Below are 57,671 nucleotides of genomic sequence, written 5' to 3'. Positions count from 1 at the left end.
AAGATCGCACAGCATTGACAATTAAAAGCCTGCAAAAAGAAATTGAGAAAATCAACAAGCAAATTGCTGAAGAAAATCAACCGATTTCATAGACGCTATCATTATTTTTCTAAGGCCTCATATTGAAACCCTTTAGGAGAATCTTATGAATGAATTTAATATTTCATCACAGGGTCAGCAAACAAATTGGAATGTGGCTACGAATGAAACAGAGGGAGCAAAAGCAACAGTAAATGTTAACCAAGGAGCAGTCATTCAAGACTCGCTTAATCAAGCGGAAGGAACTCAAACGGCTAAAACTTACTTGCAGCTGCCTGGTGCACCTGCACTAGAAACTCCTTCCGGCGAGACTGTCCCATTCAAGCAAATGACCATGAGTGATGCGACAAAACTGATGTCGACCACTACTCAAACTCCAGAGGAAGCGCTTAATAACTTTATTAAGGGAGGCCTTGCTGAGGCTGTTCTCAGCGGAGCTCTTTCTGATACAGAAGCAGGACAAGCGCTTGCTCAATACATTAATCCCAAGGCGAATCCTAAGGCAGGAACCGATCCTAAAGTGCAGGCGACGCTTAAGCAAGTTGTGGCCCAAGCGAATCAAGAAGCACAGCAATTGACCAAGCAAACACCGGACCAAGCCTCAGCCAAGGCGGCTTTAACTCAGCAGGTTCAAGATCAAAGCAATACAACTTTTGACAGTGCTTTTAAGGCTGCTGTAAAGCAAGCCGTATCGCAAATGGGATTGCCCAAAGAACAAGCCGATCAACTGATTGCAAAAACCATCTTTGCCCATGAGCACCCAGAAGCCGTGACACGCTCGCCAGACGACTTGGCAAGTCAGATCGAAAAGCAAGTGGGTGAACAAGTCAAACAAGAAATGGGATTACCTGATGATTGGCAATTTACCCCTGAAACCTCCAATCTGGACGATAAGCTAGCCACCGATTATAACTCTGCCTATGATGCGGCCATCTCGGGGGATTTTTCAAAAATCCAATCCAATCCCGATTTAGTCAAAACTTTAAAAAACATGTCTCCCCAGCAACTCGCTCAGTTGAAGTATGCGCACTACAATCCTGGAACAGCGAGCCAAACAGGAAATTTACGCGATGTCAACGCGCAATTGGAAAGCATGATTTTAGGAAGCTTGATTAATGAATATGGTTTCCCTCCAGGATGGAAGCCTGCGGTAGACAATTCAGCTCAAAATGCGACTATTAAAGGGGCTTATCGGGCTGCTTTTGCACAACAAGTGAGCAATTACGCAAAAAGCCAAACACCTCCATTGACACAAGATCAAATCGATCAAATCATGGAAGCCTTTGACAATCCAGAGGTCGCTTCTCCCCAAATGAAAGCCTTGATTGGACAATTGCAACAATCGGCCATTAGCTCCATTCGAGATGCTTATGGATTGCCTTCTGACTGGACTGCTCCTGTCGGTGAGACAGAAAATGCCATGTTAGATCCGTTTTCTGCCCAAGTGGGGACAAATGCGATCAACTTAGGCAAGGAAATGATTAGCCAAGCGACGACTTTGGCATTAAATCTGCCAAATGTTCCCATGAAAGCTGAAATTTTGGACTTCATGAAAGCGATCAGTGACGCTTTGACTAAGTTACAAGAACAAATTTATCTAATTCAAAACCAGGATGCAAGTAAAGCGAAGGAATTGGGTAAAGCGGAGCTTGATAAGCAATTAAACAAGCTTGCCGAACAGAAAAAACAGATGGAAGACCAAAGAAAATCAGGTAAGCCAGGTCTGGGGATTTTTAATTCCATCATGAAAATTTTAGGCCCTATTTCGACAGTCTTTTCTGTTGTGATTGCTGTTTTGACATTAGGCGCGGGTGCAGGTTTGATCGGTGTAGCTGTAGCTGCCGCTGCTATCGCTTATACAGTTGCTGACCAAGCTTTAACAGCAAGTGGAAAACAAGGGGTCATGGGTTATGCGATGCAAGCTTTGACAGCCGCAATTAAAGCTGCAATTCCAGGGCCGCCAGCATTGCAAATGGCCATGGATATGATCATTAAAACGGTTGCGATTGTCGCGCTGACGGCTTTAGTGATGACAGCCAACCCCATGGTGGGAATGACTGTAGGATTGCAAGCCATTGGTCAAGCGACGATGCAAAGTAATGTCATCCAAAACCTTGTGAAGTTGATGGGTGGCGATGAGATGGCGCAACAAATTACAGCCATGGTGTTAGTCACTGTCGCAACAGTGGTCGCTTCCTTAGCCTTTATGGTTGTCACATTCTTCTTGCAAGCTGAACTGATTCCTGGACAAATCGCAGAAACTGTTGCGCAAGTTGCAAAAACTCTTGTTGAGACCCTGACAAAAATGGCTTCACTAGCAGAAAAAGTCTCTGATGCGATTCTCAAAATTGCTAGAATGCAACTATTGGATATTGCACAAATTGCCAACCAACTTCTGTCTAATGGATTGGATGCCGCGCATAGCGCGATCGAAATTCGATCTCAATTACAACAGGCAGCTCAGGTGTTAGCAAAAGCAGAACTTGAAGCAGATATGCAAGTGTTGAATGCCATGATTAAGCTTTTACGCAAAATTATCGATAACTTAACAGCTGGAATGCCCGCTGAAGCAGAAGCAATATCAGAAATCGGAACTCTTAAAACACATATTTGGCAGAGCCAAAGTCAAATTACGACAAATATAGCAAATGCAGGAGCAGCCTAAGCGCTGCTCTGAATTTAGAGAGGGAGGAAGAAGGATGGCAACAGCAGCCGATAAGATCATTAAAAAAGAACTAGACAAACTAGGTTCGGAAATCACCAAAGAACAACGAAAATCGTACGAGGATGTGCTTAATAAAATTTTTAAGGATGGGCAATCTCCTCAGCAAGCCATGGGCCTTAGCGATGAGACTTTGGAAGCATTCTATGGCTATGCTTACAACCTTTACGGATCAGGTAATTACTTAGACGCCCAACGCATCTTCCAATTTTTGATCAATCTGGATGCCAGTCGCAGTAAATATGCACTCGGACTTGCAGCGTCGATGCATATGCAAAAAAATTATCAGGCAGCCATTGAAGCCTACATGCTAGCCGCTTTTTATGATCAAGAAAATCCTGTGCCCTTCTTCCATATTGCAGACTGTTACATTAAATTAGACAACCCCTATGGGGCTTTACTCGCTTTGGACGACGCTATCAGACTCGGATTTTATCCTAGATATACCCTGCTTCGTTCAAAAGCCATCTTAATGCGAAAAAAAATCCGAGATGATTTGGGACTACCAGATACTCCACCACCTATCAAAGAGTACTTAATTTTGCAAGGATGTGATGTAGAGGGGTTAGATATTGAGAAGTTATTCCTCCCCGGTAGTGAGGGAGAGGAGGAAAAATTTGAAGAAGCCGTAAAGAAAGCCGAAGGTACATCCCAAGAGAGAGAGAAAGCACAAATGATCGTACAAGAAAGTTCTGAATCAGGAGATGTGGATTTAGAGCCTGGAAGACAATGGGATCCACCTAAACTGGAATTATAATAGATCTTTCTCATGAGGAATGTCACATGAAAGACCGAAAGCTTCCTCATTAAACGGAGAAAACTTATGAGCATTTCAGGATCAGGTGTTGGAGGGACTCCCGGAGGACCCCAACAACCTACCATATTTGAACTACAACAAAGAGGAATAGAAGACACCCAAAAAGCGCAATTGGCTATTGTAAAAGATACGGTAGAGGTCCCCTTAACCCAGTTAGGGGGTGGATCGGATGAAGTTTACGAAAGATATAAATCCTCTTCCTCTCAGCCCGTTTTAGCACCTTTAGTCCAATTTCGTATGGCATCTTCTAGCGATAAATCGGAGTCTTTGGATACAACAGAGATCCTCCAAAACTTAATTTCGCGACTCCCTGAAGCCATCATTTCAGGATTGGCAATCAACCAAGCCCGTCTTCCTCTAGAACAAAATTTGAGCCTAGTTGCCCTCGATAATGTGCTCACTTCTGTGGCGCTGACATTAGCGTTTATTGAAAGTGCTGCGCAGCTTCCAGCAACAGGCTCATTAGAAGCAGATCGTTTGGAAATTGCGCAGACAGCTCCTTACCAAGCAGTTTTGGCGGCGCTTGCACTGAATGATAACCTGTCTTCCTCTCTCAATACCGTTTTAAGTGCGGTTGGTCCTAACGATCCCAATTTTGACACCGTACAAAATGCTTTGGCTGAAATCGAAACCTTTAGCTCTGCCTTAACCATTCTATCACAGCAACAGACTGTTTATGCAGGAGACCTCGTGCAGATTTCAGCAGGTTTGCAAGACATTAAAGACAGCTTGCAACGGGATTTGCGTGATAATTCGTATCAGATTTTAGGGGATTCCATCAATGCTCTAAGTACCGTCGTGATGGCTTATTCACTAGGAGAAGTGTCGCCAACCAATTTACTTTCGTTAGCCATCCTTCAGAACGGAATTTCAGGAGATAATGGGGTCTATAGCAACAATTTTGCGTCTTTAATCGATAATACCGCCAGTGGATTGCAAACGATCCTGAATTTAGATAATACCTCTCAGATTAATTCTCTCGAGCTTCTGCTTAGTACAGTCGCTTTGGCCTCCATTTTGGGAGGCACAGCATTAGGAAACGGCATCGGACAATTTCCAGACCAAGCAGTCGGTGATGTCAATGAGGCCAGCCGTTTCTCCACAGATTTGGCCGTCGGCTTAATTGCGGGTTCAGGGGTAATTGAAACAGTGGTTGGCGATTTAATTTCAGCTACAGGCATTAATCAAAATGCCGTCGCCCCTTTGACATCCGCTTTTACATTATGGTCCCTTATACTGGGGACACAAGCTGCAGCAACAATGGGTCAATCGAGAGCAAGCGAGTTGCTTGAAACGTTGCAACCTCAGTTGCTTACCCATTTAAATACCCTTGATCAGTACATCACCAGTCAGCAGGAAAATGGAGCGCTTCCACGAGGTGTAGGTCAAGGAGCATTAGTCTATCTTAGCCAGGCCAATATCGCTTTGCAGAATCAGGATTATGATGAATTTTCGAGCAGTTTAGGTTCTCTCATGCAATTGGCAGGGCAAACAGAGGATAACGTGAAGAAAGACATGTCTTCCATCACAGAATTTGGCTCTTTAGCTGGCTCAGCACTAGCAGGCGAATTAGATGACCAGCTAGCAAATTTTACAGGATTCAGCCAAGCGTAGATGGAAGATAAAATTTAAAATAGGGAAAGGTTTTTAAAGAGGAGCTAACATATGAATATTAATAGTACTCCACCTGATGTCACAACTCAAGGATACAATTTCGATCCCAGCATTTTTGCTAAATTTGAGAAAGCCATGTCACAGGCTGAGGACTCTTCAGAAGGAGGGGCACCACCACTAACTGGAGAACAGATCAAGAAACACGTGGTGGATTCAAAAGGGAAAGCCGTCACTCCAGTTGGAATTAGCGATTCCCAGAGTAATCAAGCAGTATCAGCTACAGCAAGCTCAGCTTCACCCGGAGTTGCATTAGATGCTCAAGGGAATAAAGTTGCTGTTGTATCCACAGTAATGCAGGACGTTATTGAAGAAGCATCAACCGCGATGGACAAATTTAGTTCTGCCTATGTCTCAGGAACCAATCAAAGCCTCATATTGAATAACCCTGCCGATACTCCTACATTAGTGGCTCCTACAGGAACGGGAGCTCTTCCTACGGGATCAAAAGGTCACGGGAACCCATTTTTGACAGCTTCATTTGTTGTGGCTTTAATCGAGGTAATGGCCGAGCTGATTAAAGTTCAGTCTCAACAAAGGCTTGTTGAAACAAAATTGGATATCATGTCCAACCAATGGACGATCGACCTTGCTAAGCGTATGGCTAGTGACATTATGCAATCAGCGAAAACAGAAGCGATGATGCACTACATGTTGGCAGCAAGTGCTGGCGTACAGCTCGGTATGGCCGTTGCGAATGGCGCTATGGGTGCGCTAGCGATGAAGAAATCGATTGGTGATTATAATAAGCAAACTAAGGCTCTGCAAACAAAGTTTGATGAATTGAATGCGCCCGCTAAGTCAAGGGCTCCTGGCAGTGATGCAAAAGTAGGAACTGAAGACCAGCTTATGAAAGCAAAATTTAAACTTGATAAGCATAGAGCTAATAAATGGTCTAATATATCTACTTCATTCAGAATGAGAATGTTCCCTATGGATACTGCCAAAGATATTACAGACTCAACATCTAAAATGTATGAAAATATTGTTCAAGGGATAATGAAAGTGAAAAAAGCGGAATATGACGCAGACATCAAATTGGCTGAAGGATATCAAGAAATTGCCCGAAAAATCGGAGCTGACGCAAGCGCTTCTTTAAAAGACATTGAAGACAAAGTAAAAAGTATAGCAGAAGCGGTTCAGCAGATGATTACCAAACTTTACAGCGCATTTAATTATCGTATTCACTAAAAACAAGTTTATGTACAAGTGCTCAGGCACTTGTACATTTCCGTGAGGGGGAATCCATATGTTAGAAAATCACATGAAGCAATTAGCCGGCGAGTTAGAGTTTGAAAATTCCATGACGTCAGAAACTCCTGGAATGTATGTATTCCCTTTGGACGAAGATATAAAAATTTATATTTCTGCTATTCCCCAGGGCATTTATTTTGAGTGTGCGGTTGCTCCATGTCCAACTACGAAACAAGAAGAATTATTCACTCAGCTTCTTCTTGCAAATTTGTTTGGGCAAGGAACACGAGGGGCAATTCTGGGATTAAGTGAAGACAATAAGTCAATCAAATTAACACAAATTTTGGAAAATAAAGAAGATTACCAATTGTTTAAAAATAATTTGGAAGATTTCGTTAATTCAGTCGATTTTTGGTCAGAAGAAACTTTGACTTATAGTAAATAAATTAATCAAAAATTCCTAATTTAAGCTAAGAAAGAAGCCCTCATCATAAGTCAATGTGTTTTCTAGGCGAAAATGAATATCCGACTTATTACTAGTGATTTATATTCGTTTTTTTATTCTGCGAATCCCTCCCTTGTTGAAAGTTTATTCTTCATTTTTCCGAAACCAATCTCCTTTTGCAGAAAAAGATATAAGGTTGTAAAATATTAGAAATTATTTAATGTTTTGCTCTAACTTTATAAGGAGATTATTTATGCAATGCCCCATTACAAGAGACCTGCCAAATGGCCAATATGATTTTTATATAGCTCACATTGGATTAAAAGAAGGGATGAAAAGCGGTCATCAAAAATTAAAGATAGTTTTAGTGTCGAATCGCGCTTTTCACGACATGGAAATACAGAGTAGTAAAATGACCCTTCCGGATAGAGCGTTCGTTCCCTCTCTTCATACGGAAATAAAGTATTCTACATCATTTACCAGATTTACTTCAGGAATGGCGAAAATACGGAATTTTCTTTCAACGTCTTATGCTAAGCTTGAGATTAGTAATGACGTAACTTCTTTGACAATTAGCCCACTCTATATCAATCAATTTAGAGAGAATCTTCCTGTAAAGGTTATTTGCTACAATGATCAAGATGATTTTGAAGACAAAAAAAATAAAGTACATTTAGGTGCAATGCAAATTTATGCCTTTGCGGAAGAGGAATTTAAATATGAGTATATTCAGGCTGCGCATAGATCTCAAAAATTTCTTAGCTTCACTATATTTAAACAAACAGAAAAAAAATCGACTGGCTTCTTTGGAAGACTGAAAAACGCTTGCCAGGTAGTTGATGAAGATTACGTATCTTACAAACAAGGTATTCCATATGATATTGAAAGCGAAACAGTTAAAAAAAGTTTTGAGTATCAAAGAAGATTTCTTGGAAATTCTATAGCATCTTCTAAAAAAAATGATACCGATACCTCATTTGCTTCTGCTTCCGCTCCGCCTTATTGGAGTTCAGATGAAGAATTTCACTCGGCCTCACCTTATTCAGGTTCTCCCGAATCCCCTCCCGCTTCAATGTTATCTAACCATAGAGGTTTTGCTATAAATCAGCTGGATTCTGTAAAAAAATCGGGTAGAATTGTTAAAAAACCTATAGAAAATTATAATAAAATGGTAGATGAAATTGATCGGATATTGAAAAATAGAGGTCTGCATAGAGAGAGTAATTCAGAAGGGACTCGAAAATTTACTCTTTCTATGCATTTTAAGCATCCTTCGGATGATTCTGAAGCAATCTTGCTTACAACTTGGACGACAGAAAGTTTGAATGGCCATCCTCCAAGGATCCTCTATGGATTGCCTATGAATATAGAAATTGGTTTTGGCGATGGAACTTCGGAAAGTTTTGAATATATTTTACAAACTGCAGTAGCAGTTCCTTTAAAAGCTCCTACATGGGGAGGAAGTTTTACAAAAATGGCAGTTCCTCGAACTTTTGAAGAAGCAAGAAAATATGCAGAGTACGAAGCTTATTTGGACGCTCTCGCTGTAAAGAAACTATTCAAAGCTGCATTGCAGGAAAGTTCCCTGGAAGCAAAAAGAAAATTTACCTCAATTTATTCTAATGGAGATTTTTGGACAAATATAGTCCCTCACATTGACTATGAGAGCAGTAATTTTATAAGAAGGTGGGAAGCTCATTTTAACTTTCTCAAAAATCGCAACGTTGAAAGGATTGGAATCGGCGATCAAGAAAAAGATCGAGAGCCTTATGTAATTGATTTGAGAAAAAAAATATATAGATTTTGTGAAGGGAGATTTCAGAAAATAAAAGAAGATTCACAATCACAAAAAAATAAAAATAAAAGAAAAGAAAAGATTTTCACAAAAATAGACAAAATCAAAGCACTTAAATTTGTAATAGACCAACCCGTATTTGCATCGTGACAGTGTAAATAAAATAAAGAGGGAAAGTTTGTAGTAGCTTTCTCTTTTTTTTGTATGATTTTTATTTAAAAATTAATTGTTTTTAATGGATATCATATTTACTAAATATTATAATTAAGAGAGGGTATTACAAGTATTTTTATTTTAAGTTTGAGGAGATCTTTTATGATGGTGCCGCCTGGATCCGGTAGTTTAGAACCCCATATTCCACCTCAAATAAGCCAAGTGCCTATGGGGTCAAGGGATTCTCTTCCCACCATTGATAGCGAACCTTTAATAGGTGATGCAACAACTCATAGCCCTCCTTCTATAACGACTATTTCCGATCTTATGAAAAAGATCGATCGTGTTTTAGCAGCCCATGGATTAAGTCGAGATCAAGCATCTTCAGCCTCTCAATTCAAAATTTCGATGCATTTTGAAAGACCAACTGATGATCCTGATGGTGTTTTAATAAAAACCTGGGAAATGCAAATTAAAGATAAGGAAAAAAAATATTCTGAATCAGCCTATTGTGTTCCTATGAAAGTCGAAATTTCTTTCACTGATGGGAAACCATCAGAAACCTTTGATTATTCCTTTAGAACAGATATCAGTGTGCCTACTGCTCCTCCCAGACCTGCCCTAAGAAATGGGAAAGAAATAAAAGGGCTTTTGGCTTCAACAACTACGGACGCCCGTCGAAGGGCCATGTATATGGCATACATGGACGCGCTGAGTTTTCGCCATTTAGTTAAAGCTAGTGTAAATAGTCAAGATCCTCAATATGTTTTGGCTAGACAGAAAGTCGATACATTTATTAGAACGAAAAATCTGTTATTTTCTCCAATGGTTCACCTTGAAGAATCAAGGCAGTGGGAAGAAACCCATAAGGCCCTTAAAACAAGAAAAATTGAAACAATGGGTATTGGTGTAAAGGAAGGTGACAGCGAGCAGTTTTATATTGATTTTCGAAAAAAGATCCCAAAAACAGCAAATATTGGAGAAAGAACCTTTAAAAATGCGGCAGAAAAGTATTCAAATGTTCGTTTGCGGCTTGATTCAGAAGATCCTGCTGTAAAAATTCCCGAAACAATTGCAAAACTGGTGCCCCCAACGGATCCAAAGCTCATTCCAGCTTTTGAACAAACATTAAAAAATGCGGGAATTAGTCCCCGTAACTTATTGGATTATTGGCCTGATCATATTGAATCTGATTATGAGAAATTTAGGGAAAAAAGCAAACTTTTTATGTCCTTTTCATCTGGTGAATCAAAGCTTGGGAAAATTAAAAATTTGGTGGGAAATTTTTTACCTGCAAGAGGAACTGCAAGACTTCGAAAATTAAAATCTGAAATTGAAAAATATGAAAAAGATATTGATAGCGGTAGTCTTTCTCCTTCTTCTAAAAAAATACCGAGATCGCGATTAGGCCAATTGAAAAAAACGAGGGATCACCTAATTTTAGAGCAGCAGGATCAAGCTAAAAATAAAAATGACGATGAAATTAATCAATTTCGCTTGGATATCCTTAATTCTAAAAGACCTGCAGATAGTCAAGTATCCTTAGATGAGTTCAAAGCATTACCTATGTCAGCTGTCTCTCTCATTGATAAAGAGTGGGAAGCCACTTTACCGACTTTAGATGGCTCAACACGTAAACGATGGGAGGATATTCTTGAAAGTAAGAGCGATGAATTGAAGAACGCTAAAAAAGAATTTAATGAATTGAAACAGCTGCTTTTAGATAATTATCGAGAGTTTAAATCGGAACATAATGAATTAAAAAGATTAAGTACCGAAATCTCAGCTCGACTAAATTGGTTATCAAAAAATATTCCAGCGAATACTTGGGAAACCTATCCGGATGCTGATAAGGTTAGTAAAAATCTTTCGAAGATATTCAAATTGACTAGTAATGCGCCTAGTCGATTTAAAAAAATTCAAAAAATATTCACTCCTAACGATATTAAAATAACAAATATTGAAAATGCTTGATTTTTGTGGGATAAGAAAGTTCGATATCTTTTAAAACTCCATAGATGAATTCAATGAGTTAGATCTCTTCTAAAAGAGATCTAACTCCCATTGAGCAGTTCCCGCTGAGCATTTTTTCCAAGCAGATTAAATTTTGATTTCGTAAACTTTGGGTAAATTTTTTACTAACTCAGAGACTAAGATATCATGACCTCATTCAGAAAATATCTAGGCGCACCAGGCCTACTCTCTATCATTCACAAGCAATTTTTAAAAATACCCGATCCTCGCGAATTTACCAAAAATGTAGCGATATCGATCACAGATCATCTCATGTCAGGTATTGCAGTTTTCGGCTTGAAATGTCCTTCCTTGCTCGATTACGACAGAAAGCGGATTGTGCATCCTGACAAAAAGAATGTAATACCTTTATGTCCAGAAGCTATCCTCAACCGGAGATATGATCAAAAGTTGTGTATGAGGTGAAAAAAAGAGAGCGCATCCTTAAAATGTTTTTTACTACAAAAACTAAATGGGAGTGCGCTCATGGAAGATTTTCGCTTTTCTTCAGAAAAAATGCCATCAACAAATGAACAAAATGATCCTCTCGAAGAAATTCTTCGCAAAGGAGCTCAAAAATTGTTACAGCAAGCTATTGAATTTGAAGTACAAGAATATCTGGAACTTTACAAACAATCGAAAGAATCTACCCATCAATCTCCAGCAGTAAGAAATGGTTACTTACCAGAAAAAAACATTCGCGATTTTGCCACCTTATTTGAGAAGGACACAAAGTATAGATGCGGTTATTTCTGCTTTGTATCTTAAAGGAATATCCACCCTGGATTTTCCGAGAGCTCTGGAGGCAATTTTGGGAGAAAATGCTAAAGGACTATCACCCACAAATATCGTTAGATTGAAAGATTCATGGACAACAGAATATCAAATTGGCTCAAAAGTGATTTATCCGCAAAAAAGTATGTTTATATATGTGCGGATGGGATTTATTTTAACATTCGTTTAGAAGAAGATCGACCCTGTGTTCTGGTTCTGATAGGTGCTTTAGAGAATGGAAATAAAGAACTTATCATGATCCATGATGGGCACCGAGAAAGCAAGCTGTCTTGGAAAGAAGTTTTGCAAAATTTAAAACATTGAGGTCTCAAAGAAGGACCAAAGCTTGCGATTGGAGATGGAGCGCTTGGCTTTTGGGCGGCTTTAAATGAAGAGTTTCCAGCAACAAAGCAGCAAAGGTGTTGGGTGCATAAAACGGCTAATATTTTAGATAAAATGCCAAAAAGTGTTCAAAAGTATGCCAAAGAGATCATTCACGAAATTTATATGGCTCCAAGAAAAACGGATGGACTAAAAGCTTTTGAGAAGTTTCTTGGGAAATATGAGTGGCAACATATAAGAACAACGAATCCAATCGAATCAACATTTGCAACTATTAGGCACCGCACACGACAAACCAAAGGCTGTGGGTCCAGAACAGTTACACTTGCCATGGTTTACAAGCTTTCAATGGAAGCGCAAAAGCGATGGCGAAAATTAAGAGGTCATGAGTTGATTAACAAACTGATTTTGGGTGTGCAGTTTAAAGATGGGGAAGAAGTCTTTAACATGAAATACACAGCTTAATTTTTAACAAGTTGGATGCGCTATTAGATGCTCAAAACACAACATTTGACAATATCTCGCCTTTCACGCATAAAATATTGCCTGTAATGTTGAATTGAATACTGCAGCTATTTCTCTTAAATAACTATCAGGGTGCTCTTCGATATATTTCCGAAGTTTTTCGTTATCAATTTTACTAGGTTTAGACCCATTCATTTTGGGTGCTAAATCTTGCTGCTCTAGAAAGCCAATTTGCTAAAGTCGGAACAGTAACGCCAAAAATCTTGCTTGCTTCCAAGCGAGTCCCATCATTTGCAATGTAATTTAAAGCTCTTTTTCTTAAATCAAGTGAATAGACCATTTATGCATTTATACACATAAACACACACACAAATTTAAAATGTCATACATGCGGCGACAGATGCTCTAGGGAATCCGACTAGTTTTGCTTTAACATCTGGACACGCCCTAGTTAAAAAAACTCGTTCCATTCAGGTTTAAAATATTCGACAACCCCTTTTACTCCCGCTTGAGCAATTTTATTCAAATTTTTATAGCATTCACTATCAAATTGGTTTCGCCTGATCCAGATGGAAGCTATAGATTCTCCACATGAATTTAAAACCACAGGATTTTCCTCATTTTTTTTTGCTATTTGTATTAAAGCGTTTAAAGCTCTATTGTCATCAAATTCAAATAAATCCATTGCGGCATCATCTCTTTCGGCGACAGAAACAGTATCATCAAGCAATAATTTTATTAGTGAATTAAGGCGCTCATTCATAAATCAATCTCATCTATAAATATTTTCTAAAGGGATATGGGTTCCAATATCTCTTGCCCCCATATTTGATGTAAATGGATTAATATAATTTCCCCGACTAAGTCGAGCATCAAATCTTGGGAGATTGCTACCTGACTGCAATCCCTCTCGAAAGCTAGATATGGGTTTAATTTTTAATTTCCATTCAAACGCCCCCTTTATAGTTTCTCCCCAAATTTCCGGCCCGCCCTGTGAATTAGTAACTTTTTGCCATCCTTTGCTTTTAGCCCACCCGCGCAAAATTCTGATATTATCTTTTCCTATTTTAGATAAATTCGAAGCTGCTTGATGAAATTGATTCAAATGCAATTCTTCTACAGCTCCTAGAGTGTTAAGACCATTCATAGACTTTGTTAATGAAGTTCCAACTTCCATCATTGTTGCTGGCATCTTAAATACTTTATTTAAAAATCTAATTCCTTTATACGCGCCATAAACCCCAGTTGCTAAAGACCATATCTCCAATCCTAATTTGGTATTGTCACGATAAAATTGGTATGTTTCATCAAGAGGATCGATGCCGAAAGCCTCCATGATTTTGTCATCAATAATTTTCTTATGTCTAGTCTGAGATGCACCTATGGTATTTATTACATCTCGTCTTTCCTCTAAATCTAATCCATCTGATCCGATATAGCTTAGAGATGTGTGTACACACCATGAATAGTTTCGACGGCAAAGTCAACAGTTCCATGAACCACGCCTTTTAATCTACGATCGAATTCAGCATCTCTTGCGCGCCTGCTTTCTTCATCATAAATGCCATCTATGTCTATAAGGCCAAATAAATCAATACTAGTTGAAGGACTGTTATTTACATATGCATATAGATTAGGTCCGGCTTCATAACCAAGGGGATCAGCAGTGATCCAACGAGCTATTTGAGGATCATAGTAACGTCTGCCAAAATAAATCAGGCCCGTTTCTGGATCAGTTCGTTTGGAACAAAAACGCCAAGATGTTATCGGTTTTTTAACATCCCCAAATGGATCAAAAATGGTTTCTTCTCCGAAAGCTGTGTAGCGATAGATATCGACAGGTTCACCTTTAGAGTTTAAAAGAACTTGAACATGCACTGTGAAGTTAGTTAAAGGAACATACACTTTTCCTTGAATTTCAAAAGCAACCGCAGCACCGATTTCAGCACCACGTCCATGGCCAAGCGGTCTAAATTCCATTAAGTGTTGCTCTGCATCACAAACTCCTACTTCATTATCTCCTTGATAGAGGAAATACTGCGTATCTTGTGTCACCCAATTGTCTGTTAATGGATCCCAAAGCGATTTAACTTTAGAAAGGCGCCGACTTAGATCGTCATAGGTGTAGTTAAAACGTATATTGCCGATGGTAACAGAAAGCAATCTATCCCAGGCATCATACGTGTATTTTTGATCATGGCGCTCGGATAGATTCCCATTGGGGTCATAGGCATAAGCACTCAGTTTGTCTCCTAAAAGCTGATTAAGTGAATTGAAGTCAAAACGTTGATCATCTTTTACAAAGCGATTAAAGAGTGAATCGTGTTGATAAGAGTGATTCGCTGAACTCTTTTCTGAATTGAGCTGATAGAGATCATCATAAGCATATTGACAAGGCAAACGACCAATTGGATCGGTGTAAGTTTGTGTAAGAAGATTCCCAACAGCATCATATGTAACTCCTGTTTCACTGAAATGTGGAGAGTGGATCGACTTGTGCCGATGAAGCAAATCATAAGTATACGTTGTTTGACCAATGTTGAAAGGCAGATCTTTTTGGATCAGATTACCTGCTTGGTCATAGCGGTAAGTTTGGGAATAAAGCTGTTCTCAATCGAAAGCGCATCTTCTGATTATTTGATTTCAACCTTCGAAGCTCCGCATGAAATTAAATTATATGTTCAAGCCATTCAGAGAATCACGTAGATGAAGGTCAAGCGGCCATATCGTGTGTGGGTTACAACGTGTAGATTTAACAGAAATAAGCGGATTAACTTATGAGGGGAACACCTCTGCTTATTCCCTAAATCCACAGATAGATAAAGCAGTCGATCTGATCCAAAAAGATCTGCTTTCTGATTTAGGAACACTTGCTTCAGTTCAAAAACACAAATTTGACAATATCTTGGGATAGATTACCTGCCGTTGTCATCAGTCATACATGCTTCAATTACATTGCAACGATCTAAGTCCGTGTCTTTCTAAGTGAAATCAATTGGAATCAGTTGATAAATGATTGGATTACACAAGATAACCAGCATGTATTTGTTCAAGAACTAAAAATAGGAGGCAGCTTCTGCTCTCTGTAAATGCTAGTTTTAATATTAAAGTACTAAGATTTTAAAGGGGATTTCTCAAGGGAATTGAAGTAAAGAATGTAGTGCTAAACCAGCTAAAAACGTCATGTAAATGACATTTTTATGCTCTTAAGAATTTCTGGGCTTAGTATTTAAGCTGGATGCGTTCTCAGCAAGTTTTTTAATAAGTTCTATTTATTATTTGACTTTTGTTGGGTTTTTCTTTTTAATGCCAGTGTCATTAATAAAATTTAAACTAGGAATGTCTTTTTATGAATAATTCTATAGATTCTTTGCATACATCTGTCAACGAATATGTGAAATTGACTAAATTTTTGAGTATTCAAAGTCTTTTTGGGCAAGGCATTGCCAATTATGAAAGTAAATTAAAATATTGTGCTGAACAAATTTTTAGACGCATTGAAGAAGTTAGGCAAGAAAAGAAAAAATACTCCGAATTAAGTGCTTTTTTAGAGAAAATAGTCTCTTCTCCTTCTCAAATAAATGAAAAATATAAAAAAGAACTTATTTTAATCTTCATTAGGGCTATTTCTCCTGACAGTTTCATCCAGAAGGCTTCAAAGTCGGATGATTTATTGAAATTTTTTATAACTATTCACAATGAAAGATCGGATGAAATCCTATCTAAAAATAATTTGGATGGAAATATAAATGCTTGTGAATCTTCATCTGATCTTAAATCACAGCCTCCACGACGGCTGTTACCTCTTCCTTCAAGGTCTCCGTCCGAAGAATCAAAAAGAATTTATTTCATCAAAAAATTGATTGATGAAGATAACAAAGATACTCAATTATTTTCCCTGCGAACCAAGCCGCTTCATTTTACAGGTATAGTTCAGTCTAAATTTCCTTCTCTTCTCCAGCTGTGTTCAAAAATGATTACAAAAATCATCAAAAAAGATTGCATTGTCTGCCAAGATGCTACTCATTCTATTATTTCGGCTATTAAAAGCATGGTTAGTCACAACGGTATTTCAAAGCCTTTTAAATCTGAAGAGGCTGATTCTTCAAATAAAAAATTGGAAGTAGGCATTAATAAATTTGTAGAACTGGCGGAAGAAATTAAAAATTTTAGTGGGGATCGACTATTGGAATTAGGAAAAGGGGACTATTTGAGAGCGGTGTTAGAATCCTTAGAAAGAATTTTTTCTAGAGTGTTGACTCCCCGAGTTAAGAGAATAAGTTCACCACATGTGATAGTTGTGGGAGAAAGTGGCGTTGGAAAGAGCACGTTCATCGGGTATTTACTCAAAGCGAAAATTATTTTTAAAAGCGAGGATGGTAAAGCGATGTATGAATCCGAGCAGACAGATCAATTTCCTGAAATCGGGCATCAAAATTCGAAGACCAAAGGAATTGCTGTTTTTGGCAGTTATATTGATACTGGGGGGCTTTTTGACACAGAAGGTCCTTCAGCTGAAATCTGCAACAGTATGGCTGTTTATCTTGCGAGTCAATTATATCCTCTAAACCGGTTAGTATATATGTTTGATTCTGCTGTTTTTAATAATAGAGCTCGTGGATTTTTTGATTTAATTGACCGATTGCGAAGGATTTTGCGTGATGCAACAAGTTTTGAAGCTCTATCCTCAATATTATTTGTGATAAATGATCCAGCATACACTTACCAAAAAAGTAAAAAAAAAATTATTGTGGATATTAAGCATGAAATTAAAATATTGAAAAAAAGATTAATTAAAAGTGGATTTTCCTATTCACAACTTAAGGAATTTAATAAGGATGATGCAGCGCAAGAAGATCAGAAAAGATTTATAGAAGATAATCCAGAAGTACCTGAGATTTATGAAAAAATAACCATTTTAAAAATGATTTTAACGATAGATAATATCGAAGTGCTTGATCTGAAAAGTGACATATCAAGACAAAGAGTTGAAAAAAAATTAATCGCAATTTCATTTCCACCTTTACCTCTCAATATGGAAAATTATGTTATGGGAGGATTTCAAAAATTTAAAGTCATTTTAAGGGATACTGCGAACTACTTCAATTCTCTTTTTGTAAGACGCGAACAACTCACATTTCAAATCAAACAAAATTGTTTAGATTTATCCAAGCTTGAAAGACTTATACATTGTAATGTCATGATTAAGGATTCCAACAGTAAATCTTGTGTGCAAGATAATATTCTCGAAATACGGGACATTATGAATGAACATAAGAAAGAATCAAATGAATGGATGGACAGATTAAAAGAAACAAGAGAATATCTTGCTATACTGAAACACCAGCGAGAGGAAGTCGTAAAAGACGAAACCCTTATTTTCTGGAAAAACGCCAGCTATAGGGATATATATCCTCCTATTTTTCTATATTGGTTAACACCAACGCGTGAGTTTAAGCAAGAAGCTTGCGAATTTGTTCAAGACATCAAATATTGCCATCCTAATAATGATGAAAGCTTAGGGAAGTTTATAGAGAAAAAAAAAGATGGGGCAATTCAAATTATCTACAAGCCTTGTGGATCTTTTCCTAAGAAAATTTATCAAAAAGATCCTAGCCAATATGCACAGATCGAATTTTTTATTAAAAAAAAGGATCATCCCCTTACTTTAAATCGATTATTGAGAATCGATTGGCTCATAAATCAATTTAATTTTTCGGAAAAATACTGTGAGAGAAGGATCAAACATCTTCAGGACATCAATCTAAAGTATCAAGCATGCGAAGACCAAAGGCTTAAATCTAAGGAAAATATCGAAAGCTGTGTTAGAAAAATAACTGATATAAAAACGAATAATTGTGGATTACAAAATGAGCTAAAAATGATAAGCTCAAAGCTATCTTTACATCGAGAATGGTTATGTTTAGTCGGAAAAATCATAAAAGCAATGAAGCTGAATGAAAAAGAGAATCAAGATGAGAATAAAATATTTAATGAGTTTCTGAATTATGTCCTGAAAGATAGAGGTATTCAAGATATTCGTTATGAAGAGCTTATGCATGGAGTGCACTCAAACATTGAAACACTTAAAACAAAAGTTTTTCGAGGCCTTTTTGATGCTTTTAAAACTTATCTTTAGTCTCTTTCTCAATGAAATAGGGGAAGTATGTTCTTCCCCTTAATAAAGTGTAGCCTATTTTGAATTGGTACTTAGGTCGGTTCAAAGTCTTTTGAAAAATTTATAAAATCTTCATAGATTTTTCTTTCTGAATCATTTGTTGATTCACTATGAATTTCCAATTTTACGATCAGCTGAACAATTAATCTCCGGTAATCGCTAAACTTACTCATTTTTAATTGAAGCATTTCAAGATCTTTCCCCACCTCATTATATTGAGATTTTAAATCAAGTAGCTTTTCACTTAAGGATTCTTGCTCATTTCGGCAGTCATTTTTATTGCGAAAGTTATTCAACTGTTCCTCTACATCTCTTTTGCTAGCTTTTTTAGTATCTAGGGAGGATTCGATTCTCTTGAGTTCGGCCTGCGTAGCGGGATGATGTTTTTTCATGATATATAGCTGGACCTCAACTGTACGCGCTTTTGCGCGCCAACCTTGTTTAAAAGTAACTTGGTATTTTCCCTTGCTATTGTTCTCTTCTTTTTCATTGCAAAAATGGCCATTGTTATAATCTCCTCTAGGTGGATTTAGCTTAACATGATCAATTGGAACGACCATGTCTCCAATAGGAGAAATTTGCTCAAAGCGGTGTTTTATTGGAAGAAAATGCCAAAGAGAGCGTTCGGAAATGATTTTATCTTTAGCAAGATCTTTCCAGATTTCGGTTTCTTTTGAATTGAGTTCTTTACTGTGGTTTTCTAAATCTTCGATTTCTTTATTTATTTCTATTAATTGTTTTTCAAGAGATTGAATTTTTATTTTAGTGTAAGTATTAGGTTCATTTTTTAAAGATTCTTGCAAGTTGGTTATTTCTTCTTGGATTTGTAGAAGGTCTTTGCCTTTTTTTATTTGATTTTCAAATAAAGAGTTGAAGTATGCTGTTGTTGCCAGTATAAATGATTGAAAAATTTGATTTCCATCCTCGACAAGATTTTTCATGCAGAAGGATAAGGGAGGAGTATCATTTATGCTATTTTTTTTATTTTGTATTTCACTTCTACTGGTTCCTGAAAAAATATCAGAGACGATAATGTTATCTAGTTTCTTCACCTTTTCTAATAAAGTGATTCTCTCTTGCAATTCGCCAACTCTTGGATTTATTTTTTTTCTTTCTTTCTCCTGCTCTTCAGGTGAAATTTCAGTAAACCAAGCAGCCCAACTTTTTGGGGTGAATCTCCAAACCTGCATGTGCCTAGGAATATCCTTGTCAAGGAGATCTTGTTTTTCGGCTTCTAATTGTTCGATTGTTTGGTCTATGAGATGAATGATGTCATCTTTGGTTTTTCTTTCATCTTTTTTACTTGCTAATTTATCATTTACGACAAATAGAATGGATGATAATACCTGTTCACTGTTAGATCCAAGGACTATTCTTGTCAAGCGGTCAATCATTTCTAAAAAAATACGAGATCTTTTGTTAAAAGCTTGGGAATTTAAAACGACTATCAATTTTTTAGGTTCGTATGATCGAGTAGCTATATGAATAGCTACGCTATTCATAATATCCTCAGAAGTTCCTTCTGTATCGAAGCAACCAGCTGTATCGATGTAGTTTCCAAAAACCTCTATCCCTTTTGTTTTAGAACCCCCATGTCCAATTTTTGGATAAATGCCGGAAGATCTTGGATCATAAATAGCCACTTTTTTGCCACTTTTGTTTTTTTGATAGATGATCCTTGCATTAGTTAAATAGCCGATAAGAGCACTTTTGCCAGAACTGGATTCCCCCATTACTAGTGTATAAGCGCGTCCATCTACTTTTTCAAATCCTCTAGCGAACATTTTTGAAAAGACTCTATCTAGTGAATTTAAGAGATCTTCCAATTTAACAGACCCCAATTGACCTTGGAGTGTATTTTTATGATAGAGATCAATTTCTTTGGCAAGTTCATTAAAATCTTTTTTACGAAGTGAGGATGTGTTTTGAGAGGTGAGTAAGGGAGGGCGAAGTGCTTGACTTGGGTATGGAGCTAGACAAGCTTCGTCAATAAAAAAGTCTCGCGTTATGATATGATCAATTTTTTCCAAGTAGTCTTTTTCAATAGTCTCTAAGACTTGGCCAATTTCTTCTACATTCTTTGGTAAATGAAATTTACTTGAAGGAATAGAATAATCACCAAAGCCTTTAGCCGTCATTTTAATTCCTTCAATACTTTTTCCCTGCAATTTTTCACTTAGTATTTTTCCCTTAAATCCACCACCAATTGTGAAACCTTTAAAGGCTACGTTTGATTTAGCTTTTGTTCCTGCGTGCAAATTTTTATGCGAAGAATGAAGGTGAGACTGAATATCAATTTCAAAAAAAATTTTATATCCCGTATATATCCATACCGCTCTCACATATTGATCTCCTCTTTGTTCTCGACCATGGAGATCTCTCCTTTGTTTCGGGGTTTGATTTAGCTGGCATTTATGGTAGTTGATATGGCTCGCCACAAAAACGATTTTATTTTCTTCTTCTTTAGATTTTCTTGAAGTGCCATACAGGGCATGATTTTCTACAGTCACCACGGGACATTCTAAATCAAATTTTACTTCAAACTTTTTTTTCAGTTCATCTGTCGCATTTTGATACGAGGTTCCGACCGCTTCTTCATGGCGATTTTCAGCCTTTAAAATATCGACTAACTCCGCAGAAAATTTGACAAAAGCTCTTTCTAAAAGGCCAGCTTCGGAATTATCGGCAGCAATATATCCTTTTCCTAAGAAGTTTAGAGCAAATTCTCGGATACGCTTAGCTTTAATTTCTGCTAATCCCATCTTTTGGGTTACATCGGCAGATGCATTCTCCGTTGATATGGATGAAGACGTGTTGATTGATGAACCATTTACATGCATATGAAGACCTCCACAAAAAATGTTTTAAAGGATTTTATAAGCAAAGATGGGGAAAAAGGGAAGGGAAATTAAATTTTTTCATTATCATATAAAATAAGTCTGACTTCTTAGTGCATATAATCCTAGAGGATCATTACTTTACACAGGTGATGATATTTCATGTTGCACTTACAAAAAATATTAGGGTCTATTTTATATTATAATTGTGAGTAAGAGCCCTATTTGATCTGATGCTAGTAGAGCTTTAAACGCTTTGATATCGGTTGCAAAAAATGACGAAGAATGTCCCGAATCACGTTTTTAAGCAATTCGGTGCATTTTGTCAAAAAAACTGCTACTTAGCTGCCTCTTAAATTATAAGTAGAAACCGTGTTTGCATAAATCCCATGAACAAGATCGAGAATTTGATCAAATTCAATAGGGGCTTTTGGTAATTGAACATCATGAGCAAATATTTTGGTTACGAGGTTTTTTAGATGTCTTATTCGAAAAGACCATTTTTCTTTCAGTTCTTTTGTTTGTTCAATGTATTTTTCTGCCTCTTCGCCAGTCTTGCCCTCATCAGGATAGCTCTTTAGTAGATCATTTAGAAAATCAAAAGAAAAAGGTTTTTCGTTATAGCTTTCTTGTCTATCAGTCACGTTTATTTGATCAATAAGGTTAAAGAAGGCTTTACAATTATCAAATGTTACCTCATTTCTTAAGTCCAGATATTCGTAGATCATTTTAGAGAACAATTCATGGACCATTTCATACAGAAAATGAGCTCTTATCCGAATGGGATTCTCTTTTGGATATTTATAATAGCCCAGAATGAGCGCTTTTTTTAAACGAAATAGCTTAAGTTTAATATCAATACCTGTGTGGGCGTAGATAGCTTTATAAATGTCTCTCTTTCTTTTTGCAGTATTATTTTCAGTGATTAAAGTTTTTCCAAATTCCGTTTCCTCTTTTTTTTGAGCTTTTGAAAGGACTTCTAAGAGTTGATTTAACGTGATATGATTTTTGAAAATACCTTTGATTTTATCTTCTAGGACATAATCATAGTGAACTTCCTCGTTCAATTGCTCAATCTGAAGCATAGCGGGGCTTCTTCTGGCATCTTCTAGGATTATTTTGATATCTCTTCTATCAGGGAAAGAAGAAAAATTTCCTTTAAGTCCTCCTAGAATCAATAAACCTATGAGCGCACTTGTGCAATGTTCTTCGGTGGTTTCTTGCCAATCTAGTTGTTTCAAGATGGCAAATTTTTCGATGATTTCATCCGTTGCTAATCCATGGAGAGTGATTTTATGCTCGGCTATACGGCCTATATCTCTTAAGTCGTCAAAATGGTTACGGCACTTTGATCTTTGTTGGTCCACAACAGGCCGAAAACTCATGTACTGCCGGGCTACTTTTAATGCGACATGCGAAGTTGAATTATCTTTCCAAATATAGATGTCAACAGATCTCATCGCCAAATGATAGTAGGGGATTTCTTCTTGCTCAGGATTGATTGTCGTTGCAGAAAGCGTGTTGAGCAGGACTTTTTTTAAACTTTTCGGCAGTTTATTTTTTTCACAATAACGAATACATTTTTCCAAATCTTTTTCTTTTTTAAGTACCTGCTGAAGTTGAGAGAGCGCCTTTTTCGTTTCTTTTACTTTAGTATGATCCTTTTTAAAGCAGTTGAAAGCAAATTCAAGTATACATTTCAAGCTTGTTTGGCGATCTCTAGGCGCATACTTGATCATTATTTTTTTTAGTTTGCTTGATAGTGAAAAGGCTTGTTTTGTTGACTCTAAATAAAGAATGGCTGAATGACAGATTTCAATAAGTTTTTGTTCGTTAGTCTTATTTGGAATGGAATATTTTTTTAGGTATTTTAGAATGTAGAGAGTTGCAGGAGTGTTTTGATGGATACCCATTTCATAATAGGCTAAATTTGTATGTAATCTTTCAGGAAGCATTCAAGATCCCCTTTTGCAAATCTTTCTCGATTTACTTTTATTTTGATTCGTTTTGGTAAGTCAAAAAATAGACAAAGACTTTTGCTCTTTGTAAACGCTAACTTTTAACATCACGGCATTAAAATTTGAAAGAAGATTTTATAAGATGTTGATGTAAAAGATCTTTGGCTATTTTTGCAGTTGAACACGTTCAAATATTATGTGAATGCTTTTTTTCATGCTGATCAAAGTCTCTTTTAGATGCTGAAAATTCAATTTTCGATGAGTTTTACGAGGGGATTTCTTACATATTAGCAGAGTTTGGGTTGTTGAGAATGCATTTGAAATTTTGCAAAACAATCAAACCTTTTTCCTGTATTTTGAAAAATGGCCCCAATTTTGAGTTGCAGCCATTAAAATGTGCTGCAATTCTAGGGCTGTTGTGTAACATGTAGCTTTTGAATGACAACGACTGGGCCTAGAGAATCCGTTGAGGTTTGTTGTTGATACTCTTTAAGCCTTCAGAATGTGTGGTCTTATAAGTTAAAAGTATGTTCTAAGGGAAAAGCGTGGTACAGAACACGAGAATTTGCAGTAGATTGCTAGACTGTTGCTCCCAAACTTGAAAGTAAGCGCTCAATTTTTTTATAGTTATGCTGCTTTGCTAAATCTAGGGCTGTATTGCCATGTGAGTCTTTCGCATTCATATCAGCTCCATATTTTGCGAGGAGCTTAATTATTTTAATCTTGGGAATGGAGCTGGAAACAGCCCTATGTAAGGCCGTGCCTGTGTTAGACTGATGGTTAATTGTGGAAGACGCTCCTGCTTTCAGTAACAGACGAGTTATTTCTGATGAGAACGAAAGGGTCAAAGGGGTATCTCCCTGAGCATTGACTCTATTTACATCAACATTTTTTCTGATAAGAAACTTAACAACATTTGTAATTCCATACATTACAGCTAAGTCCAACGCGGTAAGACCTTGCAGGCTCTCGATGTGAATATTCGCCCCATGTTGTATGAGGAATTTAATCATTTTAAGATCGCCCATGGGAGCTGCTCGGTGTAAGGCACTGCCTCTATCAGACACATGGTTAATTGTAGCAGTTGCTCCAGCTTCTAATAACAGGCGAGTTATTTCTAGTGAGTTTGAATAGATTAAAGGAGTTACTCCTCGAGTATTTACTCGATTTACATCAGCATTTTGGCTGATAAGAAATTTAACAATCTCCGTATTTTTATTTATTACAGCCAAGTCTAAAGCTGTAAGATCTTGCAGATTCTCTATGTTAATATTTGCCCCGCTTTGTATGAGGAGCTTAACTATCTCAAGTTCCCCCTCTCGAGTTGCTCTATGCAAAGCATTGCCGACCTCTGGTTGAAGGCTAAGCAGATCAATGGTTGCTATTGCCCCTGATTCCAGTAACAAAAGAGTGATTTCGGGTGATTTAGAATGTATTAATGGGGTATTTCCTCGGATATTGACTGTGTTTACATCTGCTTGTTTACTAATAAGATACGCAACTATTTCTTTATGTCCTCGAACTACAGCTATATAAAGTGCCGTACACCCATCCTGACGCCTAGCGTTAACTGTAGCTCCATGTTCCACTAAAGATTTAACGATTTCTAGCGATCCTTCACTCGCAGCTATGTGTAAAGCAGTTCCTTCTTTAGACTCATTGTCAATAGTGGCTGTTGCCCCAGCTTCGAGTAATAAATGAGTCATTTCTGAAGAGTTTGACAAGATCAATGGTGTAATGCCAGCCGCATTTGCTATATTTACGTCAGCTCCTTCATCGATTAAGAATTGGATGAATTCTAGCTTGTTATCAAAGAATATTGCAGTACTTAATGCTGTATTACCATATTTGTCTGTTGCATTAATGGCCAAATCGATTCCATATCTTAGAAGAAGTTTAACGATTTCTTTTTCCCCATGCTTCACAGCCAATGCGAGCGCTTTATTCCCAATTTTTTTGAGGCTATCACTAGGTTCCGATAATGGCCAATTGCCATTAACATTAAAAATTTTTCGGAATTTTTGAAAAGCTGATGTATAAAAAAACTTATTTGCAAGAATTGGAAGAATATATTTGGATTGTAGTGTTTTAAGATTTTGCAAAGTTTTGATTGGATCTATGGAATCACCGCCATTCTTAGCTTTTTTATAAACAATACATTCTGGGGGTAACAATTTCTTGATCCTCCAGACTTGGTTAATTTCTTTGAATAGATCTTTTAAATATTTGGATCCTTCGGAATAGGGTCCTTCATATCCAAATTTTCGAGCAAGCCTATCCATTGAAGCTGTCGCATGTTCATTTCCGTTGTGATTTAATCTTGCAAAAGCTGATAGATCAGAAAGACTTAGATGGTCCGTTATTCCCTGAATTAATTCATTTGGAAGGGGGAAAACTGGAGGCGGAGGGATAAAATTTTTAATTCTTTCATGAATTGCGTTAACTTTTTTTCCTCTACTAAAAATTTTCCTCACAAACCAGTTTAATTTTGATTGTTTTTGTGTGTATCCGTGATGAATTTCAGTTGATTTCGCTTTAAGGATTTTCCACAATTTTATTTTAGATAAACTTGAATAGTTATCCTGATGGTCGTCGGAGTAATTTAAATTATTCTTTATGATTTTTTCTATTTTATTCAGTGTGGATATCGCTGAATGATGCTTTTTCTGTTTGGAAGAATGTTCGACTATATAAAAAGTATTATTCTTAATAATAACATCAAAATATTTATTGCTGACATTCATGGGAGATTACTTTTTTAGTTAATTAAAAACTAATTATATAGTATCCAACAAAAAAAGTAAATAAAACAGACTCAGAAGATCCAGAGCTATTTTCATCGATAGAAATATCAAGGTTGGTTTAATTTGCCTTGCAAACCACAATATCTATGAAAGAGAGATGTCCAAGATTTGTCCGAATATATTCCATTCAGCTCAAAAGTAATTTCTTGCCAATAAAAAGCATTTTGAGTTTTATGTCCGCTATATACGACTAGAAAGGAATTTGATTATGCAATGCCCATCAGAGTGTTTATCAAGAACCCATTCGTTTATACATGAGGGAATAAATGACCTCTATACTTATATCAGACCGACACAGAATTCGACGGGTGAAATAGAATTAAAAATAGTCATTTTTAGTTCTAGAGCCTTTCAAGAGATGCTGCATATCCAAGCAACTAGACATTTTACAGCTGGCCATTATTATGGGGGAAGATGTTCCCTTCAAGCTGCAAGTATGTATAAACATTCTGTACCAGGAGTGAAAAAAATACAGGAAATTCTAACAACACATTATGCGCATCTTCGGGTAAAAAATGGTTTTCCAGAAGCTTTAATTCTAAGTCCAACTGATGCTGAGATGGTTGTTCAATATCGTGTTATTCATGTTGTTTGCTATAGAGACAGGAAAAGTTTTGAAAAAGAGAATGAGATAAAATTAGGCCAAATACCCATTTATGCTTTTGCCAAAGAGGAATATACGCGAAGATACATTGAGGCCGCGCATAGAATACAGGCAAGAGGATTTTCTTATGCTATCTTTAAGCAGACCATTCATCCCAGCTCCTTTTTAGATAAAATTAAAAAATTTTTAGAGGCAGACTTGGGAGATTACACGCAATACAAACCTAATGAAAGATATGATATCGAAAAAGGCTTACCTTCAACAGAAATTGAATGGAAAAGGATGTTGATAGGGTATTCAGAATCCGTTCATACAAAAATTGCTTCAGATCTTTCCTTGTCTTCTGAACCTGAAGCCGAGCTTCGATAAAGAAGCTCTTCAAGTCAAGTGCCCCCATTATTTAGATTACATTTTGGAAATTTGGTTCTCTCATGAAATTGTGAGCAGGTATTGCCTGTTCATCTATGATGAAATCGATTTGGGAGATCATCTCGAGTAAAAAGGTCGTTGAAAAGCATGTAAGAGAGTTAATAATTGATGATGAAAAAAGGGCATATTGAATAAGTCTTTTCTTTTTTTTAGCATTTTTATACGCTCAGCATATAACAGAACGAGAAAAATAAATTTGAAAACGTTAACGGTTATTCGTCACGTTGCTCATGAAAGATTAGGGTATTGGGAATCTATTTTTATGAGTAATGGATACAAAATTTCCTATAAAAGTGCCGGTGTAGATGACTTAAGACAATTAGACTTAAAATCAATTGATCTACTTTGCATTCTTGGCGGGCCTTTAAATGCTTATCAGGATAAAGAACATCCTTTCCTTTTAGATGAAGTGACATTGCTTAAACAACGCTTTGATTTAGGTCTTCCAACACTCGGAATTTGTTTGGGAAGCCAGTTAATGGCAAGAGCTCTTGGAGAACGTGTGTACCCTGCTGATACGTTAGAAATTGGCTGGTCGCCATTAATTCTTTCCGAAAAAGGAAAACAGTCATGCGTCAAATATTTAGGGGGGCTCTATACCTCAATGTTCCACTGGCATCATGATACGTTTGATCTACCATCAGGAGCTGAACTTTTAGCTTCGACGGAACTTTGTAAGAACCAAATTTTTGCCATTGGTCATTCCATTCTTGCCTTTCAGTGTCACCCAGAAGTCACTAGATGGTGTTTAGAGAAATGGATGCAGCAAGGAGTTCTTATGCTACAAGGCCAGTCTTTGAAGAAATTCCAGCAAGATACAGTCCAATTTTCTTATGATTTGAAAAACCAATCTCAAAAATGCATTTGTGATTGGTTAAATTCTCTATAACAAGGAATTCAAGATGAATACAGTCAAATGTACGCGGAAAATTCATTTTTGCGCAGGTCACCGTGTGATGAATCATGAAAATAAGTGCGCAACAGCTCATGGTCATAATTATTATGTGCATCTCACAGCGGAAGCTCCACAATTGGATTCACTTGGACGTGTCATCGACTTTTCGGTTTTAAAAGAAAAGGTCGGTGGATGGATCGACGAACATTGGGACCACACATTTTTAGTTTGTGAACATGACAAAGAGCTCATCCAAGCTTTGCGTTCCTTACCAAGAAAAAAAGAGCCGTTTATTTGTCCTTTTAATCCGACAGCCGAAGAAATCGCTATTTATTTATTACGTGAAGTTTCACCTAAGGTGCTTGCGGGTAGCAATGTGATGATTACCAAGGTTGTTGTTCATGAGACTGACAATTGCTATGCGGAGGTTAGTTTATAGAACGTTGTGTTTTGACCATGCATTAACCTTCGTAATGGATCTGAGAGAGATTCTTTCAGATTTTGTTTGCAGAATTTTGAGTCTTAGCTGAAAATTATCGAGGTAAAACTTTAATGGTTGCAAATTGGAATCGAGTGATTGGGGATATTTCTCCCGAAGATTTTCATCAAAATGGAGCGTTCTTTGCCTTCATTCAGCATTTAAAAAGCATGAACTTTGATGAGCTTATTGCTTTAGAACTTCATCAAGTGGGGCATTTTCTTAAGATTTGGGAACAGCAATTGAATGAAGAAAATACCTGTAGTCATATTTATGGGGACTTGCTGCCCATCGATTTAGGAGAATTATTTCTTCAAACTCCTAAACTTAGTGGGGTTCTTTACTTGTCCCATAATCATGTGATTTCCGAAGCTTTTTTTCAGGAAAATCCGCAAAATTTACAACACTTAACAGATCGAGTCATTCATCCGATCATTCAAAAACAGCTGCCTGAGTGGAAAGACTTAACCTTTTCTTTTCCACGTCGGTATAGGTTTTCTGGCTTTTATAACAGTTGGGGATTTATCCGTGTTGAAAGAAAAGATGTGCAAGGCAATGGCTGCGGTATCATTTTGAGCATCACAACTCTTGATGCAGAAGTGATGACCATGATGAAAAAGCAGCATTTTGAACACTTGGGAGATTTATATAATCAGGCGTGGGATGGAGCTATTCATGATTATGTTCATCATATTGCGCTTTATACGAATCCTTCATTTGGAATAGGCAAAGTTTCTCCCATGTCTTTAGTGAATGAACATAGTGTGATTGATAAATGGGGGGCAGATATGTTGGATACCTTTAACTATGAATATTGGGCTCATCGTACTCATCGCCTTATTACAGGAAATATGATGGGAGAAGGGGACAAACAACAGCTGATTTCTAAGGCAAAGAAATATTTCACCGAGGTTTATGCATTTCTTCAAATTTTGCTTAAAGAAAATTCCCCCTCATATGTACAGCGCGTCAGCAATTATCTTGTGAATATCTATTTATGGCCTCTTCACATTATCATCCATCCTTTTGACTTAAAATTTGAAGAATTGACCGAAGAAATCAATCGGCTACAAGTCGATTATGATACCAATATTCCTGAAGAAATTGATAAAATGCTGCAAATTATAAAGCAACAGGCTATTCCTCCTAACGAACCCAGAAGCGTTGCATTAAATGAAACGATTAAGAAGCTTCAATTACGTGAAAAAATGCAAACGTCTCGAGATTCGATTACATGGTATGATGTGATGCGATTAAATACAGATAGCCTTGTTCAACGAGGGATGTATGAAGGCTGGTTTCACAATCATGATATCTTCTATCAAAATCAACCGATTTCACCTAATAAGGCAGCCTTGCATATGCTCACAGCTTTGAAGCAAACATTTTCGTCATTTGAGAAAAAAAGTCACTCTATTCAGTCATATTGTTTAAAGGGAATTGTTCCATGATAGATTTCGCCGACGTTATTGGCATGCTAGGGGTTGGATGTGTGCTTGGAGCTTATTTTCTTTTACAAGCATCCCTTGTCAAAGTGACAGATTCTTACTATTCGGCCATTAATGCTGTAGGAGCACTTCTGATTCTTTATTCACTTTTTTTTCACTGGAATACTTCATCTGTTGTTATAGAAATTTTTTGGTTTGGGATTAGCATTTACGGGGAAATATTAAGATGGATTCGCAAAAAGGTATAAAGGATTTAGCTCAGAACGATCTCAGTGAGAGGGCTGTTGTTTTCCAACCTCTTTCCAAAGATCAAATCAATCATCTTATTTTAGAGCTTGGGCCCAATTGGTCGATTGATACAACTTTCACTCACATTGAAAGACAGCTTTCTTTTTCTAATTATATGGAGGGTGTTGATTTAGTGAATTGGTTAGCTCGACAGGCTGAAGAACATAACCACCATCCTGATATCTATTTAGGATATAAAAAGATGACTCTGCTCTTAACGACGCACAATATCTCTGCTCTAAGTTTAGCTGATTTTATATTGGCAGCAAAAATTGAAAAGTACCTCTCAGAGCATTTTAATTAATTTTTAGGGGAAAGCTACACCCTAAACTTTTATTCAATTTTTTTGAATAATCAGTGTGTGATCAATGGCATTATAAATTTCCGAAAGTTCTTCAATCCCGTTTAATAAAGGGGTTGCAATTTCTAAGATCTCCTCGTCAGAAAGGGCGGAATTTGAAGCAGTCCTGTATAATTTTTTATAGCTATGGTGCACAAAATCAAAGGTTGTTTGGTAATGGGCTTGTTGTTCATAGAGCTTTGGATATGTTTTTTTATAAGTTCTCCTTCCTTCCAAAGAATTTAATGCCCAGTTTATATAAATCAATTTATTTTTAAAGTTCCTGAGTAAATCCCGAATGGATCTTTTGCCAATATCTTGGATTTTTTGTTCAATCAGACGCTTTTCTTCAATCCTCCCTTTTTTAAATGCAATGATCTCTTCTTCAAATTTAATTTCTTCAAGCAGAGAGGCCTTTTTTATAGGATCAAGAAAATTGTTTGGAAGGATGACTTCGTTGCCAACCAAAGAATTCCATAAATTCACGCCGATAGCACCCAGTGCTCCGCTGACGTCGAAGACATTGCTGTCTTTTACCGTGCAAGCAGGAGGCATTTCTCTTTTTTTTGTATCTATAGTTTTCTTTAGAGCATGTACCTGATTTCTTATCGTATCGGCACTTTGGATGATGGAAAAGATTTTATCGCTCTCATTTTCAGGAAAAAGGTTTCTTAGACCACCTAGAACTAGTAAAGTTGCCGACATGCTTGAGCAATTCCTGGCGGTGAATTTATTGCAATGCGTACTATCACAAGCTCCCGCTTTCCATTCTAAGTTCGCTAAAACTTTATACGCTTCATCAATAGCTGCTGCATCCAAGCTATATAAAACAAACTTGTGATCTGGTGGACGCCCTTCTTCTCGGAGGTCTTCGAAATAGCTATGGCGCTGGCTTGACACGCCTTTTTTGATACTATATTTTTGCGATTCTCCCCTAGCCGGCCAAAAACTAGCATAGGTTGTGGGTGTTTTAATGGCAACATGCCCTACACTGCCTATTTGTAGGCCATAGTTATGTGGATTCCAAATGAAAACAGCCACCGGTGTTATTTTTGAGGGAATAATGGGCTGTATGTCTTGGCGCTGTGAGATACTTTCAAAGTACATGGAGTTTTTCTGAACTTTATTTAGAGTTGCTATCCGTACCGCCTTTAAAATGTTAGCGAGGGTTTTTGCACTCTTGCTGGATTCTATTACTTTGCATTTTTCACTCAATTTAATGGGGGCGGATTGATCTCGAGAGGACTGAATATTTGCGATGAGTTTTTTGATTTCAGAAACTTTTCTAGATTCACTTATCGTTTTAGGATGCTTGTCATAAATCGTGATGACCTTTTCAAGCATTGCATGAAAGGTTAAAGTGGGTGATGTTTCATCACTGATATCAATCGCGTTTTTCAAGATGTTTCGTAATGTGTGTGCTTTTTGTAATCCATCTAAATAGGCAACGCAGCATTTACATAAATCGATGAGTTTTTTGCTGGAACCTGATTGCAAATCTGAGTGTGCATTTTTTATGCATTCTACCTGCTTTTTAACTTTTTCTAAGACTTGCTTAGAAGCTATTTTTTCGCTACCTGAATGAATTCCCAAGCTATAATGATTTAATTTTCGATCCAAATGTTCAAGATAAAGCATTTACAGCCCTTAGTTTAAATTTGAATGATATAGAACCATACTTCGAAGAATATAGTCAATTTTTATATTGACATTAAGAAGATTCTAATCCTATTTTTTCTGCTGTTTAGCAACTTTTTTGGCAAAGCATATTTTTTTGGCATGGCTTTTTTAATGAGTTACAATCTAAAAAAATTGTTGAGAAAATCAAATCGATTGAACAGTCTATTTACGCTAAAGGTTTATGCTGGATGGAAGATGAAAAAAAATATTGATGTAGAAAATTTAAACCATTTTTACCAATCCTATAAAAAAAAGAAGGGATTTTTAACTCCGTAAAAGATTTTTTTATTCGTGAAAAAATAAAGAAACAGGCGCTGAATAATATTTCATTTTCAATAGCTGAAGGTGAAGTCATAGGGCTATTAGGGCCAAATGGTGCGGGTAAAACCACATTACTAAAAATTTTGTCCGGATTAATTCATCCATCTTCGGGAACCGTTTCAGTGTTGTCGAAAATACCCTATCAAAAAGATAGAAATTATCTTTTGCAAATAGGGGTTGTAATGGGTCAGAAGAGCCAACTTCTATGGGATATTCCAGCTATAGATACGCTCAACATCATTTCTGAAATCTATCAGATTCGAAAAGAAGAATTTAAAAAACGTTTAAAACAGTTTATAGAGATGTTGTCCATCCATGAATTGTTAGACACTCCCGTCCGACATTTATCATTAGGGGAGCGAATGAAATTTGAACTCATTGCTTCTCTTATTCATCAACCCAAAGTACTTTTTTTAGATGAACCTACGATTGGTTTAGATTTGGTTAGTCAACGCGTTATAAGAGATTTTTTGCATTGGATCAATCAGGCATTTAAGACAACGATTATTATAACCAGTCACTATATGAAGGATATAGAGGTTCTTGCTCAAAGGGTTATGGTCATCAAGAAGGGTTCTATTTGCTATGATGGCTCCATCCAATCTTTAAAAAATCATTGTTGTCGGCATTCTCATAAGATCTATTTTTCAACTGAAAATAACGACAGTTTTCAACTTTCACAACCAATCGAAAGGGTTTCTGCGCAACAATTTTCACTCTCCTGCTCTCCTGAGGACCTGCAAAAAAATCTCTCTGAAATTATTGAGAAGGTGCCGATAACTCAGCTGAAAACAGAAGAAATGTCTTTTGAAGAGGCTATTTTTACACTTTTTAATGAAAAGGATTGATCATGTCCTTTCAAGCCTATTTTTTAATATTTAAAGCCCACTTATCAAAAGATATGTCCTACCGGTTTAATTTTTTGTTTGCGTATGTTCTACGTATTACGCAGCTTTTACTTTCTCTCACCGTCTGGTCGATCATTTTTGAGAATAAGAGCGAAATTAATGGATATAATTGGACTGACATAGCTTCTTATTTTGCCTTAATTTCAGTGACATCTCTGTTGTTTTATCCAAACCATATGTTTGAAATGCAGCCGCTTATTCGTAAAGGGATTCTAAGTTCATTTTTAGTGAAGCCCATTAACTTTGAAATACATGTTTTGGCCAAGTATTTATCTTCTAAAATACCGCCTTTGATCATTATGTCTCTTTTTGTAGCTGTAGTGTTTAATTTTTTAGATATACCAATCGATATTTATATTAATTTTTTTACGTCGAGTGTTTTGGTCAGCTGCTTGCTACTGACATTTTGCTTTGGATTATGTGTTAGCCAATTTGCTTTTTGGTTAGTTGAAATGTGGCCTTTGAAACGTCTGTTTCAAGGATGTATGCTATTATTCGGCGGCGTTATTGCTCCTTTAGACCTTCTGCCACCTAATTTGGCTTTAGTCGCTTCCTATACGCCGTTTCCCTATTTTGGATATTTTAGCGTAAAGATGCTTCAGGGTGGGTTTACAAATGATGAACTAGTTCGTCATGTGTGTATAATTTTGGTCTGGACTTTGATGTTATTTTTGTCTTTTAAGATTTTGTGGAAAAAAGGATTAAAAAAATATGAAGCCGTCAATTCATAAAAGTTTGTTTCGCAGTCTTAGAATCTGGAAGCTATATTTTATCATTAGCTTTAAGTATTTTGCTGCGTATAAACTTTCATCTATTTTGACGATTTTGTTTTCGCTGATTTTTTTGGTTGGGGAGATTCTTTCAGTCGATGTTTATTACAACTTTGAAGATGTTATTAATACCTGGGATAAAAATTCTTTTTACATTCTTCTCGGGACTTTCAATTTAATGGTATGTTTGTATACATTTCTTTTTGAAATCGCTCACGACGAATTTGTCCTTAAAATCAAGTATGGGGATCTTGACTTTGATTTAGTCAAACCTATGGATTCACAAATGTTGTCCTCTATTCAAAGAGTCGATTATCCGAGCTTATTCAATCTTCCCATTCCGATTTGGCTTGTTTACCTTGGAGTGCAGGGATTAAGCCTGAATGTGACCATCATAGTATTTACGATGTATATTGCAATGATATTGGTCGGGGTATTTTTGATTTACCTGACACACCAATGTGCTGTTGCATGTGCATTTTGGTTTACAGATTCAAGTAATATAACAACTCTGTCCAGTCAAATGGTTCAATTGGGGTCAAGGCCAATGCAGGTATATCCTAAAGCCATTCAATTTGGATTTAGTTATGTCATTCCATTTCTTTTATGTACAAATTTATCGGTCGACATTTTGAAGCAAGAGTTTCAAATGAAAAATTTGATGATCTTGCTTTTCGGGACGTGCATATTTTTTTTCCTGGTCAGGGTTCAATGGAATCTGGGCTTAAAAAGATATGCAAGCGCAAGTTCATGAACAAAATAAGGATTCAAGGAAAACTTAATGTTTAGGGATTATTCGTCTGAAAGCGCACCTGATTTTCCAAAAGAGCTTGGCAAAGAGATTGGCTGTTTTGATGATGCCGACCTTTATTTTTACTCCGATTTTTTCCTGTGAAAATGTTTTTTTTGCTTCACGTTGATATTGCATAAATTCATCAGGGATCGAGCCTGTTTCTGGATGTTCTTTCTCAAAAAATTTGGCAACTGCCTGCGCGCACAATCCTGCTTCTTTCAAGCCTTTATTAAATCCTCTTCCCAGGATCATTCCAGAATTCGCATCTCCAACTAAAAGAAATATTTTCCCATTGTGGTTTTTTACACTTTCTTTACTTCGGTAGGTGGCGAGTTCAATTGTTGAAACTTTTGCATCTGTGTAATCTGAATGGGTTTTCAAATTTTTTAAAAAGTTTCTGTAAACGCGATACACTTTTTTATCTGTCTTTGATTTTTCTTGAATTTCTTCTAAAGACCATGGATGACGGAATGTGCCTTTTGTATTCTCTGTTCCACTTGGTTTAAGTGCCTCGTATGTCTTTTTATCGACAACAACGTTTAAAGTGACTGGCTTTTGAGTTCCTTTATTGGCTTTACTCATCAATTCGAAATCAACAAAACCGCCTAGGGGCATTGCAGAGGCATCGAAAAAATTTCGTGGTTTAGCATCTCCTACAGTTTGATACTTGAGTTGGACGACGTATTGGCGAGTCTTTTTTTCTGCTAATTTGTTTCCCATGACTTTTTTTCTGACGACACTATGGGCCCCATCGGCTCCGATGACAACTTTTGCATTTCGTAGGATTTGGAGTATTTTTTGATCGCTTTCAGGGGACGAAGTGTCATCTAAGAGTCTTTGAAGATGATTTTCTGTCAGTTCATAAGCTTCTTTTCTTTTAACTTTGATTCCCTGTCCTTTGGCGATTTCTTTTAAATCAGCTTCTATCTTGTCTGTGGGGACAAAATGTTTTTTCCACTCTTTAAATTTAGCTTTTAATTGCTGGATATCTACTTGGGAGCTGTTTTCTTTGTTTCTGGAACGGTGGAGGATATGAGAAATTTTTGCGATTGAATCGTTATAGATTTTAAGGCCATGTGTGCGTGTCGCTGTGGGACGTTTATCCAATACACATATCTTCAATTTCTTATTCATTGCCTTTAGAGCACATGCTGTTGAGATTCCTATGGGGCCGGCACCAATAATCACGACATCATAATCAACTTTCATATGTATGACCTTTATTAAAAAACAAAAACAATAATAAAAATTATAGTTTTAAAATGGCTAAAAGTCAATGAAATTTAAAGTTTGATTAATTTCCTAAATGATATTCTTTAATTGATAGTTTTTTCAGTTCTTCTATTCTTTTTAACCATTTATTTTTTAAATGTTTGGTGTTTTTATCAAATTTATAACTTTCAATGATTGCATTTAAATATTCCCAGTAACCCATATGATTGAAATTTTCATGTTGTGCTAATAGCTTAAAAAATGTTGTGTGTTGATCAACTCTTTCTAAGATTAACGTTTTGTCTTTTAAGCATGTTTGTAAAAAGACTTCATGCAATTCTTTCACCATCTCGACCAGCGCATGTCGTTTTATGCGATGGGCATCATTGACAGGTAATCTATAGGTGTCGAGAACGAGGTCTCTTTTTAAAACATATAAGGGCAATTTTACATCGATTTTTAGATTTTCATAGATCGCATTGTTAATGGCGTTTTTTGCTAATGAGATGGGATCAATAAGATTCTCATATTGATCCTGCTCGATTTCAGAGGCTCTTTTAAGTGGATCTGAAAAATGGTTAGGGAGAACCTTGCCTGTGAATATGTACTTGATTTTGATGTCTATCATCTTTTTTTGCGCAGCTTCTAATATTTTTTGAATCTCACTAGCATCAGGCAGGGGCGAAAAGACGTTGTCAAAAATATTTCTAAATCCTCCTAAAATAAGGAGTGCGGCAATCGCGCTTGAACAATTTTTTTCAGTTGCCTCTTTCCAATTCAACTGTTTCAGAATGTTAAATCCTTGAAGGATTAAATCGGTGTTTAAACTGTATAAGGTGATTTTTTGATCTGCTGTCCGGTTTAGGTCTTTTAAATCATTAAAATACAAATGGCAATTGCTTGGATTGTCAGATCGGACGCGATGTTTTGACAAAAAGCTGATATACTGTCTTGATGTTTTTAGAGCAATGTGGCCAATATTGCCTTTAGCTTTCCAAATATAGACTGTAATGGGGCTGAGCATGGATATTCTAAGAGAATTTAAACGTTCTCTTTGCTTTTGAGTGGATTGGCAGGCTAGGAGGGTATTCGTTAAAACCGCTTTTAAAGTTGGGGGTGTTTTTTCTCTAGCGGATAGATCCGCACATATTTTTTTCAGGTCCTCCACTTTGTTTTCATCCGATCCGATCATTTGAATGTCTTGCAATAGACGGGTCACGATTTTTTTTGTGCTAAGCTTTGTAAACGGAGTTGCGCTGTACCATTCTAACATGAACTTTAGGGCTACATGAAATTGCAGATTCTCCAGCTTGACACAATGCTTAATCTTGCGCTGTAACCGATTTTTTAAGCTGTAGGATGTTTTGGTTGATTCAAAAAAAATGATCGCATATTTACACACATCAACTAAATCCTGGTTGGGATGTCTACGTCCCATGTAGCTTACAGGTGGATGGCACTCCAGTTGAATTCTCTCAATAATGGCGTTGGTGGCGGGATGAGCTTCTTCATGTTCGCTCTTCACATAATACCAGAGTTGCGTGGCTAAGGTTGTTGGTAACATGACAAACTCCTTTTTTGAAAAGATTTTGTCGATTTAATTTTTTATGTACAAGTTCTAAAAACTGACGAGAGAGCCTTCTTTCTCTAGCTAAATCAAAATCCATTGTTTAATGAATAAATTTAGGCAGAATATTAAATGGTTGTTAGCTTGAAATTTGAGTATAAACAGCACATCTTTTCCTTGTAATATAGCCATTTAAAAAGGGGCTTATGCTATAATTAGTTTCGTGTGAACAAATATATTTTTTAATGGCCCCTATGAAGATTGGCACGAAAATTGTATCTTTTTATTAAGAAATGATACATGCTTCTATGGTCTAATGTGATTTAAAACGGACTTAAAGGGTACTAAACCTATGTCGGCAAAGTTGATTGCAGAAGATGGATTGCTTAAAGGGCTAGCCCTTTCCCTGAATATGGGTGATCAATGGGTGATTGGGCGTGACCCAGATGAGTGCCAGCTTTTGGTGGAAGATCCAGAGGCTTCGCGTAAGCATGCTATTTGCCGCAAAACTCCAGAAGGCATTACCCTGGAGAATCTTAGCACCACAAATCCCGTACAAGTTAATAATCAAGAAATTAAGGCTCCTTATCTTTTGCATGAGGGAGACAGCATTAAAATTGGAAGTGGCACTTTTCGCTTTCACGTTGGAACGGATGCTGATACTCCGGAGTCTAATTCGGTTGATGTTCCAGATGTGACTCAACACGTTAAAGAGCTCAAAGAAGATTTGTTAGATGAAGAGCCGGAAGAAGAGGACGCCGCCGAGCCCGTATCATCTGAGCATCAGGAACCAAGTGAACCTCCTATTTCGCAAGAGGCTAAGCCCGATCAAAGTGCTGTAACTCCTCAGTCAGCTCAAGATCTTGTCGCTGAAGATGGCGCACCTCTAGAATCGCAGCCAGAACAAGTTGAACAGCCTGACGAATTACCTGCTGCAGCACACTCAGAATCATCAGAGGAACAGGCAGCAACGCCAAAAGAGGAATCACCAGAGCAATCGGATCAGGAGCCACAGGCTGAGCAAAAAGTAGAAGAGCCTGAAGCTGCCGAAAGCGAGCATCAAGAAGAACCGGTTGCATCAGCTGAAAAAGAAGAGACAAAACCATTAGAATCTTCAGAAAAAGAAGAACATAAAGAAGAACCAGTAGAAACACCTATGAGTATTCCAAGCGAAGTAGTAACCCCAAGTCATGAAGAAAAAAGTTTGCCTGAGCAGTCTGTAGATGATGAGCCTGAAACTTTTACAGCAGAAGATACCCTTTTTGATGAAGATGAAGGGGGCTCGCTTGCCGAGATTAATTTTGGTTTGGAAGAATCTGGCCGCTGGATGCTCAAAGTCATTGGAGGTCCTAACAACGGGGCAGAATTCTCTCTTCAACCTTCCAGTAGTTATGTAATTGGAACAGATCCTAATGCATGCGATGTTGTCTTTCATGATACAAGTGTTTCTCGAACGCATGCTAAAATTACGATTGATGATCAAGATAATCTTTTTATAGAAGATCTTAAAAGTCGCAATGGAACGCTCGTTGATGGAGAGCCTCTTAAAGAAAGAAGACCTCTTGAGACAAATGTGGTTGTTACGATGGGAACAACGTCGTTCATCATTTTTGACAGAGAAGGGGAAATGCATACCATTATCTCTCCTTTGCTGCCTTCTATAGTGAAAGTTCTGCAAAGAGAAGAAGAAAAGCCCGCACCTCAACCAGATGTCGTTTCTGAAGAATCTACTGTTGCTGAAGTTCCTCCTGCTCCAGAGCTAAAAAAATCAGATAAATCCGCACATGCTTTAAGCGCTTTTATTTTAATTGCCATTATTACAGGTCTTTTTGCATTGGTTGGCATGGGAATTGCAACTCTATTTCAAAGTAAGCCTGTTGAAAGGCAAGAAGTCGCAGATTCCGATAAAAAGATTGAGGAAGCATTATCCATGTTCCCAAGTGTCAAGCATTCCTATAATACGTCAACTGGCAGATTGCTTCTTGTTGGACATGTTTTGACAGGGGTTGATCGGAACCAACTTTTATATAATCTACAGGGGTTGCCCTTCATTAAAAGTTTAGATGATTCTGGCATTGTAATTGATGAATATGTATGGAAAGAAATTAACCAGGTGTTAACACGCAATCCTCTTTGGAAAGGTGTGACTGTACATGCACCGACAGCTGGTCACTTTGTTTTATCGGGTTATTTGGAAACGCGTAAGCAAGCCGAGCAATTGTCGGATTACCTGAGCTCTAACTTTCCCTATTTGGACCTCTTAGAGAAAAAAGTGATTGTGGAAGAGGATGTGGTTTCAAATGTGACATTCCAATTGCAAAGCCATGGAATGCGAGATGTTAAAGTAGCGATGCATGAAGGGCAGCTCACTTTGACTGGGAATGTGGATCCTAAAAATTTGAAGAATTACGATGTGTTAGTCGATGGTTTTATGAAAATTCCTGGAATTCGGTCCGTGCAAAACTTGGTTGCAGAAAGAGCCCCTGCGAGTGCGATTGAAAACATCACAAGCCAATACCGAGTAAGTGGGTTTTCTAGCCAAGGCAATACCATCAGTGTGGTTATTAATGGCCGTATTCTCCAAACGAACGACGTTTTGGATGGAATGACCATTAAAGAGATTAGATCGCATATGATTATTCTTGAAAAAGATGGGAAAAAATACCGAATTGATTTCTAGGGCTAATGAGAGAAAGGGTTGTTGTAAACGAAAAACTTTAACTCCCTTGCAAAATTAACCCTTTTATGCTACAATAATAATAGAAAGTTGTGTAGTTTTACTACTTGCATCCTATCAAGTTGAGGTTTTCATGTTTGGACTTGAAAAACAAAAAAAAGATCAAAAGCCCGAAGAATTCATGTTCGAAATCGAAAAAGATCTAGCGGATCCTGTGAAAATGCGGGCATTAAAACAAAAAATTGAACTCCGTATTCAAAAAATCAAAGAGATTTTGAGAGGAGGAGAGAATAAAGAAGAGTTTGATCAATATGGCGCTCTTCTTCATGGATATACATCCATGCTAAAAGTGATCTCGCGAAGTAAAACAAAAAAATAAGTGTAAGTGTTCAATAGGGGAGTCCATTGAGATCAATTTTTGTCGTTTATTAAATAACGCCTAAATGATTAAATGGATACCCTATTGAACACTTACAATAAAAGATTTAAGGATGAAGCGATTCAGAAACGGGGAGGCCGAAAGGTCGACTTAAGGAAATGGAATTTCCAGTATGAATCACTGGCAAACTTATTCTCCAGTAGTAATTAATTAATCTAGGAGGATACTATGACAAGCCCAGATCGTTTTGGCGGAACCGGCTCAGTTAACATTCAGTCAGGGTTTAGTGTAAAAAGGCTATTTGAAGTTGTTAACGATGCGACTGTTAGCGCGAAAGCCAAACTGCTTGAAATTAAAAATAGACGTAGCGCGATTAGTATCGGCGATATGTTCGAAATGCAAATGTTAATGAACCACTTATCTCAACTATCAGAGATGTCTACAGCGGTTATCAGTGCAGCGAACTCAGCGATTACTAGAATGGCTCAAGGTATTAAAGGTTAATCGGCGTAGACGACTACGGTTTATGACGAAGCAGCGATCGTTAGCTGAAAAGCTATATGGTCGCTGCTTAAAACTGGTTAATGGATGGAATTGACTCAACCATGCAAAAGAGGATGCCCAGCGGATGGATACGGATAAGAAGAAGCTTTATAACTTTCTAGATGACTTCCCTTTGCTAATCGAGGCTGGTTTTCTAGCTGTTAAGCAATTGGACGAAATCAGCGCAACACGCATTTTCCATGCTGCAGAAGCGATGAGCCCCGGGCATACAGCCCCCCAGATTGGGCTAGGCTATATTGCATTGAATAAACTAGAAGTAAAAGAAGCCACTCGCATTTTTGAAACTGTGATTCAACAAGAACCTGAAAATCATTTAGCGCAAACTTTTTTAGGGATTTGTTTTCTACTGACAAAGCCAAAGAGAAAAAAAGGCGAAAAGATGATTCGCGAAGCTGTTGATAAAACAAATGACGCAACGATTAAAAATTTAGGTGAAATTTCTCTCGAATGGGCAGAAAAAGACCTTAATAAGAAAAAATCTCCTTTCTTCCCTGATCGAGAGGCGGAAAAAGAAGAGTCTAGTTCATCATAACCTGGATGAATAGTGAGTCGGAATTTCCAGCCGAATTTCAAAAAATAACCAGGCGTGCATGATCGTTAACTCTCTCATTAATAAGGAAGTTAAATCATGGCTATAGAAAAAATAGAAAAAGTATCAAAAATAAGCAAAGCTCTCCAAGCGCAAGAGCCTATCGAAAAAATCCCCGATAAGGATCGTTTCGATGCTTTAATGCAGCAACAAACTGCAGTAGAGTCGACTCAAACGCAAGAAACGGCCAATGCGAGCCGTGAACAACATTCATTAATTGATGCTGTTGGAGATGCCAGCCGTGCCAATGTAAATGTAAATAAATATCCATCTGCGGATCAATTGGTGGCGCAAACACAGACTGTTGTAAAACAAATTGATTCTATTCGAAATACTCTCGCGACTTCCGATCTTGAGCTCAACGGTTCTGTTCGCAATCTCTTGCGCAACAAGCTGTCTCATGTTGATGATAACTTGAAGGTGGCTTTGCAAAAAGCGGGTGTCGAGTATACTCCGCCAGAAGTCGCACCTGTAAAAACAAATCCGATTGAACACTTTTTGGGATTGCTAACCCATTCTCAATTTCAATTGGAGCACCTGGCCAATGATGTGCAGATTATGCATGCTAACCGTGCGGAAATTAATCCCGCTAACATGCTACTTATCCAGATCAAGGTAGGGTTCATCCAACAAGAGATGGAGTTTTTTACGAGCGTTCTGACTAAATCACTCGATTCAACAAAAACGATTATGAACGTTCAAATTTAAGCTGGCCGTCGAGAGCTTATAATGCATAACCTAAAGCAAGGAGCGAAGGCTCTTTTTTGCCATGAGTTTGTATTTTTAGCTGGGCTCTTTTCAGGGAAGGGAAGTCACAATGTCTTTAGATGATGAATTCGATAAATTAATTGGTGAATTGGATGACGTACAGCTAACAACTGTTAACGGAAGAATCACAGAAACAGTTGGGATGTTGATTAAGGCCATCGTTCCTCAAGTCAAAATTGGGGAAGTCTGTCTTGTGAAAAGAGAAGGGGAACCCCTTTTAACAGAAGTTGTGGGTTTTACCCGAGAAGAAGTTTTTCTTTCCCCTTTAGGAGAGATGACAGGCATTGGGCCCTCTTCTGAAGTGATTCCGACTCGCCTCCCTCTCCACATTAAAGTTGGTCCGCAATTACTTGGACGTGTTTTAAATGGTTTAGGTGAGCCGCTTGATGTGGCCACAAAAGGACCTCTAGAATTAAATGAAGTTTATCCTGTTATTCAAGCTCCCCCCGATCCTTTGAAAAGAAAGCGTATTGTAGAGCCTATTTCTGTAGGAATTCGGGCAATAGATGGTGTGTTAACCACAGGTTTAGGGCAGCGCGTCGGCATTTTTGCGGCAGCCGGTGGAGGTAAGTCTACCACGCTTGGGATGATCGCGCGTAATGCGATGGCAGATGTTAACGTGATTAGCCTGATTGGTGAACGGGGGCGTGAGCTTCGTGACTTTATTGAAAAAGACTTAGGACCTGAAGGTCTTAAACGTTCTGTTTTGGTGGTGTCAACTTCTGACCAAGCCTCTCAGCTGCGTTTAAATGCGGCTTATGTAGGCACTGCGATTGCCGAATATTTTCGCGATCAAGGAAAATCCGTCATTTTGATGATGGACTCCGTGACACGTTTTGCGCGAGCCCTGCGTGAAGTGGGGCTGGCAGCTGGGGAACCTCCTGCGCGTGCTGGTTACACACCCTCTGTCTTCTCTACTTTGCCAAAGCTCTTGGAAAGAACAGGAAATTCAGATGTTGGATCCATTACTGCATTTTACACCATTCTGGTAGCAGGGGATGACATGAATGAACCTGTGGCCGACGAAGTTCGCTCTATTCTCGATGGACATATCATTCTCTCTAGTGAGCTTGCGCGCCAGTACCATTATCCTGCGATTGACGTTCTTTCTTCTGCTAGCCGGGTCATGCCTTCGATTGTGCCTAAAGAGCATTTACAGCTAGTCGGAAAATTGAAAGAAGTTTTGGCAAACTATAAAAAGAACGAACTTTTGATTAAAATTGGGGAATATAAACGGGGCGCCGATAAGGCAGGGGACTTTGCCATTGATCACATTGATAAGGTGAATAAATTCCTTAAGCAAGGGGTTGATGAAAAATGTTCCTACCAAGAAACCATGCAACTATTGCGCAGCATGTTTAAATAAGCGATGAGGTTGCAAATTTATGGCTAAAGTGGTCTATCCTTTACAGCAAGTTTTGCAAGTCAAGCAGAGGCGTGTTGAAGATGCTGAGAGGGTTGTTGCTGATAAAAAATTGGCCCTTGAGAGAGAGAAGGAAACGTTAGCCAAACGGGAAGCCGAACGAGATAAGGTCCTTGAGCATTTGAAAGCTAAGATGGATCAAATGCGTTATGAAATGGATCATGGGACCACGAGTCCTAAGATTTTACAAATGAAGGTGTACATTAAAATTGTACAAGAGCGTTTGAAGGTTGAAGAAAAAAAAGTTGCGGATCAAAAAGAACAGGTCACTGTCGCTGAAAAAAATCTTGAAATTGCCAAAGAAGAGCTGAAACGCAAGCGTCAAGAGGTGGATAAACTGATGACGCATCGCAAAGACTGGTTGCAAGAGCTGAAGAAAGAAGAAGAGATTATCGAAGGTCGTGAACAGGACGAACTGGGATCGGTGATGTATATGATCCACCAAAGAAAATAATATTTTGTTAATAATGGAGTGTCAGTATGGGTCCAAATTTATCTGTAACTAGCGATGATGCAGATCGATATCGCAGTGAAGGCCCTGATCGTAAATTACTCAAAGATACTTTCAAAGTTGTTCACAAGGATGACGCTAAGGAAGATTCTCAAAAGAAACGCAAGAATGTCGCGGATAAAGGGAAATTCACGAAAGCGCTCGATGCTGCAAACTTAAAGGCAGAGCAAGAAGAAGAAGCTCAAAGTAAACCTTTATCCCCTTCCCTTTTTGATTTGGCGAGAGGTCGTAAGGGAGCAGGAGACAAGGGTATTGAAGATAAGGGCGCAAAAGAACAAGCTGTGCAAAATCAAGGCGAAGAAGAATTTGAGCAGTCTCGCAGTCAGATCGCTCAAAGACCCTACTTTGTCCCACATGCTGAGAAGAAACCTGAAGTCAAAATGGAGGATGTCTCCATTAATCAGAATGACACAGAAGATTTTGGAGCGGGCGTTGATTCGAAGAAAAAGAACGGTCAAAACCCTGTTCAGGAATTGCCTAATCAACCGTTAGTCAATCCGATGGTTGTCAAAACTGAGCTGGTTTCGATCTATACCCCCACACCCCCTATTGTTCAGCCTGTGAATATGATTGATCGGATCAAAGAAATAGTTGACCAAATAGGGCAAATCGATCTATACAGCATAAAAGAAGGTGGCAAAACGGAAACTGCCATCACATTGAACGGCATTAATAAAATGTTCGATGGAGCGAGAGTTGTTGTCTCAAGCTATGATACAGCAAGAAATGAATTTAATATTACTTTTGAAAACCTCACGCAACAAGCGAAAAATTTGCTGGATCTCCCTAAAAACCAAGAAGCTTTAATGCAGACTTTGGCACAAAGAGGGGAATGGATTGTGCACCAAGTGACAACGACTACAATTATGGAAAACCGTCCATATCTCGATGATACTCAACTTGCTAAAGATGATCATCAGCGGGATGAAGATGAATCACAAGGACAGGGCAGGCAGAAAAGACAAAAAGGATAATAAGGATCTATTTGAATTAATTGCCATTTCGTTATAATCCTTCGCACCAGACGTTCAATTGAATGCAAATGAGAACCCATTTCAAAAAAGATTTTCATAATGACTGCTACTGTTCCCTATTCATGGCTAAAAAACCTGTCTCCTGAATTTGTTCGAAAGGATGAGGTCCCTTTATTTGGCTACCCTCCGGCTTTTCCTTGGGAAGCGTTTGCGCAGCAATTTGCAGAAACATTTCAATTAAAAGAGGCGGCTTTTATCCCCTCTTTGCCAGAATGGAAAAATGAAAAAAATCTCTTTTCTGATTTTGGTGAACCATACGTTATTCGAGAATTTAGAATTTCCTCGATTGAAGGTCCCGTTTGGTGGGTCATGTCCCAACAAGATCTTCTTTTTTTAATGGGATTTTTATTGAAAAATCAAACGCATCCCGAATTTGAGGCGGATCATGATTTTTTAAATGCATTTGTTCAGTTTTTGAGCCTTGAATTGATTCACGCTTTTAAAAGTGTGGAGTTCGATCATTCTCTCTCCATTCAAATTAAAGATCCTGCTTCTCAGCCAGAAGGCAATTCCCTATGTGTAGATGTGACAGCGAAAGTGTCTCCAGAGCATTCTGTTAAAGGTCGGCTCATTTTATCTGATCAGTTTTACAAAGAGTGGAAAGCGCATTATGCACAAGCCAATGAAAATGCGATGTATCAGACACCTAATGCGGATTATTTGGAAGTGGTGGTGCATCTAGAAGCGGGTAAAACGACTCTAAAAGCCGGGGAATGGAAAAAATTAGCTTTAGGCGATTTGCTTATCTTGGATTCCTGCTCTTTGAAGCCTGGCGAAGACGCCGGCAGGGTCCTTTTAACTATTAATGGAAAACCCTTTTTCCGAGGAAAATTAAAACAAGGGAACCTAAAAATTCTAGAGTATCCCCTTTATCACGAGGTAACTGAACCCATGGCAAAAAATCATTCAGAATACGATGAAGATGAAGAGTATGATGAGCATGAAGAATCTGAATTCGAGGAAACGGAAGAAGATGAAACTGACTATGAAGATGAAGACGAGGATGAAGATTACACAGATGATGAAGACGAAGAATATACAGAAGATGAATCTGCTTTAGACCATGATGAAGAGACAGAAATTGAAGATCATGAGCACGAAGAGCATGAGCATGAAGAATCTGAAGTGGAAGAATCAACAGAGCATGAGGCTGAAGAAGAAAGTCATGTAGAGGCTGAAAAAGCTTCCACTGCAAGTAAGCAAACTGCACCTTCAATTGACGATATTCCTTTAGTAATAACGGCAGAGGTAGGGCGCATACAAATGACAGTCAAAAAATTGGTCGAGCTTCAGCCTGGAAATCTTTTAGAGTTAAATGTTCACCCTGAAGATGGAATAGACCTTGTTGTAAATGGCAAGCGCGTGGCACGCGGAGAATTGCTTTCCATTGGCGATGCTTTAGGGGTTCGCGTACTAGAAATTGGTTGATTGGTTGAATGTCTTCAAAGTAATGTCTAAGATTTCCTTTAAAGTGTTTAAACTTCCTTAAGCTTCCATTTTATTTTGATGATGAGTGACGATTTTCACAAAAGTATCACAAGCCCAGGGCTGCTCCCTCCCCAGCAGCCAGATGCGCATGTGGAAGTTCCTAAAAAAGTCGGTCCTTACAAAATTGAATGTCTTTTGCAAAAGGGAGGAATGAGCATCCTCTATTTAGGCACCCACCCAGAAACAAAAGAACCACTGGTTATCAAAGTTTTAGCTCCTAAATTCTTAGGCCATCCCGAAGCCATTCGAAGTTTTCAGCATGAAGCTGAGGTGATCGCTCTCACAGACGATCCAAATATTGTGAAAATTTATGGGCATGGTAGTTGGGAGGGAGGGCTCTACATCGCGATGGAGTTTGTGCAAGGGATTTCTTTACGGCAATACATCCTTCAAAATCCCATTTCTCTAAAAAAAGCCATTGAGCTCGTGATCGATATTGCTTATACGCTTTGTCACTTACATACACGCGGAATCATCCACCGCGACATCAAACCAGAAAACATTTTAGTTGAGGATTCAGGTCAAATTAAGCTTATCGATTTTGGGATTGCTCAAAAATTAACAGATAAGAAAACACTCCAGGTGGTAGCGCAACACCGTTTGGTGGGGACCCCTATTTATATGAGCCCCGAGCAAAAGGAGAACCCAGAATCTGTTTCATTTCCGTCGGATATCTATTCTTTGGCAATTATTGCCTATGAACTTGTTCTGGGAAAATTAAGCTATGGACAAATTCACCTGTCCTTGATGCCAAGGTCTTTGCAAAAAATTTTGAGTAAGGCATTACAAATCAAACCAGAAGATCGTTATCAGGATATGGTTGATTTTATCGCGGATTTATCCGCTTATTTACATTCCCCTAACTTTCAAAAAGAGCAAAAAAGCGGGGATCGCCTGAGCGAGTTATCAGAAAGTCTTAAGCATGCTCAAACATTACTATTTCCCGATAAGGCCCCTTTCTGGTCCCGTGTAGATGTAGGAATTGCCAATTACAAGGGAATGCGTGTATTTGGGGTTTTCTATGATCTCTTTGACGTCCCGGGAGGAGGGTATGCCGTTTTAATGGGAGAGTCTTCCGAAAAAACGGAGGCGAGTGTTCTTTATACGGCAACACTGCGCGGGATGGGAAGAGCTTTAGCAAGAACTTGTAAGTCCCCACAAGATTTTGTCACGCGATTAAATGATATTCTCATTCATGAAACCACTCGTCAGATTTTTAATTTAAACTATTTGGTTTTATTGCCAGATGAAAACCAGTTTCACTATATCTCCTGCGGGTACGGGCATTTATGGTCTCTATCTCCTTCTGATCCTATTCCAGTAAAAATCCCTTCAGAAAATTTACCACTCGGAATAGATCCCAATGCTGAATTTACGCATGTTTCTCACAATTGGGAAGTGGGGGATTCTATTGTTTTAGATAGCTTGACTCCCGTTTCTCCTTCACATGAAGTTCAGGCCCCTCTTTCTGAGGATGCCATTAAACGCGCCATTTTTGAAAATCGAGATTTAACTCCTCAAAAGCAAACCGAGCATCTTCTCCGCATTGCAAAAAGTTCATCTCCCGAAGCCATCCTCAATTGGCCCATCTCTTTTATCAGCATTTTACGCAAACAATAGAAGTTAACGTCCAAAAAAGAACTATTTAGTCATTTTTCCTGCGCTCTTTTCCGAAAAATGTTGCGTCCAAGAGGTAAATTATGCCAATCTTATAGAGCTAATAGGCATAAGCTCGAATCTTTTGATTCAAGCGAGTCGGTAAAATAGACGTTCTTCAATCTGAGTCGATTTTCAGTGGAAAATAATTGGATTGTTTGGAATAACTACCTTTTTACAAAAGATGGCCGACCTTACTTTCGACAACAGATACAGCAAGATAATGCAAGAATTATGAAAAATAAATTACGTCAGGTCATTTTTAATAGTGCTTTTATTCTTGCGATTCTTTCGCTAGGGCAAAATGTTTTGGATGGCCGCGAAGCTGATCTCCAAAGAAACCGCCAATCCATGAAGAAAGAAAGGGTAGTTAAAGTCAAATCCAATTTGGCTGCGAGAGAGCTTGAAGACTTAGAAGAGATGGGATGGGAAATCGAACCTGAACAATTTCTTCCTGTCGCTCAGCAAAAAGATCCTCAAATTGCCTTAGAAGCCTCAATTTCATCTCATGAAGAAACGCCTTTGGTTAGAGTCCCATCCCAAGAAGACCTGTCAGAGCATGTCATCGTTGAATTAGAGCCTCCTGCAACTGAAATTGGGGAAGACCTGGCATACGTTGATCCAGAATCTGAAGAAGAGCTTATTGCGCAAGCCGAACCTCCTCAACCCCCGTCAAGGCTTATTTCGATCAATTTTAATAATGTGCATGTTGTTGAATATATCCGTTTTGTCAGCCGCATATCAGGTAAGAATTTCATTTTTGATGAAGCCGATTTGGACTTCAACATCACTGTTATCGCTGAAGAATTAACAACCATCGACAATGTTTTGGCTGCACTTTTTCAAGAACTACGCGTACACGAATTAAATATTCTGGAAGAAGGCAATAATATCCTCATTCATAAAAATCCCAATGTAAGTAGCATCTCTATCGTTGGTGCAGGGGACGTTATTCCGGGGAATTTTGAGCTTGTCACACAAGTCTTTTATCTGAATTCCATAGATCCTGCTAAAGCAGCAGCTGTTGTGCGTCCATTAACGTCAGCAAAAGCAATTGTTGAGATTTTAGAGAACAGCAATAATCTTATCATAACGGATTTAGTTAGCAATGTACGATTAATTGCAAAACTACTCAAATCATTAGATGCTCCTGCTGGTGGAGTCGTTTTAGGGCAATATGTCATCAAAAATAGCTCTCTAGACACCTTGATGGATCTTATCCAACAAATCATGCTTCCGATTGCTCAAGATCTGCCCATTACTTTTGTGCCGCAGCCTACTGCAAATAGTATTTTCATTGTAGCATCCCCTTATCTAGTCGAAAAATCCATTTCCATGTTGCAGCGCTTGGATCAAAACCAGGGGACAACACGTATTTATGAAATGAAAGACTTGAATGTGCAGGGGAGAGCGACAAGCACTGCAGAAGGGGCCGCTGTTCCCGGAATTGCTGCCGAAAATCAAGCAATGGGACGATGGGATTTAGATGCGCAAGGAAATTGGGTATTTAAACCGAATGTTCCTGCAGGAACTGAAGCTGCTCCAAAGGGAACTTGGTACAAAGATAAAAATGGAAATTGGTTTTTTGTTCCGGAAGGCACGACACCTCCTGCATCCGCTACACAAGAATCTTTAGATCGTGTCCCAAAAGGGCGTTGGGAAAAAGATCCCAATGGAAATTGGGTCTTCCGATTAGGTACGGGAGAATCGATTTCAGCCGAGCCTATTTTGCGCAATGTGGTGCAAACGCCAAACCTTCCCTTAGGCGATATTGAACGAACGAAGTTCTTTATCCATAAACTCCAATATCGAAAAGGGGCAGATATTCAACAAGCGCTTTCACTCATTGGAGCAAGCTTAAATCGTCTTGGACAAAGTAATGATGATTTAGTCGCGACAATTAATACGGTTCAATGGCTGGAGTCTTCTAATTCTCTCATTTTTACAGGAACAGTTGAATCCATTAGAAAGCTAGAAGAATTGATCGCCGAGCTCGATACTCCATTGCGCCAAGTTTTCATCGAAATGCTTATTTTGGATATATCTTTAGATGATTCCTTACAATATGGTGTCAACTGGGGAACGCGTTTTGGTGGTGGAAATGTGGCGGGTTCACAGGCCTTTTTATCCGATGCTTCCACATTACCGGCAGCCTTAGATACTACTGGGATTGTTAATAACAGAGGGATTACGACTGGGCAGACATTGCTTCCGAACGCCAGTGGTCTAGCTCGACTTCCTGGTTATAATTTAGGCGTACTTGGGCAGAATGTGTCATTGGGAAATTTGACCTTTGATTCCATTGGAGCCCTTGTTAAAGCGATTCATGATAAAACGAACACGAATATTATCATGAACCCGAAAATCTTGACCGAAGACAATGTCACTGCTGAGATTTTCGTCGGTTTTAACACGCCATTCCAAACACAGTCTATCTCCAACATTGGGGGGACGCCAATTGCGAATAACTTTGAATTCCGTAATGTCGGAACAACATTCAAAGTGACTCCATTCTTGGGGAATAACGACATCGTGACTTTGGAAATTCGTGAGGAAGTCAGTAGTGTTGCCTCAACAACGACTTCGGACGTATTAAATACTGCATTGCCCGGTCCAACGACACGTTTAAGTCGCACGACCACGCGAGTGCATGTCCCAGACAAGTATTTCCTTGTATTGAGCGGAATGATGCAAGATGAGGACACTAGACGAAGGGTGAATGTGCCTTGTTTAGGAGGCCTTCCTATTATTGGAGCTGCCTTTAGCGACAAAACGGTTTCCGATGCAAAGCGCAATATCATGATTTTCATTCGTCCCGAAATCATTGATACAGAAGAAGAAGTTCAAAATGTGACAAAGCACCAACAGGATGTCTTCCGCTACAAAAACGAATCGAAAAGAAGCTGGAAATATGAAGTGGATGAAGCATTGGATTTCTTCAATATTAAATCGACTGAGAAATATGAAGCGTGTGAGGCTTGTGAAACTTTTGATGGAGATTGTCGGTAAGAATGGAATGCTCCGTTGTTAAGTTTTTTTCCCGGAAAGATCTGTTTAGGCGAATCTTTCTGGGAATCGGGATCTTTTTATTGATTGGGTGCCAACCCATTAATACGCAACTTGACCCCATTGTGCAATATTCTCCACCCAAGAATTATATCCAGCATTTGCCCTCGCCTTTTCCTGATTTTACGGAAGATGAGCTAAGGCAATCTTGGGGGAAAGAGCTCTTGATAGGACAAACTTTTGCACGTGAAATCGATCTCTATCGTGCCATTACGTCTTTTAAAAGAGCGTTAATTTTACTTCCAGATTCGAAATTTGAAAGACGTTTACAGATCGAATATGAGATTGTTCTCTGCTACTACTTTGGACAGAAATATGTTGAAGCAATTGAAGCGTTTGAGGATAGTCGTTTGTTTCAAGTAACAGCAGAATTTCCTGCTTTTAATGAGCTCGTATTAGTGCTTTATGAGTGCTACGAAAAATTAGGGCAACCCGAAAAAGCATGTGCGATTTTGGAAACATTGCAGCAATGTAATCCGCAAAAGGCTCAGACGGTTCAATTGTCGACGGCACTTGCGCATGCCGATTTTGAGAGGATCGCGGTTTATAGCAAAGGATTGCAAAGCCAACAGGCGGTTGATCAATTTTTGACGGATTTTCGTCTATGCTCAAAATCTGTTAAAAAAGCGCAACTTTTGAATGCAGCTCTTCCTGGAGCGGGCTATTGGTATGTTGGGCAAAAAAAATCTGCTTTGACTTCTTTTTTGATTAATACGCTTTTTATAGCTGCGGCTTATCAGTTTTTTGACCATGGCAATATCGCGGCAGGTCTCATCACAACGAGTTTTGAGATGGGATGGTATTTTGGAGGGATTAATGGGGCTGGTATAGAGGCAAACCAGTATAATCATTATCTATATCAAACAGGCGTAGAAAGAATGATGGTAAACGAAGGCCTATTTCCTGTTCTTTTATTTCAAGCATCGTTTTAAGAGTATTTATGAAAATGTTTTTTTGGCTTTTACGTTTAATTGTAATAATTCCGATTTTTTTTGGCGGACATCTCTTTGGAGCGCAAGATTTTGATCAGAAATCACGAGAGCGAAATGCGCACAAAAGTCGTCGGGCTTTGAAAAAAAATAAGCCACATCCTCAAAAGAAACCGAAACAAAATTCTGCGAACCAAGAAATGCAGGATTTAGAAGCGATGGGATGGGAAATACAGCCAAGTCATTTTTTACCAGCCAGTGAAGAAGAGCCTGCCAAAACCATAGAGATCGCAGAATCCGAAGCCCCAAGTTCAACCTCTTCAAGTGAATTGCATGAGGGCATATTAACTCGTCAGCAAACGCAATCTCATTTGGCAGATGATCTCATTGCTCAAGAAGTTGCTCCAGCATCTCCTGCAGGACAAACATTAGAAGGGGAACCCCCGGCGACAGAAGGAGAGCAACCTACAGATAGCACGAATATTTTAAATCCTGATGAAGAAAATCCTGCTCCCCAAGAAGAAGTGCACGCCCCTATAGATACTTCTAAGAGCGTTTTGATCAATTTTAATAACATTCAAATGTTGGAATACATCCGATTTGTAAGCCGGATTTCGGGTAAGAACTTCGTATTTGATGAAGCAGATCTTGATTTCAACGTCACCGTGGTGTCTGAAGAGCCTGCGACGGTGGATAATATTTTAGCCGCACTCATTCAAGATTTACGCTCTCGCGATTTGACGATTTTGGAAGAGGGAAATAATATCATCATCCATAAAAATCCAAATGTCTCGAGCATTTCTAACGTGGGATCAGGAAATGTGATTCCCAGCGATTCTGAAATCGTTACGCAAGTTTTTCATTTAAATACGCTAGATCCTGCGAAGGCCGCTGCTGTTATTCGTCCTCTCACTTCCACGATGGCTTTTGTAGAGGTTCTAGAAAAGAGCAATAATGTGATTGTCACAGATCTTGTTAATAATGTCCGACAAATCGCACAGTTGCTCAAATCTATTGATGCCCCCTCTGGTGGACTGGTTGTGGGACAATATGTTGTTAAGCATAGCGCCATTGATGCGATGGTCGATCTAGCGCAGCAGTTAATGCTACCGATTGCCCAAGATCAACAATTTCTTTTGGTTCCTCATGCAACCGCCAATAGCATTTTTATCGTATCTTCTCCTTTTCTCGTTGAAAAAGCCATTTCTGTTTTACAGCGGCTTGATCAACGGCAAGGGATGACACGCATTTATGAAATGCACGAGCTAAATTTACAAGGTCGAGCTGCGGGTGCTGCAGAAGGGATGACACCCCCAGGAATTGCACCAGAGCAACAAGGACTTGGTAAATGGGATTTAGATGCACAAGGAAATTGGATTTTTAAACCTACCGGAGTGCAGGGCGGAGAAGGGATTCCTCAAGGGAAATGGTATAAAGATGCCAATGGAAATTGGTATTTTGTTCCAGAAGGAACCACTTCACCATTTGCACCAGAAGATGCCTTAGATCGAGTCCCTGAAGGACAGTGGGAAAAAGATGAGAATGGCAATTGGGTTTTCAGATTAGGCAGTGGAGAATCCATTTCTGCGGAGCCGATTTTGAGAAATTTAAAACCAACTCCTGATCTTCCTCTAGGACACATCGAAAGAACTAAATTTTTTATCCATAAGTTGCAATATCGAAAAGGGGCCGATATTCAGCAAGCCCTTTCCCAAATTGCAACAAGTTTACAGCAGTTAGGGACGGGTAATGAAGACCTGATCTCGACGATTGATACAGTTCAATGGCTAGATGCCTCCAACTCCTTGATCTTTACAGGCACCACGAGCTCAATCAGAAAAGTTGAGGAGTTGATTGCGGAAATCGACACGCCCTTGCGCCAAGTGTTTATCGAAATGCTCATCCTGGATTCATCGCTTGATGACTCGTTAAACTATGGGGTGAACTGGGGAACGCGATTTGGGGGAGGAGACACTGCTGGATCTCAAGCCTTTTTGTCATCAGCTTCCACTTTACCCGGTGCTTTAGATACGACAGGTATTGCCAATACTAATGGGATCAGCACAGGACAAATTTTAACTCCGAATGCCAATACTTTGGCGAGAACCCCTGGTTATAATTTAGGGATCGTCGGGCAAACTGTTTCGGTAGGAAATCTCACATTCCAATCGTTTGGAGCTCTTGTAAAAGCGATACACGATAAAACGAGCACAAACATTGTGATGAATCCAAAGATTCTGGCTGAGGACAATGTTACAGCAGAGATCTTTGTGGGAGAGAACACCCAGTACCAAACACAGTCGATTTCAAATGACCAAGGAAGCGTCATTACTACAAATTTCGAGTATCGAAATATTGGGACCACCTTAAAAATCACCCCTTTCTTGGGTAACAATGACATTGTAACTCTTGAGATTCGGCAAGAAGTCAGTAGCGTCGCTTCCACAACTAATGCGCAAGCATTGAACAACATTACACCAGGTCCGACGACACGTTTAAGCCGAACAACCACGCGCGTGCATGTTCCCGATAAATACTTTTTGGTAATTAGTGGAATGGTTCAGGATCAGGAGACGCGCAGACGTGTAAGCGTTCCGTGCTTAGGCGGACTTCCCGTCATTGGTGCGGCATTCTCTGATAAAAACGTGACCGATGAAAAACGTAACCTGATGATTTTTATTCGCCCTGAGATTATCGATACGGAAGAAGAAGTCCAAAACTTAACTAAACACCAACAAGATCTATTCAGATACAAATGTGAAACGAAGAGAAGTTGGAAATATGAAGTGGATGAAGCACTTGATTTCTTCAATCTACGCTCTACGAATAAATATGAAGCCTGTGAAGCATGTGAAGGTCTAGATGTGGGTTGTGATTAATGACTAGACTATTTGCCCTTCTTCTTGGCTTGGTCATTTCATCCTTTCTTCATGCGAACCCATGGGGAAAGGATGCCGATTTAGCCCGTAAACAAATTATCCGACCTCCCAGCGTAGCGTGCAAAACCCCCTTATTGGGTTATGTGGGAGAAAAGGTAATTCAGTTTCACCAAGAAGTGATTTCCCCTGCAGATGGTCCGCGCAGCAATTTTATTCCGAGTAGTTCACAGTATATGCAACAGGCTATGCGCAAATATGGTTTTTTCCAAGGTTTTGCGATGGGGTGTGATCGTCTTATGCGTGAGAATGATGACGAGTGGGTTTACCCAACAACTAAAAATTCTGCTGGTAACGTTATGAAATGGGATCCTGTTCCATAAAAAACTCTCCTTATTTTTAAGACAAAGCTTAATTTAAAATTCAATATGGGTGCAAGAGAGGGGGGGGCCTGGAATTCTTTTGACGCAAACAAATTGACTAAACGAGACTTTCAAAAGTCGCGATTGTTTAGTGACGTTTTATAACTCTTCAAAGTTGCTCGGAAAATCCATCTATTAGCAAGCGTTTGAGTTCTTGGCGCGCTTCATCGAGTTGCTTGTGTGTGTAATTTGCACCCAAAAGCAAGTAACTATGTTGTTTCATCGCTGTCATCACACATGTTCCAGGAAGCAATATTTCTTGTAAAAAATCTTCCTTAGGCATTGCAAGGGCGATGGTTCCTTGGTGCAAAAAACCATGTTTGGTTCTTCTTTGAGCTCCCCCTCCCACTTTTCTTCCTTCTAACATCACATCATATTTCGTCGGCTTGGCCATGCAAAAATTTTTGCTGGAGGCATCTAAGGGGAGTGGTTCTTCTGGAAGAAGCTGTGGCAGCGCTTGATTTCCCATAAAAGCTCTTAAAGCTTGCATGACAACTTGATTTACAAAAGCGTAATTTTCTAGTGTATTCACGGAATAAGCGGAATGGGATGCCGGAATTAAGGCGGAAAATGCAAGGTCAGAAACATGAAAAACAATGCCTCCACCCGTAGGGCGTTTGGCGAGATTGAGATTTAGGCGATTGACAGCTTGCTCGTTTAAAAAATCAAATGGTTGGATAAAATGCCCAAAGGTTGCGCAATCTCCTATCCACTCATAGCTATGAAAAATAGGTTGTTTAATTGACTCCAACTGGCTTAATAGCTCATAATCCCGATGCATATTTGAGGATGCGCTGCAGCATCCTGATTGAACAATTTTCCATGTCATTATACGGCCTTGGTAAAATAAGAAGAGTAGCAGATTAATCAAATTCTAATCTACAAACCAAAAGAGAAAAAATGTCGTCACCACCACCAGTATTCACACCAGGATTGCATCATTCTCCTCCGCCTTCAAGTGAAAGCAAAAAAGCCCAAGAGCATCCCTTTGCGAAAGAAGAGTTTTCTTTGCCCAAAACATCAGAGCAACACAAGAAAACAGCTTCTGAAAAAGCGGAGAATGTCAATATGGCGCAGGAAGAATTGAAATCGAAAGAAGCGCGAGGATTTCAAATTCCGCGGATTTTAAAGAAGATCTGGGATTTTATGAACAAGGCTTCGGATATTATCGTAATGGCTATCGGGGTGCCACTTAAATATGTGGGGTTATGTTTTCTAGTCATCGGAGCCGTTCACTTTGTGGTTATTCTATGTATTTCCATTCCTCAAATCACATTAGCGACGGGAGTGATGGCTGTCATATTTGCTCTTATCAAAAGTGGAGCTTTACCAACAATTATTGCAGGGGC

Annotated in this window: 47 protein-coding genes and 2 pseudogenes (2 of these 49 cut by a window edge); 37 read left to right on the top strand and 12 right to left on the bottom strand. The window is 38.4% G+C overall.

From position 1 onward, the window contains the following. The 11 genes and pseudogenes from AOM43_RS10155 to AOM43_RS10110 all read left to right on the top strand — a co-directional run. Positions 1-92, top strand: the 3' portion of a protein-coding gene (locus tag AOM43_RS10155) for a SycD/LcrH family type III secretion system chaperone (protein WP_006341683.1). The gene continues 478 nt to the left of window position 1, outside the view; the window shows 92 of its 570 coding nt (coding positions 479-570); its start codon lies beyond the left edge, outside the window; its stop codon occupies positions 90-92. A gap of 53 nt (positions 93-145) precedes the next feature. Continuing rightward, positions 146-2,704 (top strand): type III secretion system translocon subunit SseC family protein, encoded by a 2,559-nt coding sequence (gene sctE, locus AOM43_RS10150; RefSeq protein ID WP_059360126.1) that lies wholly within the window; start codon positions 146-148, stop codon positions 2,702-2,704. A gap of 34 nt (positions 2,705-2,738) precedes the next feature. Then, positions 2,739-3,518 (top strand): SycD/LcrH family type III secretion system chaperone, encoded by a 780-nt coding sequence (locus AOM43_RS10145; RefSeq protein ID WP_006341685.1) that lies wholly within the window; start codon positions 2,739-2,741, stop codon positions 3,516-3,518. Positions 3,519-3,584: 66 nt separating this feature from the next. Further along, the gene (locus AOM43_RS10140) at positions 3,585-5,192 is read left to right on the top strand and encodes a hypothetical protein (RefSeq protein ID WP_006341686.1); all 1,608 of its coding nucleotides are present in this window, start codon (positions 3,585-3,587) and stop codon (positions 5,190-5,192) included. A gap of 51 nt (positions 5,193-5,243) precedes the next feature. Beyond that, positions 5,244-6,440 (top strand): hypothetical protein, encoded by a 1,197-nt coding sequence (locus AOM43_RS10135; RefSeq protein ID WP_059360124.1) that lies wholly within the window; start codon positions 5,244-5,246, stop codon positions 6,438-6,440. A gap of 58 nt (positions 6,441-6,498) precedes the next feature. Then, positions 6,499-6,888, top strand: a complete 390-nt coding sequence (locus tag AOM43_RS10130) for a type III secretion system chaperone (protein WP_059360122.1) — start codon at positions 6,499-6,501, stop codon at positions 6,886-6,888. A 253-nt stretch (positions 6,889-7,141) separates the two neighbouring features. Then, positions 7,142-8,833: a hypothetical protein gene (locus AOM43_RS10125; RefSeq protein ID WP_013924424.1), complete on the top strand. Its 1,692-nt coding sequence runs from the start codon at positions 7,142-7,144 to the stop codon at positions 8,831-8,833. Between the two features lie 165 nt (positions 8,834-8,998). Further along, a complete protein-coding gene (locus AOM43_RS10120; protein WP_059360120.1) occupies positions 8,999-10,810 on the top strand; it encodes a kinetochore Spc7 family protein in 1,812 nt (603 codons plus the stop codon). A 186-nt stretch (positions 10,811-10,996) separates the two neighbouring features. Then, a complete protein-coding gene (locus AOM43_RS10115; protein WP_059360118.1) occupies positions 10,997-11,275 on the top strand; it encodes a hypothetical protein in 279 nt (92 codons plus the stop codon). A 60-nt stretch (positions 11,276-11,335) separates the two neighbouring features. Beyond that, positions 11,336-11,617 carry a hypothetical protein gene (locus AOM43_RS13990; protein WP_264358370.1) on the top strand — a complete coding sequence of 94 codons (282 nt, stop codon included), beginning with the start codon at positions 11,336-11,338 and terminating at the stop codon, positions 11,615-11,617. A 99-nt stretch (positions 11,618-11,716) separates the two neighbouring features. Continuing rightward, positions 11,717-12,430 (top strand): annotated as a pseudogene (locus AOM43_RS10110) (transposase). Between the two features lie 63 nt (positions 12,431-12,493). On the opposite strand, the gene AOM43_RS14125 reads toward AOM43_RS10110, so the two are convergent. The 5 genes and pseudogenes from AOM43_RS14125 to AOM43_RS10095 all read right to left on the bottom strand — a co-directional run. Continuing rightward, a complete protein-coding gene (locus AOM43_RS14125; protein ID WP_369508940.1) occupies positions 12,494-12,661 on the bottom strand; it encodes an IS630 transposase-related protein in 168 nt (55 codons plus the stop codon). Beyond that, positions 12,612-12,770: an IS630 transposase-related protein gene (locus AOM43_RS14120; protein WP_079978267.1), complete on the bottom strand. Its 159-nt coding sequence runs from the start codon at positions 12,768-12,770 to the stop codon at positions 12,612-12,614. Before AOM43_RS14120 ends, AOM43_RS14125 begins: the two co-directional genes overlap by 50 nt. 111 nt (positions 12,771-12,881) lie before the next feature. Continuing rightward, entirely contained in the window at positions 12,882-13,193 is a 312-nt protein-coding gene (locus AOM43_RS10105) for a hypothetical protein (RefSeq protein ID WP_059360116.1), read from the bottom strand. Positions 13,194-13,202: 9 nt separating this feature from the next. Beyond that, positions 13,203-13,766, bottom strand: coding sequence for a hypothetical protein (locus AOM43_RS10100; RefSeq protein ID WP_059360114.1), 564 nt, complete (start codon positions 13,764-13,766; stop codon positions 13,203-13,205). Positions 13,767-13,870: 104 nt separating this feature from the next. Next, positions 13,871-15,040, bottom strand: a pseudogene (locus AOM43_RS10095) (RHS repeat domain-containing protein); the annotation flags it as partial. A 118-nt stretch (positions 15,041-15,158) separates the two neighbouring features. Here AOM43_RS10095 and AOM43_RS10085 point away from each other — a divergent pair. Both AOM43_RS10085 and AOM43_RS10080 read left to right on the top strand, forming a co-directional pair. Beyond that, on the top strand, positions 15,159-15,344 hold the full coding sequence (locus AOM43_RS10085) for a hypothetical protein (RefSeq protein ID WP_059360108.1): 186 nt from the start codon (positions 15,159-15,161) through the stop codon (positions 15,342-15,344). 759 nt (positions 15,345-16,103) lie between these two features. Further along, positions 16,104-18,569 (top strand): ATP-binding protein, encoded by a 2,466-nt coding sequence (locus tag AOM43_RS10080; RefSeq protein WP_226987489.1) that lies wholly within the window; start codon positions 16,104-16,106, stop codon positions 18,567-18,569. A 71-nt stretch (positions 18,570-18,640) separates the two neighbouring features. On the opposite strand, the gene AOM43_RS10075 is transcribed toward AOM43_RS10080, so the two are convergent. The 3 genes from AOM43_RS10075 to AOM43_RS10065 form a co-directional block, all read right to left on the bottom strand. Next, a complete protein-coding gene (locus tag AOM43_RS10075) occupies positions 18,641-21,448 on the bottom strand; it encodes a beclin/Apg6 coiled-coil domain-containing protein (protein ID WP_226987488.1) in 2,808 nt (935 codons plus the stop codon). Positions 21,449-21,786: 338 nt separating this feature from the next. After that, positions 21,787-23,400 (bottom strand): hypothetical protein, encoded by a 1,614-nt coding sequence (locus AOM43_RS10070; RefSeq protein ID WP_059360104.1) that lies wholly within the window; start codon positions 23,398-23,400, stop codon positions 21,787-21,789. A gap of 581 nt (positions 23,401-23,981) precedes the next feature. After that, positions 23,982-25,577 carry an ankyrin repeat domain-containing protein gene (locus tag AOM43_RS10065; RefSeq protein ID WP_226987487.1) on the bottom strand — a complete coding sequence of 532 codons (1,596 nt, stop codon included), beginning with the start codon at positions 25,575-25,577 and terminating at the stop codon, positions 23,982-23,984. An 838-nt stretch (positions 25,578-26,415) separates the two neighbouring features. On the opposite strand from AOM43_RS10065, the gene AOM43_RS10060 reads away from it, so the two are divergent. From AOM43_RS10060 to AOM43_RS10035, 6 genes are all read left to right on the top strand, one after another. Continuing rightward, positions 26,416-27,180 carry a hypothetical protein gene (locus AOM43_RS10060; protein WP_013924436.1) on the top strand — a complete coding sequence of 255 codons (765 nt, stop codon included), beginning with the start codon at positions 26,416-26,418 and terminating at the stop codon, positions 27,178-27,180. 256 nt (positions 27,181-27,436) lie between these two features. After that, positions 27,437-28,129 carry a glutamine amidotransferase gene (locus AOM43_RS10055; RefSeq protein ID WP_006341171.1) on the top strand — a complete coding sequence of 231 codons (693 nt, stop codon included), beginning with the start codon at positions 27,437-27,439 and terminating at the stop codon, positions 28,127-28,129. Between the two features lie 13 nt (positions 28,130-28,142). Further along, positions 28,143-28,574, top strand: coding sequence for a 6-pyruvoyl trahydropterin synthase family protein (locus tag AOM43_RS10050; protein ID WP_006341172.1), 432 nt, complete (start codon positions 28,143-28,145; stop codon positions 28,572-28,574). A gap of 113 nt (positions 28,575-28,687) precedes the next feature. Then, positions 28,688-30,064, top strand: coding sequence for a hypothetical protein (locus AOM43_RS10045; protein WP_059360099.1), 1,377 nt, complete (start codon positions 28,688-28,690; stop codon positions 30,062-30,064). After that, positions 30,061-30,309 carry a CBU_0592 family membrane protein gene (locus tag AOM43_RS10040; RefSeq protein WP_013924438.1) on the top strand — a complete coding sequence of 83 codons (249 nt, stop codon included), beginning with the start codon at positions 30,061-30,063 and terminating at the stop codon, positions 30,307-30,309. Before AOM43_RS10045 ends, AOM43_RS10040 begins: the two co-directional genes overlap by 4 nt. Then, positions 30,288-30,653: a 4a-hydroxytetrahydrobiopterin dehydratase gene (locus AOM43_RS10035; RefSeq protein WP_006341175.1), complete on the top strand. Its 366-nt coding sequence runs from the start codon at positions 30,288-30,290 to the stop codon at positions 30,651-30,653. Before AOM43_RS10040 ends, AOM43_RS10035 begins: the two co-directional genes overlap by 22 nt. Before the next feature lie 33 nt (positions 30,654-30,686). On the opposite strand, the gene AOM43_RS10030 is transcribed toward AOM43_RS10035, so the two are convergent. After that, the gene (locus tag AOM43_RS10030) at positions 30,687-32,327 is read right to left on the bottom strand and encodes a hypothetical protein (protein WP_059360097.1); all 1,641 of its coding nucleotides are present in this window, start codon (positions 32,325-32,327) and stop codon (positions 30,687-30,689) included. A gap of 302 nt (positions 32,328-32,629) precedes the next feature. On the opposite strand from AOM43_RS10030, the gene AOM43_RS10020 reads away from it, so the two are divergent. The 3 genes from AOM43_RS10020 to AOM43_RS10010 are packed head-to-tail and all read left to right on the top strand — an operon-like array spanning position 32,630 to position 35,122. Then, on the top strand, positions 32,630-33,538 hold the full coding sequence (locus AOM43_RS10020) for an ABC transporter ATP-binding protein (RefSeq protein WP_148265718.1): 909 nt from the start codon (positions 32,630-32,632) through the stop codon (positions 33,536-33,538). 2 nt (positions 33,539-33,540) lie between these two features. After that, the gene (locus AOM43_RS10015; RefSeq protein WP_059360093.1) at positions 33,541-34,329 is read left to right on the top strand and encodes an ABC transporter permease; all 789 of its coding nucleotides are present in this window, start codon (positions 33,541-33,543) and stop codon (positions 34,327-34,329) included. Further along, positions 34,310-35,122: an ABC transporter permease gene (locus AOM43_RS10010; RefSeq protein WP_059360090.1), complete on the top strand. Its 813-nt coding sequence runs from the start codon at positions 34,310-34,312 to the stop codon at positions 35,120-35,122. Before AOM43_RS10015 ends, AOM43_RS10010 begins: the two co-directional genes overlap by 20 nt. A 24-nt stretch (positions 35,123-35,146) precedes the next feature. Here the strand turns inward: AOM43_RS10010 and AOM43_RS10005 are convergent, their stop codons facing one another. Then, positions 35,147-36,370 (bottom strand): FAD-dependent oxidoreductase, encoded by a 1,224-nt coding sequence (locus AOM43_RS10005; protein ID WP_059360088.1) that lies wholly within the window; start codon positions 36,368-36,370, stop codon positions 35,147-35,149. Between the two features lie 85 nt (positions 36,371-36,455). Then, positions 36,456-37,937 (bottom strand): hypothetical protein, encoded by a 1,482-nt coding sequence (locus AOM43_RS10000; RefSeq protein ID WP_059360085.1) that lies wholly within the window; start codon positions 37,935-37,937, stop codon positions 36,456-36,458. Positions 37,938-38,292: 355 nt separating this feature from the next. Between AOM43_RS10000 and sctD the strand changes: the two genes are divergently transcribed. The 14 genes from sctD (at position 38,293) to yidD (ending at position 56,283) form a co-directional block, all read left to right on the top strand. Further along, the gene (gene sctD, locus AOM43_RS09995; protein ID WP_059360083.1) at positions 38,293-40,620 is read left to right on the top strand and encodes a type III secretion system inner membrane ring subunit SctD; all 2,328 of its coding nucleotides are present in this window, start codon (positions 38,293-38,295) and stop codon (positions 40,618-40,620) included. Positions 40,621-40,750: 130 nt separating this feature from the next. Continuing rightward, positions 40,751-40,996, top strand: a complete 246-nt coding sequence (locus tag AOM43_RS09990) for a DUF5398 domain-containing protein (RefSeq protein WP_006341188.1) — start codon at positions 40,751-40,753, stop codon at positions 40,994-40,996. Positions 40,997-41,224: 228 nt separating this feature from the next. Then, positions 41,225-41,500: a DUF5407 domain-containing protein gene (locus AOM43_RS09985; RefSeq protein ID WP_006341189.1), complete on the top strand. Its 276-nt coding sequence runs from the start codon at positions 41,225-41,227 to the stop codon at positions 41,498-41,500. Positions 41,501-41,624: 124 nt separating this feature from the next. Continuing rightward, the gene (locus AOM43_RS09980) at positions 41,625-42,092 is read left to right on the top strand and encodes a CdsG family type III secretion system protein (RefSeq protein ID WP_006341190.1); all 468 of its coding nucleotides are present in this window, start codon (positions 41,625-41,627) and stop codon (positions 42,090-42,092) included. A gap of 96 nt (positions 42,093-42,188) precedes the next feature. After that, positions 42,189-42,857 carry a hypothetical protein gene (locus AOM43_RS09975; RefSeq protein WP_006341191.1) on the top strand — a complete coding sequence of 223 codons (669 nt, stop codon included), beginning with the start codon at positions 42,189-42,191 and terminating at the stop codon, positions 42,855-42,857. A gap of 109 nt (positions 42,858-42,966) precedes the next feature. Continuing rightward, the gene (fliI, locus tag AOM43_RS09970; RefSeq protein ID WP_006341192.1) at positions 42,967-44,283 is read left to right on the top strand and encodes a flagellar protein export ATPase FliI; all 1,317 of its coding nucleotides are present in this window, start codon (positions 42,967-42,969) and stop codon (positions 44,281-44,283) included. A gap of 19 nt (positions 44,284-44,302) precedes the next feature. Next, the gene (locus AOM43_RS09965; protein WP_006341193.1) at positions 44,303-44,794 is read left to right on the top strand and encodes a hypothetical protein; all 492 of its coding nucleotides are present in this window, start codon (positions 44,303-44,305) and stop codon (positions 44,792-44,794) included. Positions 44,795-44,820: 26 nt separating this feature from the next. Then, a complete protein-coding gene (locus tag AOM43_RS09960) occupies positions 44,821-45,825 on the top strand; it encodes a hypothetical protein (RefSeq protein ID WP_006341194.1) in 1,005 nt (334 codons plus the stop codon). Between the two features lie 99 nt (positions 45,826-45,924). Next, entirely contained in the window at positions 45,925-47,313 is a 1,389-nt protein-coding gene (gene sctQ, locus AOM43_RS09955; RefSeq protein WP_059360081.1) for a type III secretion system cytoplasmic ring protein SctQ, read from the top strand. A 78-nt stretch (positions 47,314-47,391) separates the two neighbouring features. Beyond that, positions 47,392-48,993, top strand: a complete 1,602-nt coding sequence (locus AOM43_RS09950; RefSeq protein WP_006341196.1) for a protein kinase domain-containing protein — start codon at positions 47,392-47,394, stop codon at positions 48,991-48,993. A 270-nt stretch (positions 48,994-49,263) separates the two neighbouring features. Further along, positions 49,264-52,038 (top strand): secretin GspD/PilQ domain-containing protein, encoded by a 2,775-nt coding sequence (locus tag AOM43_RS09945; RefSeq protein ID WP_226987486.1) that lies wholly within the window; start codon positions 49,264-49,266, stop codon positions 52,036-52,038. A gap of 2 nt (positions 52,039-52,040) precedes the next feature. Continuing rightward, positions 52,041-53,027, top strand: coding sequence for a tetratricopeptide repeat protein (locus tag AOM43_RS09940; protein WP_059360075.1), 987 nt, complete (start codon positions 52,041-52,043; stop codon positions 53,025-53,027). 8 nt (positions 53,028-53,035) lie between these two features. Further along, a complete protein-coding gene (locus AOM43_RS09935; RefSeq protein WP_006341199.1) occupies positions 53,036-55,903 on the top strand; it encodes a secretin GspD/PilQ domain-containing protein in 2,868 nt (955 codons plus the stop codon). Continuing rightward, entirely contained in the window at positions 55,903-56,283 is a 381-nt protein-coding gene (yidD, locus tag AOM43_RS09930; RefSeq protein WP_006341200.1) for a membrane protein insertion efficiency factor YidD, read from the top strand. The genes AOM43_RS09935 and yidD overlap by 1 nt, the downstream gene beginning before the upstream one ends. Positions 56,284-56,431: 148 nt before the next feature. Here the strand turns inward: yidD and AOM43_RS09925 are convergent, their stop codons facing one another. Continuing rightward, positions 56,432-57,151 carry a lipoyl protein ligase domain-containing protein gene (locus AOM43_RS09925; protein ID WP_006341201.1) on the bottom strand — a complete coding sequence of 240 codons (720 nt, stop codon included), beginning with the start codon at positions 57,149-57,151 and terminating at the stop codon, positions 56,432-56,434. Positions 57,152-57,222: 71 nt separating this feature from the next. On the opposite strand from AOM43_RS09925, the gene AOM43_RS09920 reads away from it, so the two are divergent. After that, a protein-coding gene (locus AOM43_RS09920; RefSeq protein ID WP_059360073.1) for a hypothetical protein crosses the window boundary here: on the top strand, positions 57,223-57,671 show its 5' portion. 139 nt of this gene lie beyond the right edge of the window; only the first 449 of its 588 coding nucleotides appear in the window; its start codon is at positions 57,223-57,225; the stop codon falls past the right edge of the window.

Origin of the sequence: Parachlamydia acanthamoebae (genome assembly GCF_000875975.1) — a bacterium.
Lineage (GTDB): Bacteria > Chlamydiota > Chlamydiia > Chlamydiales > Parachlamydiaceae > Parachlamydia > Parachlamydia acanthamoebae.
This window is presented reverse-complemented; position numbering and strand designations above follow the sequence as displayed.

Coding starts and splice junctions, on each gene's coding strand:
- sctE (WP_059360126.1), top strand. CDS start 146: ATGAATGAATTTAATATTTCATCACAGGGTCAGCAAACAAATTGGAAT.
- AOM43_RS10145 (WP_006341685.1), top strand. CDS start 2,739: ATGGCAACAGCAGCCGATAAGATCATTAAAAAAGAACTAGACAAACTA.
- AOM43_RS10140 (WP_006341686.1), top strand. CDS start 3,585: ATGAGCATTTCAGGATCAGGTGTTGGAGGGACTCCCGGAGGACCCCAA.
- AOM43_RS10135 (WP_059360124.1), top strand. CDS start 5,244: ATGAATATTAATAGTACTCCACCTGATGTCACAACTCAAGGATACAAT.
- AOM43_RS10130 (WP_059360122.1), top strand. CDS start 6,499: ATGTTAGAAAATCACATGAAGCAATTAGCCGGCGAGTTAGAGTTTGAA.
- AOM43_RS10125 (WP_013924424.1), top strand. CDS start 7,142: ATGCAATGCCCCATTACAAGAGACCTGCCAAATGGCCAATATGATTTT.
- AOM43_RS10120 (WP_059360120.1), top strand. CDS start 8,999: ATGATGGTGCCGCCTGGATCCGGTAGTTTAGAACCCCATATTCCACCT.
- AOM43_RS10115 (WP_059360118.1), top strand. CDS start 10,997: ATGACCTCATTCAGAAAATATCTAGGCGCACCAGGCCTACTCTCTATC.
- AOM43_RS13990 (WP_264358370.1), top strand. CDS start 11,336: ATGGAAGATTTTCGCTTTTCTTCAGAAAAAATGCCATCAACAAATGAA.
- AOM43_RS14120 (WP_079978267.1), bottom strand. CDS start 12,770: ATGGTCTATTCACTTGATTTAAGAAAAAGAGCTTTAAATTACATTGCA.
- AOM43_RS10105 (WP_059360116.1), bottom strand. CDS start 13,193: ATGAATGAGCGCCTTAATTCACTAATAAAATTATTGCTTGATGATACT.
- AOM43_RS10100 (WP_059360114.1), bottom strand. CDS start 13,766: ATGGAGGCTTTCGGCATCGATCCTCTTGATGAAACATACCAATTTTAT.
- AOM43_RS10075 (WP_226987488.1), bottom strand. CDS start 21,448: ATGCATGTAAATGGTTCATCAATCAACACGTCTTCATCCATATCAACG.
- AOM43_RS10070 (WP_059360104.1), bottom strand. CDS start 23,400: ATGCTTCCTGAAAGATTACATACAAATTTAGCCTATTATGAAATGGGT.
- AOM43_RS10060 (WP_013924436.1), top strand. CDS start 26,416: ATGCAATGCCCATCAGAGTGTTTATCAAGAACCCATTCGTTTATACAT.
- AOM43_RS10050 (WP_006341172.1), top strand. CDS start 28,143: ATGAATACAGTCAAATGTACGCGGAAAATTCATTTTTGCGCAGGTCAC.
- AOM43_RS10045 (WP_059360099.1), top strand. CDS start 28,688: ATGGTTGCAAATTGGAATCGAGTGATTGGGGATATTTCTCCCGAAGAT.
- AOM43_RS10040 (WP_013924438.1), top strand. CDS start 30,061: ATGATAGATTTCGCCGACGTTATTGGCATGCTAGGGGTTGGATGTGTG.
- AOM43_RS10035 (WP_006341175.1), top strand. CDS start 30,288: ATGGATTCGCAAAAAGGTATAAAGGATTTAGCTCAGAACGATCTCAGT.
- AOM43_RS10030 (WP_059360097.1), bottom strand. CDS start 32,327: ATGCTTTATCTTGAACATTTGGATCGAAAATTAAATCATTATAGCTTG.
- AOM43_RS10015 (WP_059360093.1), top strand. CDS start 33,541: ATGTCCTTTCAAGCCTATTTTTTAATATTTAAAGCCCACTTATCAAAA.
- AOM43_RS10010 (WP_059360090.1), top strand. CDS start 34,310: ATGAAGCCGTCAATTCATAAAAGTTTGTTTCGCAGTCTTAGAATCTGG.
- AOM43_RS10005 (WP_059360088.1), bottom strand. CDS start 36,370: ATGAAAGTTGATTATGATGTCGTGATTATTGGTGCCGGCCCCATAGGA.
- AOM43_RS10000 (WP_059360085.1), bottom strand. CDS start 37,937: ATGTTACCAACAACCTTAGCCACGCAACTCTGGTATTATGTGAAGAGC.
- sctD (WP_059360083.1), top strand. CDS start 38,293: ATGTCGGCAAAGTTGATTGCAGAAGATGGATTGCTTAAAGGGCTAGCC.
- AOM43_RS09990 (WP_006341188.1), top strand. CDS start 40,751: ATGTTTGGACTTGAAAAACAAAAAAAAGATCAAAAGCCCGAAGAATTC.
- AOM43_RS09985 (WP_006341189.1), top strand. CDS start 41,225: ATGACAAGCCCAGATCGTTTTGGCGGAACCGGCTCAGTTAACATTCAG.
- AOM43_RS09980 (WP_006341190.1), top strand. CDS start 41,625: ATGGATACGGATAAGAAGAAGCTTTATAACTTTCTAGATGACTTCCCT.
- AOM43_RS09975 (WP_006341191.1), top strand. CDS start 42,189: ATGGCTATAGAAAAAATAGAAAAAGTATCAAAAATAAGCAAAGCTCTC.
- fliI (WP_006341192.1), top strand. CDS start 42,967: ATGTCTTTAGATGATGAATTCGATAAATTAATTGGTGAATTGGATGAC.
- AOM43_RS09965 (WP_006341193.1), top strand. CDS start 44,303: ATGGCTAAAGTGGTCTATCCTTTACAGCAAGTTTTGCAAGTCAAGCAG.
- AOM43_RS09960 (WP_006341194.1), top strand. CDS start 44,821: ATGGGTCCAAATTTATCTGTAACTAGCGATGATGCAGATCGATATCGC.
- sctQ (WP_059360081.1), top strand. CDS start 45,925: ATGACTGCTACTGTTCCCTATTCATGGCTAAAAAACCTGTCTCCTGAA.
- AOM43_RS09950 (WP_006341196.1), top strand. CDS start 47,392: ATGATGAGTGACGATTTTCACAAAAGTATCACAAGCCCAGGGCTGCTC.
- AOM43_RS09945 (WP_226987486.1), top strand. CDS start 49,264: ATGAAAAATAAATTACGTCAGGTCATTTTTAATAGTGCTTTTATTCTT.
- AOM43_RS09940 (WP_059360075.1), top strand. CDS start 52,041: ATGGAATGCTCCGTTGTTAAGTTTTTTTCCCGGAAAGATCTGTTTAGG.
- AOM43_RS09935 (WP_006341199.1), top strand. CDS start 53,036: ATGAAAATGTTTTTTTGGCTTTTACGTTTAATTGTAATAATTCCGATT.
- yidD (WP_006341200.1), top strand. CDS start 55,903: ATGACTAGACTATTTGCCCTTCTTCTTGGCTTGGTCATTTCATCCTTT.
- AOM43_RS09925 (WP_006341201.1), bottom strand. CDS start 57,151: ATGACATGGAAAATTGTTCAATCAGGATGCTGCAGCGCATCCTCAAAT.